Below are 55998 nucleotides of genomic sequence, written 5' to 3'. Positions count from 1 at the left end.
TGCAGGCCGTGCTTCGGACCTAAAACTCAAATGGGTAGCAAAACGATGTTGTCGCGCTGCTTGAGGTTCTCGACCATCCGGTACCATGCGTCCGGTTTTTGCGGGAGCACCGCATAATAACGCTCCAGAAAGCTCCAGACCAACGAGGCCGGAACCAAGACTTGCTCCTCGTCCGCGATCGGCATGAAGCAAAGATCGAGCCCGTGCACCGCTTCCCCGTCATTGTGCCAGGACGGGTGCACATAGTCCGTATCCAGCTTCCGGTAGCCGAGGTGTGCCAACACCTCGCGGCGGACGAACGAATTCATCGCATTCACGCCTCCGAATTCCAGCTTGCCCACCAATTGCGGGTTGTAGATTTCGGCGAACATGCCAAGGAATGTCCCGCCGCATGCCGCTACGACCGAGCGCAGATCGGCCATCCGGCGACGCGCCAGAAACGGTCCGATGCCAAGGCCGTCCCGTCCGATAATCGTAAAATCGGTCATCGCAACCTGTAAATCTTCATAATAACGGTATTCCGTCGCGCCGACGACTTCGCCGTCCAGGACAGCGACGAACACCCGGATGCCCGGATCTTGAAGCGGCTCCGCCCACAGTTCGTACTCCAATACTTCCTCCGGCGGAAACACGCGCTGCATCAGCTCGTGCATTTGGCGAAAATACGGGTCGCCGATATCGGTTATTCGATGGTATTGCACAGGCTTCACCCTCCCCTGATAGCTTGCTGTTGCTTGAAACAAGCGTCTAAGCTTTCATTATATAGGGATACAGAAGGTTCTACAACACAGCGTCACATTTGTTTTCGCCGCCCCAGCGGCTTCCAAACCGACAGAACAATCATCGCGACAAGAGACAGAACTTGCAGCACGATGCCCACCCACAACTGCCCGTTATGGACGACGAAGTCCGGCTGCTGTCATACGTCCATGCCGCTTGATCCTCCTTCCTGAAACGTATGCTTTGATTGTCTGTAATGAAGCCCCTCAAGTTGTCGTTTACAGTATAGCCCCCGTCTCTAAACGGCCTCTAAACCGTTTATTAAAATCATTAAAAAAACGGAGGCCGCGAGGGCACTCCGTTTCTATCGTGCATATCAGGTTGTGGCCGCTTCCGGCAATCCGCGTCGCAACAGCCGTTTGCCGGCGCTCGTCCGGTAAAACAGCCGCTCCAGCAGGCTGAAGACGCTGCCCGCCAGCCAGTACAGCCCCAGCGCCACCGGCGCCCGCCACGTAATGACGAGCGGGATCAGCAGGAGGACCGCCCCGAGCAGCAGCCGCTTGCTTCCGCTCATAGAGACGGCGGCTGCGTCGGCCAGCGGGATCATGCCTACCGCGAACGACAGCAGACCCGTGGCGATCGGGATCAAGTGGAACGGATCGGCCTCGGCCAAGTGCGCGACCCAAGGGATCAAAATCGACGTCATCGTACTGCCGTGCGTAAAGAACAGGCCATACATCGCCATAAGCACCGGCATTTGAATGATCGCCGACAGCGGCGAGCTTAAAGGATTGATCCCGTACTTGCCGTAAACTTTGGTTGTTTCTTGAACCAGCTTGGCCGGGTCGTTTCCGTACGTTTCCCGCAGCTTGCTAAGCTCGGGGGAGGCGGCGGCGGAACGGATCTGCTGCCGGGCGGCCAGCAGATTGAAGCGGTACAGCGCGCCCTTAACCAGCAGCGTGAGCACGATGACCGCGGCCCCCCAGTCGCGGGTCCAGTCGAACGTCCAGGACAGCGCATAAGCTAACAGATCAATAATAGGCTGAAACCATGTATACATGTGAGCGCTCCTTCCGTTGCGATTGAGCCGAGTCATTGAGGCTCGATCGTCAATACTTCTTGCGATTGAGTCGAGTCGTCGAGACGCAATCGTCAACACTTCTTGCGATTGAGCCGAGTCGTCGAGACTCGTTCGTCTCTCAATCGTCAACCGTGAAATTTTTCGGTCAACCGACCATCTCATTCCAACGGAAAGGAGCGCTTGCTTCTTCGGATAACGCCGAGGACCGCGGCGGGCATTTTCGGCGAACGAAGACGGTACGCGGACTTTTTCTGGCCCGGTCATGATGCTTGAGCGGGAGCTTGGCAAGCTCGACGGCCGGCTCGAAGGCGAAGGTCAACTGCTTTCCCGTCCATCCGAACCATGGCACGACGAACAGCGAAGCCAGCCAGAGCGCCAGCAGCAGCGCCAGATCCAAAGACCACTCCATATCCGTTCACCTCCTTTGTCGCGAATTCGCATACGTAACGTTTTACGGGATTGACCGCAATTCGTTTCACTGCGGCGATAAGGCACTTCCCCGCTGCGCCATAACCTTGCGGTATTTCACGAAGCTGACGATACGCCAAGGCACGATATAGGCGACCGCGATCAAGTAGAACAGCATCCCCAGCTCGGCCGGATCAAGCCCGGACAAGTAGCTGCGCAGCGCCAGCCGGATGATGATGAGCCCTACCAAGGCAAAAATAAACGCTTTGCTCTTTTTCGGATAAATCTGCCCGTCTTCGCGCAACTCGTAATTCGTCGTCATAATCATCGGAACGGATAAAATAAGACCAAACAACAGGGACAGCGTTACTTCTTTCACAGTCAAATGAAGCTGCGGATTGAGCAGACCGAGTATGCCGAAGCCCAAAAAAAGCAGCGGCAGCAGCAGCCGGTATCCGTTGCCTTTCACCGGCTTGGCCGCAGCGCGCATTCTTCGCCAGAGCACGAGCGCGATGATGACAACCATAAAAATCACGGGAGAAATAGATTCCATACGGTACCATCCTTATAGTTTTGATATAAACTATTTTACACATAAATTATATAGTCAATCAAACAAATACAGCTTGTCCACCAAGCAAGATTAAAGGAAATGACAAAAAACCCTTGCCTGACAAGAGGCAGGGGCTGAATCGGCTTAGGACCTCTTCTGCATCCGGGCGTAAGCCAAAATGCGTCTGTACATCGTTTTGTTTTTAAGGGCATTAAAAATCGATTTGTCCGGCTTCGTGTTGACTTCGAGAATCCAGGGCTTCAGTTTAGAATCGATCGCGACATCGACGCCGTAAGCAGGAAAATGCGGATACTTTGCGCTCATATACTCGCTGACCCCTCTGCCCAGAGTTTTCAGCTCTTGAATGAATCCGGCGCGCCGTTTCCCCTGAATATGAGGGGAAATCAGCTTGTCTACGGGCATCGGGGTTCCTCCGTTGTGATAGTTCGTGACGATTTTTTTCGGTCTGGCCAGCCGGCCGACCATCCCCGTCACGTCCCAGCCCCGCTGCCGGTTGCGTTGGACCATGATGCGCAGATCGAACGGGCGTTTCTTGTAATGCAGCAGCGGGATTGCTTTTTGCACGAGATAGCCTCGCCGGGCCGTATGTCTGGAAACCGCGGAGTACAGGCTGCCGAACGAACGAAACGTCCGGGTAGCATAGCCGCTCTTGAGCGTGTAGCGCCCATTGCCCGTGCGGGTTATTTTCATGATCCCGTAGCCGCCCGTGCCGTTGTTCGGCTTCAGGTAAACCGCCCCCCAGCGCTTCAGCATGGAGCTGACCGCAGCCCGGCTCGCCCATTGGGTCTGCGGAAGGTACGGCTTCCAACGTGCTCCGGTCTTCAGATAAGAGTATTTCCCCCACTTCGTGTTGGCATAAACCAATCGATCACCTCCCCGTCTAAATCATGGTATTGTATGTATGCTCCGCAGCTTTGGAAACAGGCATATGCAACACGTCAACGGATCGCGAGGGAATATTTTCAAAAAAAACGTTGCATTCCTTATAATTCCGAGTATAATACTAGGTAAATAAGTTGATTTTACCATGCTAGGGGATGACAAACATGATTTCTTCTGCCATGAAAGCAGCAGCCGCACTCTGGGTCAACGACTACCTGGATTTGTACAATTACGCCGGACGGATCGGAGATACGGTCTGGCAGCAGGAGATCATGGACATCCTGAAGCAAAAAGACGCGTATGTATCGGAGGCTGTGCGTACAAGAAAGCTTGAGGAGCTGTGGACGACCTTCGATTCGATCAATCGTAAAATGCTGGAGCTTTACCGGGAGCTGCGGGAAACGAACGATTCGTGGGTTACGGAACGGCTCAGAGAGCAAGTGATGGAATTGAAAACGGAACGCCTTACGGTCTCCAGAAAAATCAAGGCGGAACAAGCTTAGAGGGTGTTTCCTGCGCGGGAGTGCAAATGCGGCATACGGAGGACCGTTCTGCCAGTGGCTTGGTGCGAACACGGCTTGCAGACGACTGCTCAGCCGGCGGTGATCTTGATGCATGCAGCAGACAGACTGCTCTGCAGAGGGCTGAAACATTTTGAGCGAATGGATCAGGCCGGAACACGCGCGTCATTACATGGACGCTTGTTTCATCTCGCGCATCATGTTCATCATCATCGTCATCGTTTCGTCGCATTCTTGCATTTTGGACATCATCATGTCCATATCCATGGCATCCATCATCTTCATTTCCATCATCATGTTCATCATGGATTTCATGGAGTTCATTTTGCACATCATCTCATCCATACACATCGTCATCATCATGCTCATGCACATTTTTTCCACTTGGTTCACCTCCTCTATAAAATAGAGTAAATTTCACTCCACACCCAAAATACTATAAATTCCCAGATACTTCAAGTCTTTTTTGGTTGAGGTATTCTTAGATAAACGCCTTTCTTGACCCCGGCCCGCGCATCGGCTACTCTGAAAGAAAGTGATATGCGGGAGGAGAATGACCATGTCCGAACGGCCGCCCAAGCGGGATCAGACGTACGGTGTCGGGAAAGATCCGACAGACCGCCCTATCATTCCTTTACCGAAAGAAACGCTTGAAGACCGGGATGCCATGCTCGCAGCGGAGAAAGAACGGCAAAGCTGGATTGACGAGGCTTACGAGGATTTTGTCAAAAACGGCGGCCTGGAGCATTTGCCTGGTTTCGGTAAGCCGCTAGCGGTGCCGACCGGAGACGCCTGGTCGTCCTTGCTGAAGCAAGCCAAGGTCGAGCATCCATGGGTCATGCTGCGCAAGGAAATCGGCTCGTTGATGGAGAAAGCGATGAGTCGGATGGCCAAAAGCTCCTTCGACCCGGAAATCGACGCGCTTCTCGAGGATGCGAACAAGCAGATCGCGGAGCTGAACCGCCAAGCCCCCAGCCTGTCCCTGCACCGCAGCCGCATATCCCGCGATAACCTGCACGAACAGTATGACCGCTGGTATGCGGACAAGTGACTTCGCCGATGCTTAACCTTAACATGAAAAACCCCCGTAGCCTTCACTCCCTGTTGAAAGGAGCGCTGCCGGGGGTATTTTTGTCGGTATTGGCTTTTCCGAATTAGAACGACTCGTTAATGACCACGTCGCTGAGCGGCAGACGTTCTGTCGCCCGTGCCGGGCTTGCCGCTTTGCCGATCGGGAGAAGCATAACTGGGATATAGCGTTCCGGAATGTTGAACTCCTGGATCAAAGCAGCCGGATTGTACCCGCCCATCGGAACCGTGTCGTAGCCTTTCGCGCGCGCAGCCAACATAAGCTGCATAGCGGCCAGCGAGGCGTTGCGGATCGCTTCGTCGCGGCCTACCGTCGGATTGTTCGCATAGGCGCCGTTAATTTGGCCGAGCATCGTGTCGCGGACTTCCGGCGTCGCCTTCTCGAAGACGATCGGGGCGGTCAAGTTCGCTTGCAGGTCGCCGAGCACGACGACAACCGCAGATGCGTCGGATACTTGCTGTTGGCCAAACGCAATCGGCAGAAGACGGTCTTTGTTCGCCTGCTCGCGGATGACCAGGAAACGCCAGTGCTGCAAGTTCCAGGACGACGGTGCGCTTGCGGCCAGCTCCAAAATTTCATTCAGCTCCGCATCCGGGATCACAACGTCCCGTTGATATTGACGAACGGAATGACGGGACAGAATAACTTGCTCTGCGGTTTGTTGTTGTTCAACTTGGCTCATAATTTCCACTCCTTTTATTGTATAACTCTATTTAGTATAATAACGCAATTAACTTACTTTTGTAAAGTACCGTACAAAAAATTACGAGTCTAATTTTTTCGCCTTGATCATAGGGCAGCGCATATAGTTTTTACCTTGAATCCGGTAAATACAGCGTGAAGGTGCTTCCTTTTCCTTCCTCGCTTCGCAGCGTCAAGCGGCCGCCCAACAGCTTCGCCAGCTCCAGCGAAGGCGGTGGGCAGTGAATTTTTCAATATTTGATTCAGCCGCATTCCATCAGTGGTGATCAAGTCCCGCAGCCGGTCCGAAACGCCCAGCTCAAATTCGACGCAATCCATACGGCATGCCATCTCGTCCTCCGGTACGGCTGCCAAGCCGCTTTGCTTACTGGCTATCAGGAGTTTTATATAACGAGAGGAGCCGGCGGAGAGCGTTGTATAGATTTTGTTCAGATTTATTTGTTAGAATAGGACGGATAAACCATTCAAAAAAAAGGAGTTGTTGCAGCGTGTTCCATCTGTCGCACGTCCTTGGACGAATCAGAAACCGTTGGTTCGCGGCGGCTTCGTTCGTCACGGGGAGCGTGTGGTCCGCGCATTTGGCCGTGCTGGTATTCCACTGGGATGACAACGTGCGCTATGATACGACTTTAACCCTTATTTCTTTACTTGCTGGCATCATGACGACGTTCCTTATCTTTCATCTGGCTCTGTTCGGAAACAAAAGCCGCCTTCGACTGGCGGGCGGCGGCTTGCTCACGATGATCGGGATGGCAACGATGTATATAACAGGTAGCGAAGCCGCCATCGCTCCGGATGACGACAGAGCTCATTTCGTCCACTCCGTCCTACGCCCGGTAGATTTGTTTTTGCTGTTCGGCGTTCTGGCCGCGATGTGTCTTGTGTATATCGTCGCTTGGCGGGCGATGCGCCTCCAGCGGCAAGCGCTCGAAAAGCTGGCGTATACCGATCCTTTGACCGGTTTGCTCAACCGGAATGCTTGGGACCGCTACGCCGAGAAAAATACCGTAAACCGGAATGCGGCGTTCTTATTTTTGGACCTAGACGAATTTAAATCCGTCAACGATACGCTCGGACACGACATCGGAGATATGTTGATTTGGGAAGTGGGGCAGCGTTTAAAAGCGTTCCAGAACAAGCATCGGCAAATATTCCGCCTAGGCGGGGACGAATTTCTGCTGGTCGCGCTCCAGTGCAGCGAGGCGTCCGCCCAGAAAACGGCTTCCGACATGCTCGAAACAATCAAGACCCCTTACCGCTTGGCGGGAAAGATGGTCCATGTCTCCGGCAGCATCGGCATCTGCCTCGGCTCCGTTCCCGGGTCCAGCTGTACGACTATGCTGAAAAATGCGGACGCCGCCATGTACCGCGCCAAATTGTCGGGAAGAAACCGGTTCTTCACGTATCGCGAAGGAACGAGCACTTTTTTTTTGAGCCCGCTGCGCGGTACGGGCAACGGCTTGCCCAAGAGCATCGCTAAAGGCAGAGGAGCCTAAGCTCCGCAGCTTATTGCAGCAGCCAGATACAAAAAAAGGCTTCTCCTCCCTTAAGAAGCGTTTACATTTTCCATTAGTTTCCTGTATAGTGAGAGTATCATGAACACAGGGAGTGATGCTCATTGTTGATGCGAACGACCGAGTTTTATGAGACCCTGCCCTCCAAATGCTGCGATACGTGCGGCGAACCGCTGGAGGAAATGGCCGATTGTTACACGTCCACCTGTACGAAGTGCAAAGGTCATACGTTCTATCCGCTCAGCCCGATCCCCGGGCCGATAGCTCATCCGGAATAGCCTGACGCCCCTGCCGAGGGGGCGTTTTTTTGTTTGCGTTTAAAAAAGCCGCTCATCCCATTCCGGAATGAGCAGCTTTCGCCTACCACGCCTCGCGAATCGTAGTCGTCGCCTGCCACGCTTGCCGCACGGAAGACGCCGTCTGCTGAAGATGCATAATCGCATCCCAAGCCTGTTCGGTCGGGCGCTGGCGGCGGAACTGCCGTGCCCTACCCTTCATCGCGGCCAGCGCAAGCCGGTTGTCCGCGAGCTCCAGCAGCTGATCCTGGAGCGTCCGGGCGGCTGTCGCCCGGATGGCGACGCCAGCCTTCTCCAGCACCGCGGCATTGTCTTCTTCCTGGCCGGGAATCGGCTTATAGAGCAGCATCGGCAAGCCAACGGCGACCGCCTCCGCCGTCGTCAGCCCGCCCGGCTTCGTCACGAGCAAATCGGCGACTGCCATCCATTCGTGAATTTCCTCCACGAATCCTTTGACAATGACGCGGTTCGTCGGATGCTCCCGCAGCTCCGCTTCCAGCTCTTCCCGCACGGCCGCGTTGCTTCCGCAAATGACGACCAGCTGCAGCCGCTCCAGCAGAGACGTCGAACGGATCAGCGAACGGACGCTTCCGTCCAGCATGCCGCTGCCGCCGCCCATCACGAGTACGACCGGGCGCTGCGGATCGAGCCCGAACGACTGGCACAGCCGGACCCGGTCGAACGATTCGGAGAAGCGGCTGCGAACCGGAATGCCGGTCACCCGGACGCGGGAGGACGACACGCCGTGCAGACGCAGCGCGGCCGCTACCTGCTCGGACCCGACCAGATACAAGTCCGTATGCGGCTGCAGCCACAGGCTGTGGTCGGTATGGTCCGTAATGACGGTAACGAGTGGCGTAGAAACCGCACCCTTTTCTTTCAGCAGCGAGACGGCCGCCGCAGCCAGCGGGAACGTGCAGACGATAATATCCGGCTTTTTCTCCTCCAAGAGTGTCAGGAACCGGGACAGCCCCAAGCTTAAAAACGTTTTGAACGGAATCGGCATTGCCTCTTTCCGTCTTGTTTTTCGATATAAATAACCGTAGACCGACGGCACTTTCTCGACGCCCTTCATAAAGCAGTACTTCACCATCGGATGAAGATACGGATATACTTCCTGCATAAAATCGATCACCTCGGCCCGGACACGTTCTGCCAAGCCTTCTCCGCATGTTTCCGCCAGCGCCCGCGCCGCCTGCCGGTGACCGTCACCCAAGTCGCCGGAGAGCACCAAAACGCGCGCAGCCGCGGGGATCTCGCCGTTCGTCAACATAAGTAGCCCCCCATTAACTATTCTTTGTTTGCCCTTCTACTCTATATATTAAACGAAAATCCTGAAGAAATCCCATCCTCAGAGCTTAAAACTTTCTTAAGTACGCGTATGACCCGGACGTAACCCAAACCCGGGAGTGCACCCATAGCGCCCAACGGGAATACACTATCAGCAAAAGCCCATATTTACGCTGGATCGGAGGTTCCTTATGAAGCCTTACCCTGAATACCCCTATTATGCGATGGAAACGGAGTGCCGCGAAAAGCCGATTGCGTTCCCGCCCCAGCATCAGGAGCGACAGCCCGGACTCGAATATTTGATGAACCCGCGGCCGATCTTCGACAACCCCGCCTACGTCGGCAGCGGCAAGCTCCTTGGCAAAGCAGCCCTGATTACGGGCGGGGACAGCGGGATCGGACGCGCGATCGCCGTCGCCTTTGCCAAAGAAGGCGCCGATGTATCTATCGCATATTTATACGAACATCCGGACGCGGCCGAAACGAAGCAGCATATCGAGCAGCTTGGCCGCCGCTGCCTGACGATCCCGGCAGACCTGCGGGATAAAGCTTCTTGCACGGGCATCGTCGCCCAGACTGTTGCCACGTTCGGCAAGCTGGACGTGCTGGTCAATAATCTGGGCGTGCAATATCCGCAGTGGAGCATCCTGGATATTTCGGAGGAGCAGCTGATCGAGACGTTCCGAACGAATATATTCTCGTTCTTTTTCGTTACTCAGGCGGCTTTGCCTTATATGAAGGCGGGCGACTCCATCATTAATACGGCTTCGGTCACCGCCTACCGAGGCAACAGGCAATTGATCGACTATTCGTCCACCAAAGGGGCCATCGTCACCTTTACCCGGTCACTGGCGCTCTCGCTGGTCGAGCAAGGCATCCGGGTGAACAGCGTAGCCCCGGGACCCGTCTGGACCCCGCTGACGGTCTCCAGCTTCCCCGCTGAGCAGGTGAAGACGTTCGGCACGGATACGCCGATGGGCCGGGCCGCCCAGCCGTTCGAGCTGGCGCCGGCCTACGTATACCTCGCAAGCGACGATTCCAGATTCGTCACCGGCGAGACGCTGCATGTGAACGGAGGCCAGTTTATCACCTCCTGACGCGCAACGTCAAAAATGGACTGCGGAGATCGTTCCCCCGCAGTCCTTTTTGACGTTGCCCAGCACGGAGCCCCCTGCACTCCTGCATAGCCGCCAATGACTCGGCGTAAAAGCCCTGCTCCGCCGCCTCCTCGATCGTTTCCGTCCGGCCCATATCAGAGAGCTGTCCCCGCGAGCTGCGGCCGGTCACGTAGACCGTCGCTCCCGCTTCCCTTAGCCGTCCGGCGGCAGCACTCTGCCATTCCCGCAGTTCGTATCGATCCGCCGGATCTCTAAGCACGTCTCCTTTTTACGCTTTCATCCTATCAATCCTAATATGTCAACCCTTGTCATATTGCTGTGATAAAATAAATATATCCGATGACTCAAACGGATCTTAAAATTACGACGTACAAGGAGCAATTGTCATGCGTGCGGACCGACTGTTATCCATTTTATTGCTGCTGCAGAACCGTGGCCGAATGACCTCGCGGGAGCTGGCCGAGCAGCTGGAAGTATCAGAGCGGACCATCTTCCGCGACATGGAGGCGCTTAGCGCTTCCGGCATTCCGCTATATGCCGAACGGGGCTCCGGCGGCGGCTGGGTGCTGCCGGATGGTTACCGCTCCCAGCTCACGGGACTTAAAATCGATGAAATCCGCTCCCTCCTGCTCGCCCACAGTTCCGGCATGATGCGTGATTTGGGCTGGCGCGAGGCTTTTGAAGCGGCCTTGTTGAAACTGCTTGCCGCCTTGCCTCCCTCCCTGCGGCGGGATGCGGAGGCTGTACGCGAACGTATTCACGTGGACGGAGCCGGGTGGTACGGACCTGCGGAGGAGGTATCATGCCTGTCCATCGTGCAGGAGGCGGTGTGGGAGGAACAACTGCTGACCATTCGTTACGGACGAGGCGACGAGGTCGTCGAGCGCGAAGTCGGCCCGCTCGGGCTGGTCGTCAAAGGAAACACGTGGTACTTGATCGGGCTCGTAGACGGCCAGATGCGCACCTACCGGGTTTCCCGGATACGCAGCGCCGTCATCCGGCCGGAGAGCTTCGAGCGGCCGGCAGACTTCGATCTGGCCCGTTACTGGGAGCAATCGACGGCCGACTTCAAGTCCAGGCTGCCCAGCTATCTCGTGACGCTGCAAGCGGATGCTTCCACGCTTGCTCTCCTGCAGGAGGAGCACTTCGTCAAAATCCGCGGCACCCGCCCGGCTGCCGACGGCCTGACCGAGCTTACCGCCGATTTCCAAACGGCGGAGTACGCGCTGCGACTCATTCCGGGGTACGGCGGCGGACTGCAGGTACTGGAGCCGGAAGAGCTGCGCGCAGACCTCCTCCGGCTGGCGGAGACGATCCGCCAAATGTACGGTCATTGACGATACGTTCCGTCTTGCGCATCCAAAGCCGCAGCAGTACCGTACTCCGACTCCGGCGCCGCCCTGCCGGGGTTATTTTTCGTGTGCGATGACATTTTTTTGAACTAAAAACGAACGAATCCGGAGCTCGGGACCAATATAGAGTGAAAAAACAACGATAGGGGGGCCGGCCGCCTATGACAGATTCCGAATGGCAGGATTGGATCAAGCAAGCGAACCGCGGAGACGAACAAGCGTTTCAAACGATTTACGAGCAAAGTAAAGACCACGTATACCGCACGGTCACACTTCTCATCGGCAGCAAACAGGACGCGTGCGACGTGGTCAGCGAGGTGTATGCCGAATTATTCAAGTCGCTCGCAAAATACGACGGATGCAAGCCGTTCCGCTCCTGGCTTACTGGCCTCGTGATCCGCCAAACCTGCAACTGGAACCGAAAGCTGTGGCGGAAATTCAGGCTGCACGAGCGCAGCAGATTGCTGGAAACGGAAGAGCGGACCCCGGATACGGAGGAGCTGTTCCTGCAGCACGAGCATCAGTACGAACTGATCGCTCTTGTCCATAAGCTGCCGTACAAGCTCCGGAGCGTCGTCGTGCTGCGGTATTATCAGGAGCATACCTTTGACGAAATTGCGGAACTGCTGGACATTCCGTCCGGTACGGTCAAATCGAGGCACCACGCAGCCATGGCCAAGCTGCGCAAGCAAGCAGCCCATTTAATCGAAACGAATGAAGGAGGACTTGCCCCATGTCCATCGAAAATCAATTGAAAACCGAGCTTCAGCAATTTGCCGGAACCCTTCACGCCCCTGCACAGCTTGACGATCGAATCGCAGCGTTAATTCGGAAGCATACCCGCGTGACGGCTCCGTCCCTCAGACCCGCCAAACGTAAATACGCGACCCGGGCGGCTCTTATCGCCGCGTGCATCTTTCTGTTTTCCGGCATCGCCTATGCTTCCAGCCTGCTCTATACGATGCAGACAGATAAGGTTCGCGTGGAGCTGACCCAGCAAGCCGCGGCCACCTTGCCCGCAAGCCTGTCCGCCGAGCTGACGCAATCGGTGCGCGACATACACAGCCAGCTCGCTTCGGGCGAGTCCGCTTACGTATACAGCGCGGAGCTTGAAAAGCGGAAGCTGCCGGCGCTGCTGAAAATTACCGCCCCCGCCGCCTATACGGACATCGACGTATGGAAAACGGAGACGAAGAAGCGCTTCGCCCCGTTTAAAACACCGACGGCGCTGCCGGCCGGATTCGCCTTCGTCCGGGCGGAGCTGGAGGCTCCTGTAAGCGGCATCGACGCTACAACCTATGAGCAGTACCATAGCTTGCTTCGAAAAAAAGCCGAGGCGGCGAACCAAACCATCGTCTGGCAAAAGGCTCCTTCGGCAGGGGAAGCCGTCTCCCCGATGGATATGCCGGGGCTGGTCTATGTTAACGGTGACGGAGAACAAATCGAGGTGCGTTACCAAGTGTTCTCCGGAGACGATGCGGCGACTGACATCCGCACCCTAACCGGCGAATCGACAACCGCGGAGAAGGTTTCCGTATCGGGCAAGGACGGCTACTATACGTTGAACCGCAACCACATGCTCAGCGAAACGGGAGCGATGCAAAGCTTGGCTTGGCTGGAGACGCAGGACGGCAGCACGATCCTGTACCAAGTGACGACTCCTTCGCTGAAAGTATCTCAAGACGATCTGCTTCGCATCGCGAAGAGCTTACAGTAACCTCCCGCGTCCGGTCAGGGCTATCTTGCGAGACAGCAGGGCCGGGCGCTGCCGCTTATCCCATGCAGCAAAAAGGGATCTCCGTACGCGTTTTCGCGCGTCGAAAGATCCCTTAAGCCGTGCCTCAAGCGTAAATAGCGGTTCTCCCGCCGATTCGAACGACAATCCGGCCGTGTGCTTCCGGCGGCAGCCAAGCAAGCGCCGTCTGGGAAATCGGAACCCGGGAAGACGCCGCCTCGTACAAATAAACGTAATTCGGGTACGTTACCTGATCGATCATGTAAGCGGACTTTGTGCTGCCGGGCTTGCGGTGCTTATTGAGCTTCGCAATGATGCCTGCCGCATTCGTGATGCCAATCCCATGGCCGAAATAGCTGTCGTTTCCGAGCTTCACCACGTTCTCTCCCTGCCACTCCATCCATTCCGGATCGACGTCGGGATTTTTGAAATACAGGATATCACCCGAATACGTCGGCATCTTCTCGGCAATCGTGATCAGCCGCAGGTCGCTGTCTACCTCCCACGAATACAAATACAGGTCGGAGAACAGCCGGTTGAACTTCTGGCTTCCAATTGTCTCCAGCACCGCTTTGTACAGCACGATAATGATGGCAGTAGCGCATTCGAACGCATAGGCCCGGCCGTTCGAGAAAATATCGCGGATCGCTGCGGCGGGTTGTACGTCACGCCTCATCTTAAATCCGCCATCCTCCGTACGGGTCCAATAGGCTGCGTTACAGCGCGATTTCTTGAAGGAAGCGAACGACGCCGCGCTGTTCTGCATATCTCTGGCCGCTTGGACAATCGCCGTCCGCAGCCTGAGCTCGAAGCGCAGCGCTCCTTCCGAATCATATTGGTACGTCGTGGGGCTCCTGTGTTTTTCCTCGTAGATGTCCCTCTCGGGCGGTTCCCAGGCGGATATATCGACCGACGATTGGCCGTCCGCAATAACGATCATGGGGACCCGGTCACCTCCTCGTCAGAGATGCGATACTAACGCTCGCTCCCAGTATATGCCGGGAAGGGCCAGGATCAGACCCCAAAAGCGTTAATCCATCTCATAAATCGAGCCGGATTTGCTTGCAAACAGCTCGGCGTATACCTTCTCCGCGTAGGCATCCGTCATGCCGGAGAGATAGTCGGCCACGAAGCGCGGCCATGTCCAGCGGTTTTTATGCCGTTCGTAATTTTCGATCCAATCGGGCGGAATGATCAGGCGCCCTTCCTCAGGGACCTTGAAGCTGTCCCACAGCCTCCGGATCATAATTTCGCTGCGCTTCTGGAGCCGCTGTACGCGGAAGTCTTTGATCAGCGTCACCCAAGCCAGCTTTTTCAATATTTCCATCGTCCGCAGCAGCTCCAAATCCTGCTGTCCGTCGCGAACGAACGTGACCCGCTTCCAGCCTTTCTTCGGATCGTCGATAATGCCGACACGCCCGGCAAAAGCGCTCACCCAGCGGGCTTTCATCTCTCTGCGGGTCCGCGAGGCCTCGTTGTCGCACGCCGCGTAGATTTCCTCCCACTGCTCCAGATACGAAGCCAGCACGTGCTTGACCATCGACTTGATATCGACCTGATCCCAGCCGACCTCCAGATTCCCATGATCGCCCTCGATCTCTTCCACCAGATGCATCGCCAACCGGTCGTCCTCGAAAAAGGTCCGGTTCATCTGAATTTTGCCGGCGCGGATGCCGTCCTCGATATCGTGCGTCGAATAAGCGATATCATCGCTCAAATCCATCAGCTGCGCCTCCAGCGTCGAGCAGCCGGCCGGCATGTTCCATTTGTCGCGAAGATAGCCGATGCCTTCCCATTCCATCGGATACACGCCTTTAATCCGTCCGGGTGTATCCAGATTATACGGGTATTTATTAATCCCAAGCAGCACCGATGCCGTCAAATCGAGGCCGCTGCCGCTGCCGGCGCGCTTCTCCAGAAACATCAGCAGGCGGAAATTTTGCGCATTGCCTTCGTAAGCCAAGCCGTGCTCTTCGGCAAGCAGCCGGTTCAGCACTTCTTCCCCTTTGTGCCCGAACGGCGGATGTCCGAGATCGTGCGCGAGCGCAGCGCATTCCACAACCGCCGGGTCCATCATCAAGCCAGGGTGCTCCTTGCGCTGCAAAAACTCATAGTGCTCGCCAAGCCGCCGAGCCGTCTCGCGGGCAATTTGTGACACCTCGATCGAATGTGTCAGTCTTGTCCGATAGTAGTCGCCGGACCCGGCGCCGAATACCTGCGATTTGCCCTGCAGCCGCCGAAAAGCCGGGGATTGGATGAGCCGCGCATAATCCCGCTCGTATTCGTCCCGTTCTTCGCTGAACGTCCCGGCCACCGGTTCGTCCAGACGCAGTTTACGCAAATCCATAATAATCCCCCCGCTACTCTGCTTTCCTATGTCATGAAAAATAACATCATAGGTTGTTGAGCAAATTGTAGCATATTCCTTTTGCAAAGGAAAAGGGGCGCCTCATGGGCTTGTCCTACGTCCTGCTGCCGAAGCGGATGCGGGGGCCGCCATGGTGCGGATCGCTTCCCGGAGAAGCCGGAGCAGATTTGTTCTCCTGAACCGGTTTGCCGTTCTCCCCGGGTTTGTGATCCGCGGCAGCTTTGCCGTCAAAGGCGGGCTTGCCTTCCGTTGTGGGATTCCCGCCTGCCTTAGGTTTGCCCTCCGACTTAAGCTTTCCGTCGGCCACGGGCTGGCTTGTTCCGTTCCCGCTCCCGTCGGCTTCCTTGCCGTATGTATACGCTGCTCCGATGTTTAGTTTGCCGCTCAAGTCCCGAATCCCCAGCTGTCCGAGGTTGTTGTTCAGATCGACATGCTCAACGACCACCTTCTCAATAGATAACGATTGGATCACAATGGCGGGCTGAGTCTGCCGTTCCTCCAGCTTCGCTATCAGCTGGTTCAACCGTTCTTCCAGCTGACGGAGCCGCTGCGCTTCTTCCTGCTTACCGCCTTGCTGCGGGGGCGCGTTGGAATTGGACGTTGTCCCGAAGAGCGATTTCCTGTTCATCGTATCCCCACTTTTTTTTGTAATCATCCAAATTATTCAATCTCGATATGTTCGTCTTTGCGCCGCATTCTTTCGTAGTTAAGAATCAGCAGCCCCCGCTCGAAGCAGGCATGGACCGGAGACTGCTCTCCCAGCTGCGGCAGCGGGATCGTACGCTCGAACGGTCCGTAAAAACGTTCTTTATGAAGCGGTACGGCGTTATCCACCGGCGGCTTCGCAATGCCCCGCACGGTCAGTTCGTTGCCCGACAGCGTCAGCTCCACGTCCTCCTTGCACAGCCCGGGAAGCTCCAGCACGACCCAATTCTCCTCCTCCCGCTCGTACAGATCGTACGCCGGATACCGGCTTGGCTTACTGCCCTCCGCGCCTTCGGAAGCCGCATCATCCTTTGCCTCGAATACAGACTTCCAAAAATCCCCTTTCTCGAGCTTCTGTGCCAGCTCCATCCACTGCTTCAGTTTATCCATGTCCATAACCCGAAGCCTCCTAACGGCCGACCGCCTCATAAACTGCTATTCAGAAAAAGTGCCGTTTCGCAGCTTCCGATACAGCCCTCTTGTCCCTTCTGCCCGCATACCGCTGCATGTTAGATGGTATTCGTCACCGGCGCGGTTGGGCTGCCGAATGCAGCCTGAGTTTGATCTGCAAGATCGGGGTCCGCCGCGGCATTGATCATCAACGAGGAAACGGGAGATAAGTCCCCGTTAGCAAAATTGGCGCCGACAACTTTCAAGTTGACCGTGTGGCCGTTTTGCACCGTCGTGCCGAAATCAATGTTCGCGTTTTTGGACAATCCGTTCGTTTTAATATTAAAAACATTAATAATGTTGGGCATCTTTGGCGCCTCCTTCTGCTTGCAAGCCCACTGGTAAAACGTTAAGCTTATGCGTCACTTGGAAGAGAGCGTGAGCTCCCCTTGGTCGTTCAGATCGGGATCGATATAAATATTGCGCATCTCGGACCGTGGCGGGGATTCGTCTCCAAAGGACGCGTTGGTTCCTTGCGTTTTGGAACGAACCGTATGGCCGTGGTGGAACGTATCCCCGATGCTGAAGGAGCCGTTATTCGAGATGCTGTTGATTTTGATATAAAAAATATTAATCGCCGGCGTCGTCACAGAATCCACCCGCTTTCGGCATTGATTCTATATTGTATGCGCGGAAAGGCAGTGATTTGCCCACCAAAGCAAAAAAAGCGCAAAAAGACGGCTGGACCTTTGTCCAACCGTCTTTTTGTTGCTGCGAGTCATCCGTTATTCCGCGTCCTCCGGAGTTAATGTCCGTCGGCATTCGGCACGGCTCTCCCGCCTTGCGGATCTGCTGCCCCGGCGGCAGAAGGAGCTCCGGTATATTTGGCGAGATACTGCTTTCCGAACATTTCATCATATTGAAGCTCCCGGTACTTCTCCACATCGGCAGCGGCCGAAGCCGGAACCGACGCATGCATCTGTCCGTCCGAATCGATGACGAGATTGCGCAGCAGACCCGGAATCTTCTTGGACAGCTCGGCATTGTACGCCAGCGCGGCAGGCTTCTCCATCTGCAGCCGATCCAGCACGTAGGCGCTCAGGAACGAGTTGCTCAGCACCGGCACCTGCTCCTTCGCCATGTCGAAGTTGGACCACATCACAAAAGGCACGCTGTGCATCTTTTTCAGCTCCTCCAGCGACCATTGATCCGATTTGGCCGTAGGAATGAACCCGGACTGCACATACACATCGTAATCGTACCCAAGCATCGGCAGATGATCGCCATAGAACACGACAACCGTCGGCTCGCCGGACTTTTCGAAATGATCGATCAACAGCTGCAGGCTGCGGTCCGCATCCCGGGCGCCGTGCACGTACGTTTCCAGCGTATCGCGGGCCGTATCGTCAAGGCTGCCTTGAACTTTAACGGGATTGTCGCTGCCGTAGCGGTGATCGTCGTAAGGGCCGTGATTCTGCATGGTGACCGCATAGATGAACGTCGGGTTGTCGTTGGACTCCACTTCCTTGATAATGCTCTTGGACACCTCGTCATCCGCGATGAAATCGCCGCGGTATTCGGGATTCTGGAAGCCGTCCTTGCTCAGGAAGCTGTCGAAGCCCATATGCTTGTAGACGTTCTCGCGGTTCCAGAACCAGCCTTCGTACGAATGGATCGCGGCGCTCTTGTAGCCGAGGCCCTTGAAATAGCTGGCCATGCTCGGAATCGGCTTACTGATGTACTGCTGATACGGCACCGAGCCGGCCGGCAGAAAACTCATGGACTGCCCGGTCAGCACCTCAAATTCCACATTGCTTGTGCCGCCGCCGAACTGCGGCGATAACAGGTAGCCCGACGTACTCTCCTGTTGAAGCCGGTGCACCGTAGGCACCGGGTCTTCGCTGAAGGTAACATTCGGCAGCAAGGTCGGGTCCCAGAACGCTTCGTTCATAATAAAAATGACGTTCGGCTTCACTCCGCTTGCGGCGTTCGCCGTCGACGTACCGACCATGTCGTTCAGGCTTTCGGCCAAACTGGCCATCGTAGGCTCACTGTAGCCTGGCGGCTTCGGCACGATCGTATTTTTTACGTTCATGGTAAACGCCAAGGACAGCCCGTTCGTTCCGTAGTTTTCCTGCTGGTTCCAGACGATCTCGTTCACTCCCGCCCGGTCCAGCAGCGTTCCGACCCACGGAGCCCGCACGCCGAAGCTGTACAAGGCGAAGATACACAGCGCGCCGAGGACTACCCGGGTTACAGGGCGCAGCGACAGCCGCGGCACCCACAGGCGGAACAGGAAGATCACGGCCACGATGGCGAAGACCAGCCCGATCCGCACAAGAGCGGTACGAGTCGTGACCAGCGGCAGGATGTTCATGCTCTCCTTGTTCAGGAAAATGTCCCATGGAAAGAAGGGCTCGCCGATCAGCTTGACCTTGAAATAACTGATCAGCGATACGATCGAAAGCAGCAGGGCGCTAATGCCGACAGACAGCACCAGCGACCCGATGATACAGTAAATCAACACAAACACCAGAAACACAATCAAAGCATTTAATTCGAACAGCTTCCAATTGGCGGTTAGCCAAGTCCAGGTCTCGTGTACGGTTCCCCGTCCTATCAGCTCCATGCCAAATACCAGAAGCAGGGGAATTCCAATCATTGCGGCAACGATAAAGCTGTTCCAACCCATGCGGGCAAGCTTTGACCGTGATGACTTTGGCTGTCCTTGGACATCCAAGGGACGCATCGCTTCTCACACTCCTATCAGCCCGCATATCGTTCTTATTGCGGAATCAATTTTTAACTTATTGTAAAGGCTGAATATTAAAGAAAAATGAATTTAAGATGAAAGGGAGAAATTGGTCCTTCCGGCTCAGGACTTTATCCCCGTTATCGGCAAAAAAGAGCAGGGCTCGCTCCGGGGAGGTTGCCTGCTCTTTCTTATTACCCAAATTTACAAAAGGTTAACACTTATGGGGCCGATGGCTGCCATTTTTTTATTTTGTACAGCCGCCACTCGTTGTCAAAATCATGATACAGCTCGGCCCATTCGTTGCCCTTTTCGTACAAATCCTTGTATTGCGTATTAATGGCGCTTTTATCGGCGTTCGGCAGCGGCCGCGGGATCAAAATATAATCGACGCCGTTGCCGGGCGGATCGTTCTTGGCCTTCTTGAAGTCATAATCGCTCGTAATCAGAAATTTCTTCGTATTGCGGCTGTTCACCAGAATCGTAAACGCGGAGGCCGAGTCGGTCAGGATGGTCGCATCCCCCATATGCTCATCCAGCCACTTCGCCACGGAGCGGTCCAGAATCTGGCTCTGATAATATTTGTTCCCGCTCTTGATCGTCAGAAACGTGTTCTCATCAGGCGCAATTTGCGGATTGGTCACCGCATACGACAGCAGCACGGAAGTCGCCAGCAGTCCGGCAGCCGCAACCGTGAAGGCGGCCCGGCGCTTCCGGAGCAGGCCGAGCTCGTAAGGAATCCAGGCTACCGTAATCGGGTACACGTACATAAAATAGCGGAACCAGCCGAAGGACGACTCTTTCATCAGCAGCGCAAATTGCAGTCCTGGAATGGACAGGAACAAGCACACCAGCACCAAAGTCTCCCAACGCAGCAGCCGTCCCGCAAACGTACGGATCAGCAGTACGGCCGCCAGCGGCGCGGAAAACCAGGCGGTCTTTTTGGCAACGAAGCCCAAGGCCAGCAGCGGGCTGTTAAAGATCCGGCTGAAGTTCTCGTCGCCCTTCAGCGCGTCGGACTGGGCCTGATTGGAATACTCGGAGTGCAGGAAGTAAAGCGCGTCGCCCATAATAATATAGTTGAAAAAAATCCAGAGCAGCCCCGAAAACACGGCGGGCAGCAGCAAAATGAACGCGGTGGCCTCCACCTTGCGGGCCCGTTCCGCCCATGGCAGCGGCCTTTCCCCTTCGCCCGGCGGCATCAGCAGCAGGACGATCAGCAGAGCGGCTCCCAAGGACACGCCGAAGGGCACGGCTTCGTACCTCGTCCAGAACGCCAGGGCCAGCGCAAAGCCGGCGAGCACCAGGTGGCTGATTTGCCGCGTTTTGAGCCAGTCGCCGAACCGGATCACGGTGTACATGAGAAAGTAAATATAAGGTGCGTCGCTGAGCCCGTTCGCCCCAAACAGGAAAACGAACGGATTCAGGCAGTACAGCAGGCTGAGTCCGAGGCTCATGCCGAACGACAAGCCGTTGCGCCGCCCGGCATCATACAAGAGCAGCGCCGTAAGCCCGGCGAAGACGCTGGAGACCAGCACCCCGGCCAGCCCGTAGGAAGCCAGCTCCGGCAGGATCGGATACAGCACCAGAACGGCCAGCTCCATGAGGCTCGGCAATGGATTCCATACGAACCCGATGGCGCCCAGATGAGGGTCACGGCTGTAGAGTACATAGAAAGCGTTAGCCACCCGGCTGAGCGCATCCGAATGCATGTATCCGACGACATAACTAATATAGAAGCCGAGCGCGAGCTCGGTTAGAAAGAAAAACAAAAATAATCCCCAGCGAAATGCGTTTCTTCTCAGCATCGATCTAAAGCTTCTCCCGTCCGAAAAATAACTGCGGCCAGATTCGTCAAAGAATAGGCATTTAGAACCATTATAGAACGAGAGTGAACTGGTGAAAAGAGGTAATTCAGGAATACGGTCTCAATGCAGGATAGCCGTTCCGGTACGATGCGCAAAAAAGCCGTGCGCGACTCTTGCACTTTCCGAGTCACGCACGACTTGTGCCGAAGGCTTACCTGCCGCCAAGCACGGCTTCGATCCGCTCCAGCTCTTCGCTGCTGAATTCGAGCTTGCTTACCGCGCCTACGGCATCCTCGATTTGGCTTACTTTGCTCGCTCCGATGAGAGCGGAGGTTACCCTGCCTCCGCGGAGCACCCACGAAATCGCCATCTGCGACAGCTTCTGGCCGCGCTCCCGGGCGATATCGTTCAACTGACGCACTTTACCCATCACTTCATCCGTCAGCTCCTCCGGCTTCAGGAAGACGCTCGAACCGGCCGCGCGGGAATCTGCCGGAATTCCGTTCAAGTAACGGTCGGTCAGGATGCCTTTGTAAAGCGGCGAGTAAGCGATGCTGCCGACGCCTTCCCGCTCCAGCAGATCCAGCAGGCCGTCTTCGACCCAGCGGTCCAGCATGGAGTAGCGCGGCTGATGAATGACGCACGGCGTGCCGAGCGACTTCAGGATGGCGATCACCTGCTCCGCCCGGTCGGCACGGTAGTTCGAGATGCCGACATACAGCGCTTTCCCTTGGCGCACGAGGTGGTCGAGCGCGCCCATCGTTTCCTCCAGCGGAGTATTCGGGTCCGGACGGTGATGGTAATAAATGTCGACGTAGTCCAGCTTCATCCGCTTAAGGCTCTGGTCGAGACTCGCGATCATATTTTTGCGGGAGCCCCATTCGCCATAAGGTCCCGGCCACATGTAGTAGCCTGCTTTCGTCGAAATGATCAGCTCGTCCCGGTAGTTTTGGAGATCGGAATGGAGGATTTTGCCGAACGTTTCCTCTGCCGATCCCGGAGGCGGTCCGTAGTTGTTGGCCAAATCGAAATGCGTGATGCCTAAATCAAATGCGCGGCGGACCATAGCCCGGCCGTTCTCATAGATGTCGCCGCCGCCAAAATTGTGCCACAAGCCCAAGGAAACGGCCGGCAGCTTCAGCCCGCTGGCTCCGAGCCGGTTATATTTCATCGTGTCATACCGGTCGCCGCTCGGTAAATAAGACATATTCGCAACTCCTCCTTAGGAAGTGATTTAATAACCTGCACTGCTTGTTTCATTGTAGCGCGCACCGTTGGAAAATCGTATGTCAGCATGTTGGATAAAATATAGTATAATGTCACTTAATCCTCTTCATGGTGAAGGGGACTTACGGAGCGGAGGTGGCAAGCGTGTGTGCCTTTAAGTATGTTCACAGGCCCGGACCGCACGAGGCGGGTACGGACTTGAAGCTGTACTACTGCGGGATGGAAGACTGCGCGCCCGGACATTCCTGGGGGCCCGGTCTGAAGGATCATTATAAAATTCATTACGTCCATCGCGGACGCGGCGTGTACCGGACTCCCTGGCAGACGTACGAGCTGTCGGCAGGATACGGCTTTCTCGTGTCCCCGGACACGGTATCGTCCTATCAGGCCGACCTCGACGAGCCTTGGACGTATTCCTGGGCGGCCTTCAACGGGGTGCAGGCGAAGCATTATTTGCAGCGGGCCCGCCTTAGTCCGGAGCAGCCGGTCTTCGAGTGCCGCAGACCGGAGGTCATCGAAGGCTGTCTTCAGCGCATGTTCGAGGCCGGCAGGAGCTCCCCGAGCCGGGATATGAAGCTGCTGGGCGCGCTGTATGACTTTTTGTCCGTACTGACCGACGAAGCTTATGAGGAAGGGGATATGCCGCCGGAAGCTTTTGTCCCGATGCGGGATAGGTATGTAAAGCAAGCGTTGGAATTTATCGAAACGAACTATTCGAGGAATTTTACAATAGAGGAGCTGGCCCAGTCGATCGGTCTCGGCCGAAAATACTTGTCCCGGCTGTTCAAGGAGGCGCTCGGCGTATCGCCCCAGCACTTCCTCCTCCGGTATCGTATGGACAAGGCATCCGAGCTGATGAGCAACGGCGCGCTGTCGATCGGCCAGATTGCCTATTCGGTCGGGTATAAGGATCAGTTGTTGTTCTCGCGCATGTTCAAGAAGATGAAGGGTCTGGCTCCCAGCCATTACAGGAACCGGTAGGTTTGGCAGCGCTTTTTCCTTGGACGGTCCGCGAAACCTCCCTTTCGTTTGTCCGTACTATCTATTATTCACGAAACGGGAGGAATTCGCGATGCTTAAACATTTGCTGAAAAAAATCGTTCACTCCGTCACGCATTCCAAGCAGGGCCACTACCGGCACGGAAGCAGCTCGCACCGGTTCGTCCAGCCGCGGCGCTACTCGTCGTCAGACCACCGGCACCATTCCGGACACGGCCACGGCTACTATAAGAACAAATACCGGCGTCACTCCAGCTCCTGATTTGCGTCTGCCGCATTTTCCAGCCTCTGCAGCGTGTTGTCCATTTCCAATCGAAACGTTTCCGTATCCGCATAAGGCGGCTCCACTTGCAGGAGCCGCCTTATCATATGCTTGACGTCGCCCGAGACGGCAAGCTCCTCCTGCCAGTCGGCCGGCGGCTGTCCGGGGCGTTCTTGATACGAAGAATACAGCAAAAACAACAGCAGATGCCCCACCGCGTACAAATCGCTCTGCACCTCGGGCGTTCTCCGCTTCCTGAGCTCCTCGTCCGCATACGGCTCCGCTGCTTCTTCACCGATCCGTTTGGCCAACCCGAAATCGATCAAGTAGAGGCGCTCCTCCCGAAGGATCACGTTAGGAATCCGGACATCAAGATGAACAATGCCCCGGGCATGAACGTAGCTGACGATCTCCATCAGTTTGGCGATCCACCGCAGGCTTTCGAGCTCCGAGAATGGCCGTTCCTGCTCGAACAGCAAGTCCTCGATCGTATGCCCTTCGATCAGATCGATCGCGATGCAGAGCCGGTTCCTATGCCGGAACGAGCCCCGGAAGCCGGGAATGCCCGGGTGCTTCAGCCCGCTCAGCAGCTCCGCCTCCCGCTCCAGCAGCCGCTCGGCCAGCGGCCCCTTGCTCGGCTTGGACTGCTTGACCACCACGTGCTCACCGGTACGGATATCGCGGCACCGGTACGCCAGCCCGTAGCTGCCGCTGCCGAGCGAACGGACGATTTCGTAAGTGCCCGCCAGCAGCCGCCCCTCCGGCTCAGGGTAATCGATCCAGGCTTGCCGGATTCCTTTGAGATAGTTTAACATCACTGCTCCTCCAACCCGTTCGAATCTTCTCGCGCCTTCTCGCATTTGCAATTCGCTTGCTCCTACATACGAAACGGCGCCGATTCCGGTTCCCGGAAAAAACCGGGAACGCCCCGTACAGAAGGAAAAAGCGCCGACCCCTGACGGGTCCGCGCTTAACGGCATATGACGATGTGCCGGGAAAACGAGCCTTTGCGTACAACGCACCGCTCCAGAACGGCGAATCCGGCCTGCCCGGCGAGCGTCCCCACCGGCTCGGTGGACACGATAACGGCCCGCTCGGCCAGCCGCCGGAGGTTCCCGAGCAGGCGAAGCTGTTCTTCCGGCGAAATGACCGAGCACAGGTTGTACGGCAGGTCGAGGACGGAGGCATCGTACCGCCCGTTCACGTCGCCGATATCCGCCACGCGGACGACATCCGGCAGTCCGAAGTGGGCGAGATTCGCGCGGGCGCCGCGGACCGCAAGCGGATTGATGTCGGAGCCGACGATGTCGATCCCCATCGAGAGCGCCTCGACCAGCACCGTGCCGATGCCACAGCACGGATCGACCGCCCGGATGCCGGCAGGCTGCGGCACGGCAAGGTTGGCTACCGCCCGGGCGACCCGCGTGCTGAGGGCGGTGGAATAATTTTGCGGCTTCCGGCTGTGCTTCAGCCAGACCGCTTCGTTCTGCCGGCAAGGGCCGAGCACCCAGCGCCCTTCGCCGGTGCAGGCGAAGCCGAGCAGCCAATCCGGCCGGCGCATGTCGGCCCGGCCGCGGATGCGCGCGCCGAGCTCCCGCTCCATCGCGCGCTGGTCTTCGTACGCGGCGTGGCTGGCGGCCTTGACGAAGACGACCTTGAACGAGCCGCCGTCCAGCTCCAGCGTTCCGGCCAGTTCCCCCAGCTCCTGCAGGCTGGCAGCCTCGCACAGCACATCGACGCGCTGCTTGACGAACGGGCTGCGGCTCGGCTCGGCGTCCGCCGGACTCTCCAGCCAGCCGCCCCGCGCTTCCGTGCCAAGCAGCGTGCGCAGCTCAAGCGCGCACAGCTCCGCCTCATCCTCGTGACAGGCGTAGGTATACAAGTATGACACCGGTCTCGTACCGGACAATTTCATGGGCAAGTCTCCCCTTACATTTGCGCAAGCCTTCAAGTCTGGTTGTAATCTTATCAAAGGGGGCGGCCGTATTCAAATCAGCGCCGTTTTTCTCAAGGACGAGCCTTTGTCAGATTTTAATGTCGCCCGAGGTCAGACCTTGAACAAACAGCCTCATACCGAAGATGAACAGCAGCAGCAGAGGAACACTTATCGACAGAAGGAAGTCGGTAATGCTCAGCCACCTCCTCATGATTGCACACATTGACATGTGGCTTGTTCATTTTGAGGAAGTAGGGGTATCCGGACTGCTTAGCCGTATAGATAAAGCAAATATCCATATGCGGGTTCATGGTTCGGGCATGCCGTACGATCCCTTCCATCGCCCGCACCGAGGGCAGCCGCCTTCCGTTATCGTTCGCCGCAAACTCGACAAACAAGAGATCCGGCACACAAGTGCGGAAAACGTGGCTCTGCAGCCGGTAAGCACCATAGACCGAGTCCGTTCCTCCGACCGCGGCTTGAATGAAGCGAAAAGCCGTTTGCTTGAAGCTGTCCGTCAAATACTGGCTGATCCTCGCCCGGTAGCTCGTTTGCTCGGGATCGGACGCCCCGTTTCCCGCCGTCACCGAGCCTCCCATGAAAGCGATCGTGACGCTGCCGCCGCTCTTCAGCTTCCGGGCCGTTCTCCCGATTCCTTCGCGAAGCGAATAGTGAGTTCTGCATTCCATACTTGACAACAACCTAAGCCCCCCTATGATTGGCTCCTGCTACCAAATGCATTGTTGTTCCATTTCACCCGCCATTCCACTGTACCGAAAGGAGCGCATCCGCAGCAAGGTAACAAAACTTCGATTTAGTGGAGGATTCTATGGTTAAGGGAACAAAGCGCAATTCGCTATAACCAAATTTTCCATTCCTTTCCGTAAGCTCTTCATTGCATAATAGGTTACATAGACGATAGGTCGAACATAAAAAAGAGGTGACGGAATGTCCATTGAACTGCGGCCCTTGCGGCTGCCGGATGATTACGAAGCGTTGGCGGCATTGTTGAATACCTGCTGGTCGGAGCCTTGCACGGCCCAAAGGCTGGAGGAGGACGATGCCAAGCTGTATGAGGTCGGCCATACGTATCTCGATGACAACGGTCTGCTGGCCGGCTATGACCGTACCCGGCGCGTTGCCGTGACGGAGCAGGATGTCATTGTCGGATACGTCTGGTCTTGGCGGGCGCCATGGACGGAGCCGGGGCATCTCAATAACACGCTTATTGTAGCCGGAGAATACCGCCGGCAAGGAGCCGGGCAGTTGCTGCTCGAGCATGTCATCGATTGGGGAACCGCTCTCGGGGCGACGATCCTCGTCACGGAGGTATGGGACGATCACCCGGATGCGCTGCAATTTGCCGAGCGCCGGGGGTTTGCGGTCGAACGGCATGTTTTTCAATCGGTGCTGGATCTGGATCGGGTAGACCCGGACCGCCTGCACGAGGCCGAAACGCTCAAGCTGCTGGAGAGCGGAGGTCTGCGCTTCCTGACGCTGGCGGACGAGCCCGGCGAGGAGAGCGAGCGGAAGCTGTACGAGCTGTACAAGGAGACGCTGACAGACATACCGGGGTACACGGGGGAGGTTCCCGACTTTCAGGAATGGCGCAAATGGTATCTTATGGCCGAAGGCTACGCACCGGAGCGAGTGATCATTACAGCGGACGGCGACAACTATGTCGGAGTAACCAACGTGCTTCACAACCGGCAAACCAACGGGATGTATCACGAGTATACGGGCGTAAAGCGGACCTACCGCGGACGCAAAATTGCGTTGGGCTTGAAAATCAAAGCCATGCTCTTGGCCAAGGAACAAAATGCCGCCTATATCCGCACGGACAACGATTCCATGAACGCGCCCATTCTCCGGATCAATCGCAGCTTGGGCTATGAGCCGCTGCGGGGGACTTACCGGCTAACCGCCAAGCTGCGGGATGTGGCGCAACTCGCGCCCAAACGCGTTTGAGAATGATTGGACAAAAAAATCGGCCCTGCGGCATAAGGCATAAGCAAGGCCGATTTTCCATATATCAATCCATAGTCGCAAAGAGGGCTCTTCCCTTGCTTACGGAAACTTCATAATTCCCATCACGTGATCGAGAGGAATATAGCCGATGTTTCGGCTGTCGCTGCTGTTATTCCGATTATCCCCCATCACAAAAATGTGCTTATCGGGAACCGTCCACTTCCGGTTTGAACTAAAAATCATCGCCTCTTTCATATAAGGCTCCTGCAGCGCTTCCCCGTTCCGGTAAACTTGATTTTCCTTGAACTCCAGAACGTCACCCGGCTTGCCGATGACTCTTTTGACATAAAAAACATGCTCGTCCGTGTTCCCTCTGAAGTATTGCACCATGGGATTCTCCAGGATGCTATCCGTCAACGTCCGTTCCCGGTTAACACGACTGTCGATCACGACGATATCGCCGTACTCCGGCAAGTAAGAAAACGTATGGGATAATTTCGAAACGTAGATCCGCTGGTCGTTCTGCAAAGTAGGCTCCATGGAATGCCCTTCGACCTTGAACGGCTGGAAAACAAAAATGCCGATGACCAAGGACAGTACAAAAGCCATGGAGAATGCGCCAATCCAGCTTCCGAGTTCTTTTATTGCTTTCATCAGGCGGCCGTTACCTCCTATAGTATCATTTATTTTCCATTATGCTGGAAATGTTTAAAAAATACAAATTTTGGCGCAGCGAATAAGCGCTTTCTCTTTAACGCGGAGAAAGACAAGACCCTTTGCGTCCTGTCTTTCTCCATTCGGGCAGCCCCGGTTTGGGTGCCGATTTACTGAATCCGCGCATAGGGCGAATCCAGGTGTCCGATTTCGTCGCTGATCGCTTTCATTTTCGCATCCAGCTCGACGGTTAGATGCGCGGCGGACAGCAGCTCCTGCTTTAGGCGGTCCGGAATGTCCTTGTTGTATTTGTAAAAAATTTTATGCTCCAGGCTGGCCCAAAAATCCATCCCCAGTGTGCGCAGCTGGATTTCGGCTTTGACCAGCTGCGTGCCCTTGGAGAGCAGCACCGGAACTTCGACGATCAGATGCAGGCTCTGATACCCGTTCGGCTTCGGATTGCGGATGTAGTCCTTGCATTCGATGATTTTCATATCGTGCCGGTTGTTCAGAATTTCGTACAGATCGTAAATGTCGCTCAGAAACGAGCAAATAATCCGCACGCCGATAATATCGTTCAAGTGGTCCCGCGCCGCGACAAGGCTGATCGGCAGGCCCTTGCGCTGCAGCTTGTTAATGATGCTCTCGGGCGATTTGATCCGGGTCTTGATATGCTCGATCGGGTTGTAGTTGTAGACGTGCATGGCCTCTTCGTTAATATGCCGGATCGTTGTGCTCAACTGCTCCATCGCAAACTTGTAAGGCAGGAACATCTCTTTCCATTCGCCGGCCGCTTTCAATTTATCGATCATAATCTGGTCCCTCGTCAATTAAGTATTGGATTAGACCACCCAATGGAGTCCTCTTTTATCATAAAAAATTATGGCGCCCGAAGCAATTTTGTGAAAATAATGTGGACAAAATTCCGTCCGGTCCTGCTAATAAGCAATGCGTTGCATGAAAAAACCGGACCCTTACGCAGGAATCCGGTTCTCGTATTAGCAAGCAAAGTTCAACTAACCTAACGTTCTCCGTTCAAGGATGAGGCAACAATTCAATTAGTCCTCATATTTTTTTAGCGGCATACCTACAAATTCTTTAAACGACATGATTTGATTGTGCTTGAATTCAAAAACGATAGCAAGTTCATTGCGATATGGCTGGTTGCTCAAAGTCCCTTCAGCTTGAAATACCACAATCCCAAAATGGGTATCTTGAAGTTCTATCAAGGGGGTAAGCTTAACTTGCAACATTTCCCGTTCAAAGCGAACCAGTTCGTTAAACCGATGTACTCCTATTTGTTTTTCTTTCCACCCGTCGATTGGCAACGGGATGGAAAAGTGAAATTCCTCATTCACAAGCGCTAGAAAATCTGCAGTATTTCCTTCCTCGAATGCTGCGCGGAAAGCCCGAAATGCTCGACTACATAGCGTTTCGACTACATTGGTTTTGTCCCTATTATCCCTCATCGTTCGACCGTCTCCTCTCACACATATTAAATCGCTGAGTCAAAACTGGTATTCGATTACGATCGACTCTTTTTTCGATCTCCTGAAGTCCTACGAACTTATCTACCTCAGTTGCCATTCCGCTTCCTCCTGTAGCGTTTATTCTTTCCTCGCGAGTGAAAGACACCTTAAGAATATCCAATAAACATGACAGGTGATTACATGTTTTTGTTGTATTATTAAAAAAAGGGGTGAGGTCTAATGCATAAATCGCAACGATTATTAAGATTGATCATGATCGTTAATGCAAAAAAATCCTTTACCATATCCGAGCTTGCACACGATGTGGGTGTTTCGCCAAGAACTATTTTTCGGGATTTATTAGATCTCAGCGAACTTGGAGTGCCGCTCTATTCCATTCAAGGACGCGGGGGAGGATATAAACTTCTTAACGAAAGCGTGCTCCCGCCAATAACCTTTACTCAGAGCGAAGCAATTGCCATTTATTTCGCTGCTCAGTCCCTAAAATATTTCGGGTCGCTTCCGTTTGGCGATAAAGCCGAATCTGCGCAGGATAAGTTTTACCACTTCTTGCCGCCAGATGTTCAAGATCAAATTGACCGATTAAAAAATAAAGTTGTAATTTGGAGCCCCAATCGTGAAATGTCAGTTTCCTGCCTAACTACGTTGCTGCAAGCCCTCATGATAAAATCTGTCGTTACTATTGAGTACAAATCGAGCGTTAGTGGAAAAAATACTAGAGATATTCAACCCGTCGGACTCTATTCAGACCGCGGATATTGGTATTGTCCGGCATATTGCTTTGCACGACGCGGCTACAGGCTTTTTCGGGCGGATCGGATTATAACGGCAATTTTGAATGAGCTCATTACTTGGCGCGAGGATGTAGATAGAAAATCTGTGTTCGACTGGCAGGAAGATGAGGAAAATAGCCAAGAAAAGATAATCTTTTGCGTAAGCTTAACGTCAAATGGCTTAAAAAAACTGGAACCAAACGGAAGATTTCGAGATTTCATCGAGCTCCAAGAAGACGGTACCGGATGCATTCGCATGCACATCCCCATCAATAAGTTGGAATTTTATACAGACATGATATGGGAATTGGGACAAGACGCTAAGATCGTGGAACCATTGGAAGCAATTGCGTACATGAAACGCACCATTGAAGGAATGAATGAACTGTATTCGTGAAAATCCCAAAAGCCCCATAATACCGATGGTCAACTTTGCAATCGCGCTTTTCTTTGTTGGATAAGCAACGGTATAGATAGTAGCAGTAACGCAATCCCGACAGCCAAATACCGCCCTTTCCCCTCGTACGAAATCATAAGGACAAGCTCCCACCAAGTGGAGGGACCGGAATTGACACAATTATGGCAGTAAGGATAAGCAAATATAAAGGGCAGTACTCCGATAAACGTAACAATTGTTCCGAAAAGCAGCAACACAACAGACAGCTTTTTCATCATCAGGCCCCCTGTCTTCATTCCATTTTATCACAACAATTGAAACTGTTTCATTCCTCAGACAAAACAGGCCAGGTGCCAAAACCCTGGATCGCAATGGTCGAAGTAGCCCACATGGTCATCAGCACGAGCGTTCTCCCCCGCAGCTAGCGAATTCCCGGATACCGGCTCGGGCGCCGGCAGCCTGCCTGTTTCTCGCTCGACTTCACGTTCGCCTTCAATTGAGGACGAAGCACGGGGAACCGATCTTGCGAAAATCGTGGATGATTTACCGGAAGGAGTCCTTGCATCTTTCGTTGATTAAAGCGTTTGTCGACTTTATCAAAGAACTGAAGCTGATGTGATGGAATTTATCGTTTAAACCAAAAAAACGGACCCGGACCAACTCATGGTCCAAGCCCGTGTATGGTTTTACCCGTTCGCCGGCTGCTTCCCGCGGAGGCGGGGCGCCGGTTCGCGGTCCGTTTCCGCCGCTTCCTGCGGCTTCGGCCCCGGGCCGCCGCTTCCGGTCCGCAGCGGAATCTCCTTCAAGAAGAACGTCAGCACAAGCGCGACCGCCAGCAGCGCAGCCCCCGCCAAAAACACATTGGCCAGCGAGTAACTGAGCGCCTCGCGGAGCGAATCGATCATCCGGCCGAACACCGTCTGCAGCTCCGGCGGCAGGGCTGCCTGAATCTGCGCCAGCTTCGGCTGATCGAGCAGCATCTGCGGATTGTGGAACGCGGCGAGCTTCTCCGCTACCTTCGGATCGAGCTTGCTCAAGTCGACGCCCCGCCCGCTGGCCAGGATTTCCTGCAGCTTGTTCGTCATGCCCGTCGACATAATCGTCCCCATGACGGCAATGCCGATCGTGCCGCCCAAGTTACGGAACAGCTGCGAGGAAGCCGTGGCGACGCCAAGATCTTTCGGCGATACGGCGTTCTGAACGGTCAAGGAAAAGACCGGCATCCCCAGCCCGAGGCCGAAGCCGAACACGATCATGCTGAGCACCGTCACCGAGATCGTATTCATGTAATGCATGATCATCATCCCGATGACCATAATGATAATCCCGATAATCGCGATCCGCTTGTATTTGCCCGTTTTCGTGATCAACTGCCCGCTGATCGCGCTGGTCACGACCATCCCGATGGACATCGGCATCGTCACATAACCGGAGTAGGTCGGCGAGATGCCCATTACGCCCTGGACGAAGAACGGCGTATACATGAGCGCTCCCATCATCCCGGCGTTCATAATAAACCCGATGACATTCGAGATCGTCACAATTCCGTTCTTGAACAACGAGAGCGGCAGCACCGGACTTTTCACCCGACTCTCCACCCAAATGAAAATAACCAGCGCCACCAATGTACAGGCGAACAAACCGACAATTTGCGATGATCCCCAGGCATATTTCGTGCCGGCCCACGAGAACGCGAGCAGCATCGGCACGATCGTCAACGTAAGGAACAGCGAGCCGAAATAATCGATCGATTCCGACGGCTTGCGCTCCACCTTCGGGAACATCGTCAGAATCATAATGAAAGCGACAATGCCAAGAGGCAGGAAAATCCAAAATACCCAGTGCCACTCCATATGGTCGACGATATATCCTCCAAGCGCAGGACCGACGACACTCGCGAACCCGAACACCGACATCATGATCCCGGACCATTTCCCGCGCTCGCGGGGAGCGAACAAGTCGCCGACGGCCGTAAAGGCCGTGGCCATAATAACTCCGGCGCCCAACCCCTGAATACCCCGGTACGTAATCAGCTGAAAAATATCCCCGGACGTCCCCGCCATGAACGCGCCGATCATAAATAAGACAATCCCCGTTAGAATAAACGGCTTCCGGCCGTAAATATCGGACAGCTTGCCGACCAGTACCGTTGCGATCGTCGAGGTAAGCAAATAAATCGTGATGACCCATGTATAGTAGTCCATTCCGCCGAGCTTGGCGATAATCCGCGGCAGAGCCGTTCCGACGATCGTCTGGTTAATGGCTGAAAAGAACATCGCCGCGATAATGGCGATCATAATCGTGATTTTACGTTTATACGATAAATGTTCCACGTTACCTTCTTACTCCTCTCCCAATTGTTCCATGTTGTTGAGCATCCGGTTAAAGAATCGGAGATGCTGCCGAATCTCCTCCTCCGACAAACCGGCGAACAACGATTCAACCAGCTCCGTCTGCTGCTCTCCAAGCTGCCTTAGCTCGCTCAAGCCCCGTTCCGTCATTTCCAGATAAACGACCCGCCGGTCGTCTTCTCCCCGATACCGCTTAGCATACCCCTTTTCTACCAATTTATCGGCCTTGGCGGTAATCGCCCCGGATGTCAGCTCCAGAGCCTCAGCCAAGTCGGATACCTTCTGCGGTCCTCCGCGCAGCTGCCGGAGCACCATAAACTGGGCCATCGAAAGCGACTTGTCGATATGCCGGCTCCACAGGTACGACATTTCTTTGACGACCTTCCGGAACGTGCGGGCCAGTTCGGTTTTTAATTGATGCTCCTCGTTCATGAAAATCACTCCTTTCGTGTCAAAAGGCGCCCTCCAAGGAAGGTGTTTTCAAAATAAAACCATTAAAACACAAAATAATTTAATAATAAACAATTAAAATATTTATTCATTATACACCAAAGGCATTCGTTTGTGAAATATTTTTGAAGCCGCTGGAAAAATTCGATGTCCACCTCGACAACTGCTCCGACGCCCTCATCAAACCTGACGAGTCTCAAATTTATGAGTTTGTCCGTTACGCGGTACGGGCAGCCGAATACACTAGGGGTAGACTCCAATTCCATACCATCACGAATGGGAGGAACCTCGTGTGGCTTACCGAACCCTCAAAACGAGATATCGTCTCCTAGCCCGCCGTTACGGACTGCAAATCAAGCGAATCATCCCATGCCATTCGCTTTACAAACGCAATGCCGCTTACCGTACAATCACCGATCGGGGCGACTTCCTGCTAAAGCCGTTTTGCCGAAGCCGCCTCCTTGGCCGGCGCACCCCCAAGCAGCAAATTGAGCGCATTTCTTCACACATCCGTACGCTGAAGGAGAGCGGTTACCCCCATCTGCCGAAGTGGTTGACAACGTCATCCGGCCGATACTGGACCAGCTATCGAGGCAAACCCTATTATTTAACGGAATGGATTAAAGGCCGGGGGCTTCAAAACGACGTACAAGACTATGATAACCTCGGAAAAGCATTGGCCGGGCTTCATAATGTCACACCAAACTCCCGTTTGCCGATGTCTTGCTTTACGTTACAGGAAGCCGCTGTCCTGAAGCGGCAGGATGCCTTGTTTCGACGGCAGCTCGTGCGGTTTAAACGTCGAGGCCGCTGGTTTCGAATGCACGGGGCCGAGTGCATCGCCTTGGCGGACGAAGCCTGGAGGATCATGGAGACACCGGAGGTACAGCGGCTGCTCTTGATGGAACATGAGCATCCCGCTCTCATTCACGGCGATGTTACTTTTCCGAACGTCATTATCCGGCCCGACAGGCTGTTCCTGATTGACTGGGACCGGGTCAGGATGGGCTCGATTTATCAGGAAGTCGCAAGAACGCTGCTGAATACCACGCTTTTCGAACCGCTGCTTATGGAAGCGCTGCTGCGCGGATACGAACAATTCAAACCGCTGCGGCCGGAAGAACGTCTGCTCATCAGCGCCTTGTTCCGGCTGCCGCGCGAGGCTTGGTCATCCGCAAAGGGCATAGCGCTTGGCCGCAGTCGAAACGTGAGCCGCTTGGTGACAAGAACGTGGGGCCGGCGTTTGAACGCCGTCGTCTGGATGGAGGGTTGGGCCGGGGCAGCATCCCCTGAAGGGACGGGGATAAACGAAGAAGGCGAACCGCCTGCGATGTGAGTCGCTGCGGTTCGCCTTTGGTTTGAATCGGATTAATAGCCGACGGTAAACCGTTTGCCGGAGAAGCGCGGACGCTCCGCCTCGTCTAGCATAGCAACGGCGTAGTCTTCAGCCGAGATGCGGCTGTTCCCCTCGGCATCCGTGACGAGCCGGTCTTCTTCCGTACGGTATTGGCCCGTTCTCTCGCCCGGTTGAATCAATGCGGCCGGGCTCAGGTTCGTCCAGTCGAGTCCGGAGCTGCGGTAGACCTCCAGCGCATCCCGGTGCGCCAATGCAATTCCCTTCCATTCCGCAGGGAATTCAGGCGTATCGACCAGTTGCACGCCAGGAGCCACTTCCAGACTTCCCGCGCCTCCGACGGTCAGCAGACGGCTGACGCCGGCCTTTTTCGCCGCATCAACCAACGCTTGGGCAGCTTGGGCCAGCTTCTCCTCTTGACCGTGCGCCGGACCGTAAGCGCTAATCACGAGGTCGTGACCGGCTGCCGCTGCGGCGAGACTATCCGCGTTCGAAACGTCTCCCGTTACAACCTTCAGGTTCTCGTTCTGCTTCGTCACACGAGACGGATCGCGCACGATGGCCGTCACTTGATGCCCCCGGCTCAAGGCTTCCTCCAATATCCGCTGTCCGATCGTTCCCGTTGCTCCAACCAATGCAATTTTCATCGTCAATCCATCCTTTCGTCCTATAAAATGTTAGGGTGATCAAAAGTTATTGCGGTTAATCGCATTCTCCATCCACGGTGCAGGACAGCCCTTCGGCGGCCTTGCCGGCTTGACCGGCCAGTTCCTCGGCGATCACCTGCTCCAGCGTCTCGCGGTTCGCTACGCCTCTCAGCACCTTGTTGCCGATAAAAAACGTAGGGACGGCCGTGATACCCGCTTCCCGGTAAGCATGATTCAGCGCTTGCTGATGAGCTTCCTTGTATTTCCGAGTTTCCAGCGCCTCCCGGTACTCGGCGGCATCCAGTCCGATTTCACCGGCCAGCTTCGCCAGCACGTCCGGGTCCCCGATATTTTGCTCCTCCTGGAAGAAGGCCCGGAACAACCGGTGGTTGTACTCGTTCCCTTTGCCGTGCTCCTTGGCGTATTGATACCCTTCGAACGCAAGGTGGGTGTAAGGATGCGGGGAAACCCGCGGCAGCTTCATATCGATGCCCATCCGCTGTGCGTAAGGAGCGATGGACTGCTCGAACATCCTCAATTTCGGCGGGTCGTTCCATGGGTCCAGCGGCTCAGTCGGGCTTGGGCGCAGCTCGAAGGGCATCCATTCCACCTCGACGTCCTTGCCCTGCACGGCCTGCTCCAGCGGTCCTTCTGCCAGAAAACAGAAGGGACAAACGTAGTCCGAATACACTTGAATTTTGACGGTCATTTTTCAATTCACCTCCTTAATAAAGTCGTCCGAGTCTCTTCTTTCCATTCCCGTGTAACCACCACAGTTACAGGTTACGGCAAAAAAAAGGGTTACCGGTCACCCCGTACCAAATCGAATACAATCTGGTCCAGCGTAACTTTCGCCAACTCGTTCTCCATGGCCGACTCCGCCCGTTTGAAGACGGTGTCCAGCGTGCCTTGAATATTTTGCCCGACCGGGCATTTCGGATTCGGCTTATCGTGCGCCGCGAACAGCTCCCCCGGCGGGTCGTTCTGCACGGCGCGATAAACTTCCAGAAGGCTGATGTCATGGGGCTGTCGGGCCAGCGATGCGCCACCGACGCCGGGACTCGTATGCACCAGCCCGGCTTTGCCCAGCAGACCGATCAGACGGCGAATTACCACCGGGTTCGTGTTGACGCTGCCCGCGATAAATTCCGACGTATTGCGGCCTTCTTTATTCATATCGAGGAGAGCCAAGATGTGAATCGCTACGGCAAAACGACTGCTGATCGACATTCATATCCTCTCCTCTCCGTTAATTCCACTACCTGTAACCATTGTAGTTACAATTGTTCGTTTTGTCAACCTGTAAAAGAAACTGAAGAGTAGGTCCTCTCCCAACAAGAGCGAAAACAAATAAAGCACCGACCGTTTGTCCTTGGTCCGTGCTTATGTTATTAGGCCTAGCCGTCCGTTCACGGCTTCTTCCCGTCGCGTCCGATCCGGTACTCGTAGTTGTCCTTGCACAATTGCAGCAAATCGTATTTCAAGCCGCGCTTGGGCGTCGTAATCTTGATCGCCCGGCCTCCCGTTCTCCGCAATACGGCACGAACCGAACCGGGATCGCTCACTTTGTTCACGATGAGCTCGTCCGGCCCCTGGGCTTCCCCATAGCGGCTGACCAGAAAACGGTCGCAGGCGACCTCGCCGTATGCGCGCTCCAGTTCATGCATCTGAAAATCCCGCAGCATGCCCTCCTGCACCTTGGCGATCAGCACCCGATCCTCGCCGAAATACAGCACATCCTGATGGATCGAGCCTTCCCGGTCGACGATCTGCTTCTCCGGCATTTCCTCCAAAATGCGCAGGTGACGAAGCATGCTGCCCGCTTTCTCGAATTCCAGACGTTCGGCGTACTCGCTCATCTTGGCGCGCATCGCGGCGATCAGGTTCTCCCCTTGGTTCAAAAGCAGACCGGCCGCCTGTTGCGCCGTTTCCCGGTATGCCTCCTCCGTGATTTTCCCTTCGCATACGCCGCTGCACTTGCCGAGGTGATAGAGCAGACAGACGCGCTTCGGCAGCTTTTCGCACGTCCTCAGCTTATAATGCTCCGTGACAAATTCGAGCACGGCATCGCGGAAACGGGCGCTCCGGTAAGGACCGAAGCGGTGCTCCTTTCCCAAAGCAGCAGCCCGGCCTTCACCACTTGCGGTCCGCAGCCTGCGGTCGCGGTAATATTCGGTCAGCCGCGGAAACCGCTCGTCCGTCATCTGCAAGTAAGCATACCCGCTGTTATCCCGCTTGAGCGCCCGGTTGTACGGGGGCTTATGGATTTTGATCAGATTGTTCTCCAGCAGCAGACTTTCCGACTCGTTATTGACCAGCACCACTTCAATGGACGCGATGTCCTGCACCATTTGACGAATGCCCCTGCGCTGATCCCGATTTTGGAAATACGAGCGCAGACGGCTGCGCAAATTTTTGGCTTTGCCGACGTAAAGGATGCGGCCCTCGGCATTTTTCATGATGTAGCAGCCCGGGCGTTCCGGATAATCGCCCGCTTCGAACTGAAATGGCATCGCAAACTTCCCCTTTTTCGCGCGGTTCCGCGCACGGCTTTCCCCGCACGGTTCCTTTAGAGGCTTTTGTCCATTTTAACCTGCTCCACAGCGACCGTAAACCCTCCCGCCGTCAAAACCTCCGCGCAGACAGACGTCTTCGACAAGTTAAACGCACGCTTCCGCAGCGCATCGGCTCCGGCAAACACTTCCGAGCACAAGAGCCGGACGATTCCGCCCGCATCCGTGACGTCCGGGCTCGTTACGCATTGGTACAAAATCGTCGAGACATGCTCGCCGGATGCATCGTACGCCCGCTTGACGAGCGCATAGCCGACGGGGCGGCCTTCCGAATCGGATGCGATAACCGTATGCCCGTCCTTCAAGCTCTGCCAGCCCGTCTGCCAAGCCGAGTTTGCGTTGTAGAAAGGAAGCCGCGCCGCTTCATGCGAGCCGGACCAGCGGACCGTATAGTCCCCTCGCGGGAGCTCTCCCGCCTGCCAGGCTTCCGCTGATTCCAGCAGCACCAATTGATCGGTTACCTCGTAGTCCATTTTCCGGTATAAGGCAATAGCCTTTTCGTTCTGTTTGAACGCTTCGAGCGTCGCCCTTGATACGCCTTCCTCCCGGTACAACCGGATGGACGCTTCCAGCAGCTGCCTGGCGACGCCATGCCTGCGGTGCGACACAGCGACGGCTGTTCCTCCGTTCCAGGCCGTTTTGACGCCGTTCATCGTACGGATGCCGTTCAGAATGATCCCCACCGGCTCGTCCCCGTCAAACGCGACAAAGGAATAGTCCGCCGACAAGCTTTCGGCCACCATTCGCGCCAAGAACGCATCGACCGTCATGACGATCTGAACATAGTAATCCTCGAACCCTTTGTTCCAAACCTCTATTGCTTGATTCAACGTACATTCGGACAGCCGCTTCACCGTAAGCTCCATTGCCGATTCCCCCATTACGTATGACTTAGGCGGAACATGACGTCCCCCTCCCTATTCCTAGATTCTCATACAGATTCCGGAATTGCAAGATGCTGGAATCCCCCTTCCCCTCAAGGGAACAGCAAAGCCATTCCCCGCGTCTATTCCATGTGCGCACAACACATCAACGCATAGGAGACTAAACATGAAAAGAGTTATTTTAAGTATCGCTATCCTCTTGGGTGTCCTTTCCCTTCTGCTTTTGCTGATCGTAATCAAGGTATCCGACATCAAAATGGCCGGGCAGTCGCGACAACCGGAAGCCGAAATCCATTATGAAAATAAAGTGATCGTTCTGCTGTATCATGACGTCCAAGAACCGGATGCGGCTGGCATGCCCCGCCTCTTGACGGTCACGCCGCACCAGTTCGAAGCTCATCTGAAGGCTCTGAAAGACCACAGCTACCAGATCATCAGCATGGAAGATTACGTCCGCTTCGCCCGGCAAGGGAAACCGGTTCCCCCGAATGCCGTCGTCCTCACATTCGATGACGGATACGAATCGTTTTATACCCGCGCGTATCCGATTCTGCAAAAGCACGGCGTTCCCGCATCCAATTTCGTGATCGGAGCGCCGACGGATACGAGAGATCCCAAAAAGGGACAGTATTTGACCTGGAACCAGATGCGCGAGCTGATCCTGGCCGGGCATGGCATTTACAGCCATACCTACGATTCGCACTGCATGGTCGATACAGCTCCGGAAGGCCCGGAGCAGCCGGCCTTGACACATCCCGCCTATTTGGCACAATCGAAACAGCCAGAATCGGCCGAAGAGTTCCGCAAGCGGATTCTCAGCGATTTGACCTTGATGAACGAGCGGCTCCGCACCGAGCTTGGCGACCGTTCGAAGCTGCTCGCTTTTCCGTACGGGGCGTACAATAAAGAAACGCTGCAAGCGGCAGAGGAAGCAGGCATCGAGCTGCTGTTCACCACCCGCGAAGGCATTAATACCGCCGCAGACCGGCTGGTGCACCGGATCGACGCAGGCGAGCCGTATATAACCGCGGACGCCTTGATCGCAACGATAAGAAAGTACCACCAAACGAATGAAAGCAATCTTTAAAAATAAGGAGGATGTCCGGAAGCCGGCAGTAAAAGTCTTCACCTTGCCGGCGGCCGGCGCATTCGCTTTTATTGAAGCTTCCCCGTATTTTGAACGGCGGTCATGACACGTTCCCCCTCTCTGCCCCTCGATTCTCATTTGAATCATTTGAACCGCCCGCCGCTTCCGTTCGCCTATATCATGTGCGCACACCACATCAAGCTTAGGAGGCACGCATGAGAAGGCTTATCCCGGGCGCCGCCTTTCTGCTGCTCTTGCTGACCGGGGTCACGCTGACCGGGCACACGCTGCAGTCGGAGGTCGAAGCCCATTATCAAAATAAAGTTATCGTTCTGCTGTACCACGATGTCCAGGAACCGGAAGCGGCCGGATTCCCGCAGCCCTCAACGGTTTCGACCGTCCAATTCGACGCTCATCTGAAAGCGCTGAAAGATCACGGCTACCAGATCATCGGCATGGAAGACTACGTCCGCTTCGCCCTGCAAGGAAAACCCGTTCCCGCCAACGCCATCGTCCTCACCTTCGATGACGGGTACGAGTCGTTCTATACCCGCGCGTATCCGATTCTGAAAAAGCACGGCGTTCCCGCATCCAACTTTATAATCGGAGCGCTGTCGGATACGTATCATCCCGATGCGGAGCCGCATCTGACGTGGGACAAAATGCGGGAGCTGGTACGGGCAGGATACGGCATTTACAGCCATACCTACGATTCACACCGCATGCTCCATACCGCCCCCGGCAGCCAGCCGCAGCCGGCCTTGACCCATCCCGCCTATCTGACCCAGCGCAATCGGACCGAGTCGGCCGAAGAGTACCGCAGGCGGATTCGCAGCGACTTGACGTTTTTGAACGAGCGGCTCCGCGCCGAGCTTGGCAATCATTCGAGGTTGCTTGCTTTTCCGTACGGGGCGTACAATGAAGAGACGCTTCAAGCGGCGGAGGAAGCAGGCATCGGGCTGCTGTTTACGATTAAGGAAGGCATCAATACCGCCGCGGACCGGCTGGTTTACCGGATCAATGCGGGCGAGCCGTATATAACCGCGGACGCCTTGATCGCGACGATAAGCAAGTATCATTAAAGAAGGAGCAAAATTTTTTTGCGGAATCAATGAACCGGGGTCCCGTTTCGTTCGCCTATAAGGTAGAGGAAGTCAGGAAGGTGACGTAAATGGATCAGGAAAAGCTATATATGAAGCAGTGCAGGAACGGAGATAAAGAAGCTTTTTTCAAGCTGGTCGAGCCGTTGTTAGGCCGCGTCTACAGCACGTCGGCCGCGATACTGCGTTCTTCGCATCTGGCGGAAGATGCGGTGCAGAATGCGTTGCTCGAAGCATATCAAGCTATTATGAACGGCAAAAATATTCGCAATTTCAAGAGCTGGTTCAATCATTTGACCGCCTGCCGCGCGCTCGATCTGGCCAGGCAGCGTTCGAAATTGGCCAGCCGGACCGGCGATCTGGAGGAGATGGAAGTCCCGGACGAGCAAGCCTCTCCGATCGACGCGCTCATCCGCAAGGAAGCGGGCCACGAGCTGCTGGAATCGGTGATGTCGCTGGACATCAACCACCGGACGGTCGTCATTTTGTACTATTATCAGGAGCTGTCGCTTGACGAAATCGCCGATGTGCTCGACGTGAAGAAGGGCACGATCAAATCGCGGTTGCATGCCGCCCGCTTGAAATTGAACGAAAAAATGATGCAACCTAATCCAAAGCAGGTGATGGAATGTTGAAATCGGTACGCGATAAACAAGTCAAAGAAGAGCTCACCCAATCGCTTCAAGAGCTTCCGGTCCCGGCATCGCTGCTTCAATTCGCCAAGAACGTTCCGGACATGGCAGAATCACTGCCTGCCATCCCGGCCCGCAGGCCGACCCGGCAGCGCAGCAGGAAGGCACGCTTCACCATTGCCGCCGCCTGTGCCTTGGCCATAGTCGCTTCGGTCGGCGCCGCGCAGGTTTCCCCGACGTTCGCCAATATGGTAAAAGGCCTTCCGGGCTTCTCTGGCGTGTTAAGCTGGCTGGATGAAGTACGGGGCTATGACGGTGTCCGCAATGCGCGCTCCTATGGCTATGAACCGGCCGAGCCCGTCGTGAAGCAGTTCGGCGACGTCACCATCGGCATCAGCGATGTTTATTTGACCGGCGATAAACTTTCCTACAAGACGTTCGTCAAGTCCGACGAGATCAAGAAAAATGCGTTCAAACGAGATAACGGCGGTTGGGACGCGGACTGGAGAAACACAACGGATTATTTGTTCCATATCGTTGACTTTAAAGAATTTAGCGGCGGAGGCAGCGGGGGCATCATTATGTCCGACGATTCAACCAAGGAGCCTATTTATGCCAAAATTTACAGCTTCACCCTGACGCCGCAGCAAGTCCAAGATTTTATGAACAAGAACCCGAAGGAGTTGCGGTTCAGCGTATCCAAGGTTCAACCGGGACAACAAAACGCGGAGTTCTTGTTCGAGATGAGCGTGCCGTTCGATAAGTCGCAATGGCGCGAAGACCTTATTGTTCCGCTTCATCAACAGGTTGAGGTGGCCGGGGACCCGGATCTTCCGTCTTTTACTTTGGACCAGGTCAAGATTACGCCCACAAATACGTACCTTGATGTGAAAATCGAGCAGGGTGCAAACCACTATTTGGAATTCAGGCAGTTTTACGATTATGAGCGTAAATTCGACCCTTATCTTACCGACGATAAGGGGAACAAATACCCGTTACAGGTGGATAGTCCGCAGAAAATGTACGATAACGCCGCCAGCCCCGATGAGCAGGACGGCAACAAAATGGAGTTCATGTCTTCGCCTTATTTCGACCCGTCCGTGAAGCGGCTAACCTTGCACCTGAACGGCTTCCAGCTTACCGAAAAAACGCCGAGCGCCTCATTTACGCTCTCGCCCGGCGAAAAGCTGCCGAAAACGGTACGCTTTAAGGATAAACAATTTACGATCGTCGGGACCTCTTATAAAAAGGGTTACCTGTGGCTCAAAATCAAGAAGGATCGTCCGGAAGACGTCCGCTTGGGCATCCAGTTCGGCATTCCTCAGGACCTCAACAAAGCTTATCAGGAGAAAATCCAGAACACCCCGGAATTGTATGAATTGTACGAACCGCATCCCGGCGTTGCGGTAATCGACGGGGTGCCGCGGTCCGAGCGGCCGGAGGACGACTATTTTGAAGCAGGCATCATGACGCCTGAGCAGGACTCATACGAAACTACCATGATGCGTAACGCCAACCCGATCCCGCTGCAAAAAGAGATCACGTTTGAAATTAGAAAGTAGCAGTTTTAACCTTGCCGATACTCGGCACCATCGCTTTTATTGAAGCTTCCCGTGTTTTGAACGCGTTCATGACGGAATCACGCCGGCATGATGCGTTCAAGGCACGGGTGTTTTTTTGAGGGGAATAGCAGCATTACGGTTCCATAATAATGGCTACCCATGGATGTTGCTCCAGTACCAGTTCTACCTTTTGAATATGGTAAGAGATGCCTTTATACTATTGATTGTATTTCCCATAAAGTTCCACCCAAGTGTTTAAGGAGAACCTTATGCCTACAATTGCCGAACGATTAAAAGAACTACGTGAGCAAAATCAGGTCAAACGAGAGGAACTCGCCCAAATCCTCGGGGTTTCCGTTCGTTCAATCAGCCATTATGAGTCAGGCAACAGACGGCCCGATTATGATGGTCTTCTTGTTCTTGCAGATTATTTCAACGTTAGTCTGGATTATCTCGTTGGCCGCTCCAATGATCCGGAAAGACACTAGCGGATGTGAAAAAACCTTGATTCGGGCACGACCAACGTGACCCAAACCAAGGTTTAATTTATTTTATCCTGCTAGTTATTCGTAATAATAACCGTTTGGGACGAAGGCTCCCACTTCACTACCGCCCCCAGCGCTTCGCCGATGAAGCGGACCGGGACCATCGTATGGCCGTTCAAGATCTGCGCCGGCACTTCCAGCGATTTGGCCGAACCGCCGACCGTGGCGTTTGTATCGCCGATCTTCAAATACACCGTCGTTGTCCCTTTCTTGGCGGTCACGGACTGCTCCTTTTCGTTCCAGTCGATCGTGGCGCCCAGCTTTTCAAAAATCGCCCTTAGCGGCACAAGCGTGCTTCCTTCGACGATAACCGGCGGCTGCTCGAAGCTTTGCGCGGCACCGTCAATGGTTACCTTAATGGGGTCGGTGCCGCCTGTAGACGCTTCGAAACTGAACGTATCGCTGCCGAATACCGGCGTGAAATCAACCGACGTTACGATACTCTCGCTGCCGCCGCCACGCGGATCGGTTGTGGTTTCTTTCAGCAATATGCCGGTTTCTTTATCGAACCATTGCTCACTCGCCGGGATGACCCCGTTTTCCACTCTCTCGATCCCTTGGGCATCCGTAAATTTTCGATTCAATGGCTTGCTTGCACCCGACAGGTGATAGGCGGCCCGGCCAAGGAGCGTTTCTTCTCCTTTAAAAACCGGAGCTTCGTTATATTCTAACAGTGACTTAAGTTTTTGCTTGGACATTCTGGAGAAGCCGTCCCATTCCATCCCCTTCAACTTTACTCCGCTTGTTTTCCCTTCCGTGATGAAAACTCCGTCATCTCCGTTGATGATCGAAGTGCTCATCGTTTTGCCGCTTCCGTCATAGTTGACCTCCGATCGGTATCGGGCATTCGGCACATCCTCCCATTGCTTGTATGACACAACCTTGCTCGTTCCATTTTCGAACGTGGACGTCTGCTTCCATTCCAAGTAAAACGGGCTCGGCTTCTTCCCTTCGATTTCCTTGGCGATCTGCTCGAGGGTTAATGCACCGGCTCCGTTTCCTCCCGGGGCAGCTGACGCTCCATAAAGAGGCAGCGCCATGGTAAGCAATGCGAGACCTAGTCCTGCGGACACCCATTTTCGTTTGTTCAACATCATCATATCCTCCATCTTTCCATATAAGGGATTGCGGCGGTGCTGATTTTTCGCCCCGAATCATCGCCGCTTGGGCCGGACGAAAACACCTCCTTATCTTAAGGCGAAACAAAATCGAATTCGGTTCACCCATGAACCGAGCCGCCGGTTCGTTCGCCTATAAGGTGTACGACCCAAAAAGAGGAGGAGCAAACCACAATGAAAAAAACAACCATTGCCGTATTAAGCGCAGCCGTATTATTAGGAGGACTCGCACCGCTGGCCGTTCGGGCTGATGCAACCGCCGTTTCCGCAAACCAAACCGCCGCAGTGCCGGTTGCCACTCAAGACGCAGAAACCTTCAAGCTGAACCCGGACATCCAAAAGCAGTACGGCGGGGTCACGTTCACGTTGAAGTCGCTGTCGGCCTCTCCGGAGACGACCGAATTTGTCTTGGCCCGCCACGTCCCGAATGGGATTGCGAAAGAAGTCGATGAACAGCTCATGAAAATGAGTTATTTGGTCACGGACGACAACGGATGGATTTACGAATACCAAAAGGCTAAAGAGCAATTCCAAGAGCAGCCGGACGGCTCTTTCGTGCCTCACTATACCGAAAATGTGGAGCCTTTGCAGGGCAAGCCTAAGGAACTGACCATCAGGCCGTATGTAGGAGGCTGGTACGACGATACAAGCACGATGTTCTCGGATAAAGCGAATGTGACCGCGCCATTGACCGGTCAATATCCGCTGACGCTCGATCAAGGCAAAATCGGCAGCATGTCGGTAACCGGCGTGGACTTCAGCAAGGATAAAACTATTCTGAAACTGGCGATCGCCGGAGAAACGGCATCCGTTCATAAGACGGGCACTTGGCTGGTACAAAACGGGAAGCGGCTTGACTATACCCGCACGGAATTGGTTGGCGTAGAGGATGGCGTCTACCAATACGAGCTGGAATTTCCGGCCGTAGACCCGACAGCCCAGCTTGAGGTGCTGACCAAGCGCATGACGCCTGTGACGTTCCTGAAAGAGCTGGAGATGAAGGTTCAGCTTCCGCAATAACGACAACAACCCGCGAGGAGTTACGCTCCACGCGGGTTGTTTTTATGCTACAGTCCTTTACCTACAGGCTGAATCGTTCTCAATACTTGTGCGGCGACCTTCGGGCTGATCGCGGACGCGATGACCCATTCCGCCAACTGTTGGGCGGCCAGACAGCCGGCAGCGGTCGCGATTCTTCCGTCGCTGACGAAATCTTGGGCGACCACCTTCACGTTCATCTTCTCCAGCATCTTCCTGCGGGTTGGATACGTCGTCGCCTCCTTGCCGTCCAGTAGCCCGAGCGTCGCCAAAATGAGCGCCCCCGAGCACATCGAACCGATCCACTGCCTGTCCGGAGCCAGCTTGAGGCGGGCCATATACTCTGTGTCTTGAATCAGCTCCGGGACCAGTACCCCGCTTGTAAAGAGGACCGCGTCCATCTCTTGCAGTTCGTCGATCGTCCCCATCGTCTGGATCGGCAGCCCGGCATCGGACACGTGCGTCTCCTTGGTCCCTACGATCTTTACCTGCCAATCCTCCACGCCTGCGACGGAACGGACACGATTCAACAAATCCCATGGCAGAAATAAATCCAGATCGGTAAACCGATCAAAAATAACCAAGGCAATTTTCATCTGAAGCTTTCCTTCCCCTCATAAAGTAGAATAGATCTCATCGTTTCGACTGACGCCAAAGCAGATACAAAAAATAAGGGCCGCCGACGGCCGAAACGACCAGTCCGGCGGGAATTTCCACCGGCGGCAAAAGTCCCCGGCCGAGCGTATCCGCGACGAGAACGAGCAGCCCGCCAAGGAGCGCCGCCGTGGGGATCAAGATGCGATGACGCCCCCCGACAAGCTGCCTGGCGGCATGCGGCACGATCAGCCCGACGAACCCGATCGTGCCCACCACGGCTACGGCCGAACCGGTCAGCGCGACGGCCATCGCCAGCAGAGACGCCCGCAGAAGCTCGACTTTGACGCCGAGTCCAAGGGCGACCGGGTCGCCGAGACGGATCACGTCCAAATGAACGGCCAGCAGCCAGGCAAGCGGAATAAGGAGCAGCATCCAAGGCAGCACTTGCAGCACCTGGTCCCATGACCTGCCCCACAAGCTTCCGCTGAGCCAGATGAGCGCCGTGTTCACGTTGGGAGTGGCCCGCGACACCAGCAGGTGAATGCCCGAGGAGCAAAATGCGCTGACGGCCACTCCCACGAGCGCCAGCCGGACGGGAGCGACGCCTCTGCGATAAGCAAGCAAATACACGGCAAATGCGGCAGCGATACCCCCGCCGAAGGCCGCTGCCATGAGCGCCGAGGGCGCAGACAGCGGAAGCAGCAGCGTCACGACGACCGCAGCCAGCCCCGCGCCTCCCGTAATGCCGAGCGTATCGGGAGCGGCGAGCGGATTGCGCATGACGCCTTGGGCGATGACGCCCGCGACGGACAGACCGGCACCGGCCAGCAGCGCCAGCGCGATGCGGGGCAGCCGGTAGTCTAAAATAATCGCAGCCGTGTTCGGGTCGCCTTGGCCGACGAGCGACGCCAGGATCGGCCCGATCCCGAGCTTCGCATCCCCGATGCCGATATTGGCTATGGCAAGAAGCAGAGTCGCGAGCGCCAGCAGACCGAGAACGCCGGCATTACGCCGTTTGCCTGCCGCAACCGGAACATGCTGTCGGTTCATTCGCCGTTCCCCTCCTTGCGCCTGCGGCGGGCCAAATAAATAAAGTACGGCGTGCCGATCAGCGCCGTGACGACGCCCACCGGCGTCTCATACGGAAACAGCACGAAGCGGGAGGCGAGGTCTGCGAGCAGCAGCAGCACCGCCCCGAGCAAGGCGGACAGCGGGATCACCGCCCGATAGTCCGCGCCGGTCAAGTAACGCACGATATGTGGCACCATCAGCCCGACAAAGCCGATCGGACCGGCGACGGCTACGGACACCCCCGCCAGCAAGATCACAACGAGCGTAATCAGGCTCCGGGTCTTCCATACGCGCTGGCCCAGTCCCCGGGCCATATCTTCACCTAAGCTGAGGATGGAGGCCGAGCGCCCGAGCGCGAAGGCGACGGCAAGCGCGGGAATGCCCCACCAGAGGAGTGTTTGGACGTGCTCCCATTTTCTCCCTGATACCGATCCCGCGAGCCAGAACAGCACGCTATCGGTTTTCGTTTCATTTAAAATAAGCAGCGCCTGCGTCGCCGCCGACAGGATCGCTTGGATGGCCACTCCCGTCAGCGCCAGGTTGACCTCCATATGAGCTCCTTTAAAGGCGGAAGCCATCGTGAAGACGACGACCGCCGCTGCGGCTCCCCCTGCAAAAGCGGCAGCCACCGTATATCCGCCCGTCACAAACGGATACGTGACGGTCACAAAAACGACCGCCACCGACGCCCCGGCGTTGATCCCGAAGACGCCCGGGGAAGCAAGCGGATTGCGTGTCACGGCCTGCATCAATGCGCCCGCGACAGCCAGATTCGCCCCGACAAGCGCCGTGACAACCGTACGCGGAATCCGGATATTCCGGATAATGCCGTGCGTCCGCGACCCGTCCTCGTGAAGCAGCGCGGCCAAAACGGACGATATCGACATCGACGTCGAGCCTACGGCGACGGACAGCAAGAGCGCGGCCGTCAGCAGCACGAAACCGGCCGCTGCCACCAGAGCGATCCGAGCGGCTCGTCTGCGGACCGCTCTTGTTTCCGTGAGCGGCTGTATGGAATAATCCACTAGTACCCGACCCCTTCGCTATCGAATCTAACGAACTCGTTCCCGAGCGTTGAGGCCGAGATCATTTGGCTGCGAATAGCAGCTTATCCGCCTGGTCGATCATCACATTCGCCCCCTGCACACTGCGGCGGAGCGACCAGGCGTACCGGTCCACCTCGTATACCTGCTTGTTCTTCACCGCCTTGAGGTCTTTCCACAGCGGGTCTTTCTCGATAGGCCGGCCGCCCTCTTTGTCACGCTTGTCGCTCTCGGCGGACATCAGCACGATCGTATCGGGATCGATCTCAAGAAGCTGCTCCAATGTCAGATTGGCGTTCGTCGAGGTAGACGCGTATTTCGAAGCATCCTTCAAAGCATACGTATACCCGAATTGCGTCAGCAGCTGCGAGGTGAAAAATTCCGGACTGCGTACGGCGATTTCGTTGTTCGTATTGCCGATGAGCAGCACGCTCGGCTTCCCTTGCGGCGCTTTGGCCTGCAGCGCTTTGAGCTTGGTCTTGTGGGCTTCGATCACCTTCTCCATCTCGCTGCGTTTCCCGACCGCCTCGGCGACCGTAAGCGCCGTCTTCAGCGTATCGTCATAATCCGCGTTCAAGTTTTTCAAGGCGATCGTCGGCGCGATTTTGGACAATTCCGCATATACGTTTTTATGCCGGTCCGTGTCTGCGACAATCAGATCGGGCTGAAGCATTTTGATCTTCTCCAGGCTGGGCTGCGTGCGGGTGCCTACCGGGGTGTAGCCCTCGATTTTTTTCAGCACCTCGGCCGCAATCAGGTTCGGTTTATTGTCGTCGGCGACGCCGGCCGGCTTCACACCGACATCCAGCAGCGCGTCGATGAAGCCCAGCTCCAGCACGACAATCTTCTGTGGGGAGCCGGGAACCGGCGTTTCGCCAAGTTCATGCTTGATAGTTAGAGCGGCAGCGGAGCCTGCGCTTTTCGTCTCGGCCGATGCGGTTTTTGTATCCGTTGAAGCGGGTTTTGCTTCGGCTGGCTTATCCGGCGTTCCTTCTTTGGCGCAGCCAAACAGCAAGGCGCTGATCAAAACAATAACAGCCAGCAGAAAAAGTGACTTAAGAAGTTTCACGTTATGTATCCCCTTTACGTAGGTATAATCTTCCGGTCGGCACTCATTATAGCAAATCACTCTTTCAGTGACAATGATTATCATTATCATAAATTTTCCGCAACTTCTTCCTCCCTGCTCTTCGCGCCCGCCATGGTCTGGAAATTTTTTCGAAAAAGGGTTTCCCCCGCCAATGCCGAATAGTTGTAAGAGAGGAAGTCCACACCCCTAACATACATTTAGTAAGGAGGTATTTCCCTTGAATTCAACCGCCCGCCTGGGCAAATCTCTGATGCTCCTATCCTTGGCGCTGATGCTCTGGTGTATCGGTCTTACAATTCCCGTACCCCAAGCCCAAGCGTCCTCCTATTCCTACGAGGCGGCTCCCAAAGGAACCGTCGGCGTCACCAAGCCGAATCTTACGTTTTATTTCGATACCGATTTGGCCTTTGCGCCCTCGTCTTACACCATGACGCTGAACGGTCGGAGCGTGCCTGTCAGTTACGACCATGACAAAGGGACGTTCACCTATACGCCCGACAAAGATCTCGCGCCCGGAAATTACACCGTGCAAATGTCGATCACCTATCCGGGCTATAAGCCTATCGAGCAATCGTGGTCGTTTACCGTTGCGAAAGACGCGGTCAGCCGCTTCGAGGCTCCGTCCCCGGAGGATCTGGCCGGACTCGCCGCCATTAACGACTACCGGGTGCTGTACGGGCTTCCCCAGCTTCAAATGAACGACCGGCTTCTCGCTATGGCGAAGGCGCATGCGAACTATTTGGATGCGAACAAAATCGCCCAAAGCGAAAAAAGTACGGAGAGTTTGCACGACGAGAACCCGAACAAACCCGGATTTTTCGGCCAGTCGCCGCTGGAGCGCGCCGCTTACTACGGGTATTCGGCCAAGCTCGGGGAAGACGCCGCGTATCACGTAGGATCGATCGGCGAGACGGTCGACGTGCTGTTCGACGCGCCGTACCACCGTTCTCCGTTCTTGAATCCGGATGCCAAAGAAGTCGGTATTGCTAAAGTAGGCGATTACACGATCATCGAATTCGGCTTCGGATCGAGCGAAAACTCGCCGATCGTCGTCTCGCCGGCGGACGGGGAACGGTATGTGCCCACGTCCTTTGACGGGAACGAAGCCCCGGACCCGCTGCGTATGCATACGAGCGGCAATTACCCTGTCGGCTACCCGATCATGGCCCAATATTTCGGCGAAAATGTAGACAAAATCAAGCTGCTGAGCGCCGAGCTGACCGATAATGCCAAGCAGAAGATCGACTTGTTCGCGAATTCGCCCGAAAACGACGATAAATTGGCCAATGCCGTCATTCTGCTGCCGCGCAAGCCGCTGCAAGCGGATCAGACTTATCTCGTCAAGCTGAGCCTGCAGGTGACCAAAAAAGACGGCACCACAACCACCGAGTCGAAAGAATGGAATTTTACGACGGAACCGCTGCCGCAGCTCGGAAAAACGAAGCTGCACCGGAACGCGTCCGATTACCTCAAGCAAGCGGTCACCGTGCTGCCGATTCAGCGTAAAGCCAGCTTCGGGCTGGATGACAGCAGCTATTCCGTTGACGGCGTCTCCTTCCCGATGCAGCGGACGCCGGTCATCGTCGACGGCTCCTCGTACTTGTATATCCGCGACTTGGCCGCGGCGCTCGGAGCGAACGTGGAATGGGACGAGCAGCAGCGCGCGGCCGTGTATACGAAAGGAACGCTTAAGGTCACGCTTTACACGACGAAAAACGCCTACGAAGTGAACGGCGACCTGCGGCAAACCGATACGCCCGCCCGGCTGGTCGGCGACAACACGATGGTCCCGGTCCGCCTGCTGGCTGAAGTGCTGGGGGCCAAGGTAGATTACGCCGAAGCCACGCGGACGGTCATGATTACTTACTGATGGGGGCAGCCCTGTCAGAACAAAGACCCATCTATGCAAAAGGCACCGCATCCTGCCAAAACAGGAGCGGTGCCTTTTTTATGCGATGTCTATTCGTCTTCGTTTCCTTCTCCGCTATCCCCTCCGCCGTCATCGTCATCGGAGCCGCCGGAACTGCGGAAAGACCCGGAAGAGCCGGAGGAGCCGAAGAAGCCCGAGCTTGAGCTTGAAGCGCTTGCCCGGCGTGCCGCCGCTGCTCTTTGTTCTTCTTCAATTTCCCGCCGATACAGCCGTTTCATCTCGTTTATAATTTTATCCATATCATGACATTCATGGACAGCCTCGATGTAGCGGCCTCCGGCAATGAGACCTTCTACGCGCTGAATAACGGATGTATGAGGAGCGTCGAACCTTCGAACCTCGATCCTGGATCTTACCTTGGCGCGTGTGGAACGGTAGCTCGATTGCGCTTGACCAAGCGCTCTTTCCGCCTGCCGTTTCTGCTCCAGCCTCTGCTTGACGGTTCCGGCAAACTCATTGGCGAGATCGGTTAAGCGGACAACGTGCTGCTCAATCGCTCCAAGACGATAAGGCGGGACGAACAGCCGCTGATTCAGCTCGTTATTTAACGACTCCGCTCTTGCAAGCACCATGTCGACCTGGTCCGCCACAAGGAAGCGCAGATTGTTTTGCTTCACCTGCTTCACTGCCGCTTCAAGCGCTGACCACGCCTGCCCCTGCTTGCTTTTCAGGCTGCCGTAGCCCCGGTCCAACTGCTCGACGGCGCTGCGGCAATTCCGCTGCATCTCCTCGGCCTCGCGAAGCCGTGCAAGCATGTCGTCCAAGAAGCCTCTGGCGGTATCGTAATCCTGGTGCTCGTCGTCGGATTGCCGTTTCACCTCGGGCAACTGCTGTTCCATCTGCTTCACATGCCGATCGATTGTTCCGTAACGACTCCACATGTCCTGCCAATGCTCTTGAGCATAGCATTGACGCGTTCTCGCAAGCGCCGGAGCGAGTGCCGCGTCCGTTGTTCGGTAGTCCCACAGCTTCTTCTGCACTTGCTGAATGTCTTTCGGGTTCTGCCGTCGGAACGTCGCATGCCGCTGCGTCATCTCAACCGCAGCCTTTAAAAGGCCGCTGACTTGCGCAGCAGTAGTTCTGACTTGTTCAAGGTTGCCGGCCTTGAGCTCTTCCAGCATGTCCTCCGACAGCCTGCGGGCCTCGGCAAGGCTCCCGTAAGGATCGATATGAAACAGATTCAGACGATGCTCTTCCACAAGCTTCTTCACTTTGGCCTCAGCTTGGTCCAACCGGCCCGGAAAAGCCCGGTATTCGCTCAAATAGATGCCAATGTCCTTCACGTCCCGGCTGATGCTTTGCAGCCGGGCTTCGGCTTGCGACGCGATCCGCTGCGCTCCGACCGGGTCGGGCCGCGCCGCATCGGTCGCTTGCTGCAGCTCCTGCCGGAGCCGCTCCAGCTCTTCGTACGTTTGGTTCAGCGGAAACGCAAGCTCCGCCGTCCGGCTCTTCGCCTCGGCCTCTACGGAGGCGCGCTGATCGACAAGCCGCTGAAGCCGCGGCGACAGGGCCTGAGCCGCTTCCAGAACGCGGCGGACCTCGGCATGAACCTCCTTGAAGGACGTCCTCAACCGCTTAAGTTCGCCCTTCGAATCACGGATAAACCGCGAGAGCTTGACAAAGCGGAGAAAGAAAATTTTCGTCTCCGTTACCACAGTCAACCGCCGGCTGACAGCCACCGTCAGGTTCGCCAGCCGCTCGTCCGCCTGCTTCACGATGGACTCGGTGCTTCCTTCTGCATTCCCTTCGTAAGGTCTTAACTCCTCGGCTGCGCTCATCACGTTCACCAGCAGCCGCTGCGCCCTGCGGCGAAGCCAGCTGACCCTCAGCTTGTAGACGATTCCGCAGCCAAGCACGACAAGCAAAACCGATACCGTACCGAGCACCAGGAAGAACGTACCGGCGGAGATGGTAATCTTCCCCGACTGCGGGGCATCTGCCGGAGCAGGAACCGAAGACGGCGGCTCCTGCGGCTTCTCTGCAGGCGGCTGTACCGCCTGAGCAGGGTCGACCGGAGCGCTCTCCGAAGGCACGCCGCCTGCAGGAGCCGGGTCGGCCAACGCGTTCTGGTGGATCAGCAAACCTAGCGTCAGCAGGACGCCGAGCAGTAATTTTTTCATCCTTCCACCTCGTCCGCATCGGTGTTATAGGAAGATTATACTAGAAACGGAGGCTGGCCAACATCCTTTTTTGTCGGATTATGGTATTAAATCAAAAAATGACTGAGCTTTATTGACTATACCAGCGGTATTCTGCGACAATGGGAATTATTGCACTTGCGGTGGGGGATTGGAAGATTTGGCAGTAAAAATTCAATTACGTGATACCGAAATCGTTTTTGACGATATTGTAGAGCTGACGGATGAACAACTGCAGCTTATCATTTCGACAGCAAAATCTAAAACGGAAAAACAATGGTTGAACCCTGACACAAGGGGCATAAAAATTCGCTTGTCCCCCGAGCAGAAAGCATCTGTGCTTGGTTATAAAAATCAACTGGTTAATGGCCATACGCCCCAAACATTGATTGACCACCAACTGCTGCGCTTTACTGATCATGGTTTAAAGCGAATTGCGGCACGAATTGATCGCGACGCCTTTCCTAGTGAACGTGCCTTATTGGGTATAGCCGATATCGTTATTCAGTCACAAAAAATTGAGAACGATGCCGAATGGCGAGGATACGGGTGTTTAAGTTATAACTTAAACGGGGAATATAATGGCAAGACCTGCACGGTCTCCATTGTTTTTGACGGGCCCATACTCGTAATTACTGTCATTACGGATGAACCGAACCCGACAACGTATACCATGAGTGCGTTACTTCCGGCTGATACAATGGAAAAGCTGGAAATTATGCGGGAAGCTAGTAAGCAAAAGCCACATAAAGACCGCCGTTAAAATTCAAATTAGAAACCACCCTGTTCTATACTGAGTGGCGGATGTTCTATGTTTGCTGTATAATAATTAGAGAATGCTTTATAAACTAAGGGGGAAGGAACGATGAGCGCTACGATTGAGAGGAAGGCGAAAGCCATAGAGACCGAGATCATTAAGGACGTGAAAATTGGTCAATACCGGGTACAAGGTGTCCCTCATATCGCTTTATCGCGACCCACTCCGACTGGTGAAAAACTTATTCGGGACGCTATGGTAGACTTGAAGCTAGCGAGAATTTACGACTATATGAAAAATAACAATGTCACAACGATTGACTATTCAAGTTTTTGATCCACATGTATAACAAAGGCTACCTCACTTTCACGTGTAGGTAGCCTTTTCGACGTTTTAAAGCCCCGCAAAGACCTGTTTTCTTCCAAACATTCAACTTCCCGCTCATCCCTTGCCAGAGCGTTCATCCACGTTCACATCAAGGATGTCCAGCAGGAAGACGAACACCGGAATCCCGATAATGAGTCCCCATACCCCGAAATAGTGCTCGGAGAAGATGAGGATGATGAACGTATAGAACATCGGCAGATTCGTTTTGGACGACATCAGCTTCGGGTTCAGGAAGTACCCTTCCAGGAAATGCAGGACGGTAATCATCACGATCACATAGACGACCATCAGCAAGCCGCCGAGCGTATAGCCGATAATGCAGAGCGGAATAAGCGAAATAATAACCCCCGCCACCGGGATCAAGCTAAGCAGGAACACCATGATCGACAGCGCGAACAAATACGGATACCCCAGTATCCATAACCCAATCGCAGTAAAAATCGTATTGAACACGGCGATCAGCAGCTGCGCTTCGATCACCTTGCCGAAGGAAAGCACGAACTTCCGGCCGAAATACTCCAGCTCGTTATAGAGCCAAGCGATTTTGCTCGTTTTAAATTTAGAGGTGAACCGGACGATGCGGTTCTTTTCCAAGATGAAGAAGAGGCTGAGCAGCAGCGCGAAAATAAACG

At 55.2% G+C, this 55998-nt stretch carries 60 protein-coding genes (1 of these 60 running past the window's edge); 22 read left to right on the top strand and 38 right to left on the bottom strand.

Annotated elements, in window-relative coordinates; translation table 11 throughout:
* Window positions 1–26: 26 nt before the first annotated feature.
* The 5 genes from KQX66_RS19385 to KQX66_RS19365 form a co-directional block, all read right to left on the bottom strand.
* The gene (locus KQX66_RS19385) at window positions 27–701 is read right to left on the bottom strand and encodes a GNAT family N-acetyltransferase (RefSeq protein ID WP_216794450.1); all 675 of its coding nucleotides are present in this window, start codon (window positions 699–701) and stop codon (window positions 27–29) included.
* Window positions 702–1096: 395 nt separating this feature from the next.
* Window positions 1097–1780 (bottom strand): YidC/Oxa1 family membrane protein insertase, encoded by a 684-nt coding sequence (locus KQX66_RS19380; protein WP_216794449.1) that lies wholly within the window; start codon window positions 1778–1780, stop codon window positions 1097–1099.
* Window positions 1781–1946: 166 nt separating this feature from the next.
* On the bottom strand, window positions 1947–2210 hold the full coding sequence (locus KQX66_RS19375; RefSeq protein ID WP_216794448.1) for a hypothetical protein: 264 nt from the start codon (window positions 2208–2210) through the stop codon (window positions 1947–1949).
* Window positions 2211–2276: 66 nt separating this feature from the next.
* A complete protein-coding gene (locus KQX66_RS19370; protein ID WP_216794447.1) occupies window positions 2277–2762 on the bottom strand; it encodes a cytochrome c biogenesis protein CcdC in 486 nt (161 codons plus the stop codon).
* Between the two features lie 144 nt (window positions 2763–2906).
* Window positions 2907–3647 carry a YheC/YheD family protein gene (locus tag KQX66_RS19365; protein WP_216794446.1) on the bottom strand — a complete coding sequence of 247 codons (741 nt, stop codon included), beginning with the start codon at window positions 3645–3647 and terminating at the stop codon, window positions 2907–2909.
* 182 nt (window positions 3648–3829) lie between these two features.
* On the opposite strand from KQX66_RS19365, the gene KQX66_RS19360 reads away from it, so the two are divergent.
* The gene (locus KQX66_RS19360; RefSeq protein ID WP_216794445.1) at window positions 3830–4168 is read left to right on the top strand and encodes a hypothetical protein; all 339 of its coding nucleotides are present in this window, start codon (window positions 3830–3832) and stop codon (window positions 4166–4168) included.
* A gap of 186 nt (window positions 4169–4354) precedes the next feature.
* Here the strand turns inward: KQX66_RS19360 and KQX66_RS19355 are convergent, their stop codons facing one another.
* Entirely contained in the window at window positions 4355–4561 is a 207-nt protein-coding gene (locus KQX66_RS19355; RefSeq protein ID WP_253957286.1) for a hypothetical protein, read from the bottom strand.
* A gap of 184 nt (window positions 4562–4745) precedes the next feature.
* On the opposite strand from KQX66_RS19355, the gene KQX66_RS19350 reads away from it, so the two are divergent.
* A complete protein-coding gene (locus KQX66_RS19350; protein ID WP_216794443.1) occupies window positions 4746–5237 on the top strand; it encodes a DnaJ family domain-containing protein in 492 nt (163 codons plus the stop codon).
* A 103-nt stretch (window positions 5238–5340) separates the two neighbouring features.
* Here the strand turns inward: KQX66_RS19350 and KQX66_RS19345 are convergent, their stop codons facing one another.
* A complete protein-coding gene (locus tag KQX66_RS19345) occupies window positions 5341–5958 on the bottom strand; it encodes a nitroreductase family protein (RefSeq protein ID WP_216794442.1) in 618 nt (205 codons plus the stop codon).
* A 508-nt stretch (window positions 5959–6466) separates the two neighbouring features.
* On the opposite strand from KQX66_RS19345, the gene KQX66_RS19340 reads away from it, so the two are divergent.
* A complete protein-coding gene (locus tag KQX66_RS19340) occupies window positions 6467–7474 on the top strand; it encodes a GGDEF domain-containing protein (protein WP_216794441.1) in 1008 nt (335 codons plus the stop codon).
* A 128-nt stretch (window positions 7475–7602) separates the two neighbouring features.
* A complete protein-coding gene (gene yhfH, locus KQX66_RS19335; protein WP_253957284.1) occupies window positions 7603–7770 on the top strand; it encodes a protein YhfH in 168 nt (55 codons plus the stop codon).
* An 82-nt stretch (window positions 7771–7852) separates the two neighbouring features.
* On the opposite strand, the gene KQX66_RS19330 is transcribed toward yhfH, so the two are convergent.
* Window positions 7853–9061: an MGDG synthase family glycosyltransferase gene (locus tag KQX66_RS19330; protein ID WP_216794439.1), complete on the bottom strand. Its 1209-nt coding sequence runs from the start codon at window positions 9059–9061 to the stop codon at window positions 7853–7855.
* Window positions 9062–9269: 208 nt separating this feature from the next.
* Between KQX66_RS19330 and KQX66_RS19325 the strand changes: the two genes are divergently transcribed.
* Window positions 9270–10175, top strand: a complete 906-nt coding sequence (locus tag KQX66_RS19325; RefSeq protein ID WP_216794438.1) for an SDR family oxidoreductase — start codon at window positions 9270–9272, stop codon at window positions 10173–10175.
* Here the strand turns inward: KQX66_RS19325 and KQX66_RS19320 are convergent.
* On the bottom strand, window positions 10165–10455 hold the full coding sequence (locus tag KQX66_RS19320; RefSeq protein ID WP_216794472.1) for a hypothetical protein: 291 nt from the start codon (window positions 10453–10455) through the stop codon (window positions 10165–10167). The genes KQX66_RS19325 and KQX66_RS19320 overlap by 11 nt on opposite strands.
* A 127-nt stretch (window positions 10456–10582) precedes the next feature.
* Between KQX66_RS19320 and KQX66_RS19315 the strand changes: the two genes are divergently transcribed.
* From KQX66_RS19315 to KQX66_RS19305, 3 genes are all read left to right on the top strand, one after another.
* The gene (locus KQX66_RS19315; protein WP_216794437.1) at window positions 10583–11533 is read left to right on the top strand and encodes a helix-turn-helix transcriptional regulator; all 951 of its coding nucleotides are present in this window, start codon (window positions 10583–10585) and stop codon (window positions 11531–11533) included.
* A gap of 176 nt (window positions 11534–11709) precedes the next feature.
* Complete coding sequence (locus tag KQX66_RS19310) at window positions 11710–12303, top strand: sigma-70 family RNA polymerase sigma factor (protein WP_216794436.1); 594 nt, start codon at window positions 11710–11712, stop codon at window positions 12301–12303.
* Window positions 12282–13265 (top strand): DUF4367 domain-containing protein, encoded by a 984-nt coding sequence (locus KQX66_RS19305; RefSeq protein WP_216794435.1) that lies wholly within the window; start codon window positions 12282–12284, stop codon window positions 13263–13265. Before KQX66_RS19310 ends, KQX66_RS19305 begins: the two co-directional genes overlap by 22 nt.
* A 124-nt stretch (window positions 13266–13389) precedes the next feature.
* Here KQX66_RS19305 and tgl read toward each other — a convergent pair whose 3' ends face one another.
* The 9 genes from tgl to KQX66_RS19260 form a co-directional block, all read right to left on the bottom strand.
* Complete coding sequence (gene tgl, locus KQX66_RS19300; RefSeq protein ID WP_216794434.1) at window positions 13390–14223, bottom strand: spore coat transglutaminase TGL; 834 nt, start codon at window positions 14221–14223, stop codon at window positions 13390–13392.
* A gap of 90 nt (window positions 14224–14313) precedes the next feature.
* Entirely contained in the window at window positions 14314–15630 is a 1317-nt protein-coding gene (locus KQX66_RS19295) for a deoxyguanosinetriphosphate triphosphohydrolase family protein (protein WP_216794433.1), read from the bottom strand.
* A gap of 115 nt (window positions 15631–15745) precedes the next feature.
* Window positions 15746–16279: a hypothetical protein gene (locus tag KQX66_RS19290; RefSeq protein WP_216794432.1), complete on the bottom strand. Its 534-nt coding sequence runs from the start codon at window positions 16277–16279 to the stop codon at window positions 15746–15748.
* 32 nt (window positions 16280–16311) lie between these two features.
* Window positions 16312–16752, bottom strand: coding sequence for an Hsp20/alpha crystallin family protein (locus tag KQX66_RS19285; RefSeq protein ID WP_216794431.1), 441 nt, complete (start codon window positions 16750–16752; stop codon window positions 16312–16314).
* A gap of 113 nt (window positions 16753–16865) precedes the next feature.
* Entirely contained in the window at window positions 16866–17114 is a 249-nt protein-coding gene (locus KQX66_RS19280) for a spore germination protein (protein WP_216794430.1), read from the bottom strand.
* A 54-nt stretch (window positions 17115–17168) separates the two neighbouring features.
* Window positions 17169–17396 (bottom strand): spore germination protein, encoded by a 228-nt coding sequence (locus KQX66_RS19275; protein ID WP_054976862.1) that lies wholly within the window; start codon window positions 17394–17396, stop codon window positions 17169–17171.
* A gap of 155 nt (window positions 17397–17551) precedes the next feature.
* Window positions 17552–19495 (bottom strand): LTA synthase family protein, encoded by a 1944-nt coding sequence (locus tag KQX66_RS19270; RefSeq protein ID WP_216794429.1) that lies wholly within the window; start codon window positions 19493–19495, stop codon window positions 17552–17554.
* A 224-nt stretch (window positions 19496–19719) separates the two neighbouring features.
* Complete coding sequence (locus tag KQX66_RS19265; protein ID WP_216794428.1) at window positions 19720–21306, bottom strand: ArnT family glycosyltransferase; 1587 nt, start codon at window positions 21304–21306, stop codon at window positions 19720–19722.
* Window positions 21307–21517: 211 nt separating this feature from the next.
* Complete coding sequence (locus tag KQX66_RS19260; RefSeq protein WP_216794427.1) at window positions 21518–22513, bottom strand: aldo/keto reductase; 996 nt, start codon at window positions 22511–22513, stop codon at window positions 21518–21520.
* A gap of 164 nt (window positions 22514–22677) precedes the next feature.
* Between KQX66_RS19260 and KQX66_RS19255 the strand changes: the two genes are divergently transcribed.
* A complete protein-coding gene (locus KQX66_RS19255) occupies window positions 22678–23514 on the top strand; it encodes an AraC family transcriptional regulator (RefSeq protein WP_216794426.1) in 837 nt (278 codons plus the stop codon).
* Between the two features lie 91 nt (window positions 23515–23605).
* A complete protein-coding gene (locus tag KQX66_RS19250) occupies window positions 23606–23794 on the top strand; it encodes a hypothetical protein (RefSeq protein WP_216794425.1) in 189 nt (62 codons plus the stop codon).
* Here the strand turns inward: KQX66_RS19250 and KQX66_RS19245 are convergent.
* The 3 genes from KQX66_RS19245 to KQX66_RS19235 form a co-directional block, all read right to left on the bottom strand.
* A complete protein-coding gene (locus tag KQX66_RS19245; protein WP_216794424.1) occupies window positions 23779–24609 on the bottom strand; it encodes a serine/threonine protein kinase in 831 nt (276 codons plus the stop codon). The two genes, KQX66_RS19250 and KQX66_RS19245, sit on opposite strands and share 16 nt — an antisense overlap.
* Before the next feature lie 155 nt (window positions 24610–24764).
* A complete protein-coding gene (locus KQX66_RS19240) occupies window positions 24765–25709 on the bottom strand; it encodes a TRM11 family SAM-dependent methyltransferase (RefSeq protein ID WP_216794423.1) in 945 nt (314 codons plus the stop codon).
* Between the two features lie 116 nt (window positions 25710–25825).
* A complete protein-coding gene (locus KQX66_RS19235; RefSeq protein WP_216794422.1) occupies window positions 25826–26419 on the bottom strand; it encodes an SGNH/GDSL hydrolase family protein in 594 nt (197 codons plus the stop codon).
* 259 nt (window positions 26420–26678) lie between these two features.
* On the opposite strand from KQX66_RS19235, the gene KQX66_RS19230 reads away from it, so the two are divergent.
* Window positions 26679–27698, top strand: coding sequence for a GNAT family N-acetyltransferase (locus tag KQX66_RS19230; protein ID WP_216794421.1), 1020 nt, complete (start codon window positions 26679–26681; stop codon window positions 27696–27698).
* Window positions 27699–27797: 99 nt separating this feature from the next.
* Here KQX66_RS19230 and lepB read toward each other — a convergent pair whose 3' ends face one another.
* From lepB to KQX66_RS19215, 3 genes are all read right to left on the bottom strand, one after another.
* Window positions 27798–28352 (bottom strand): signal peptidase I, encoded by a 555-nt coding sequence (gene lepB, locus KQX66_RS19225; protein WP_216794420.1) that lies wholly within the window; start codon window positions 28350–28352, stop codon window positions 27798–27800.
* Window positions 28353–28522: 170 nt separating this feature from the next.
* A complete protein-coding gene (locus KQX66_RS19220; RefSeq protein WP_063179239.1) occupies window positions 28523–29164 on the bottom strand; it encodes a GTP pyrophosphokinase in 642 nt (213 codons plus the stop codon).
* A gap of 246 nt (window positions 29165–29410) precedes the next feature.
* Complete coding sequence (locus tag KQX66_RS19215; RefSeq protein ID WP_216794419.1) at window positions 29411–29821, bottom strand: nuclear transport factor 2-like protein; 411 nt, start codon at window positions 29819–29821, stop codon at window positions 29411–29413.
* A gap of 240 nt (window positions 29822–30061) precedes the next feature.
* Between KQX66_RS19215 and KQX66_RS19210 the strand changes: the two genes are divergently transcribed.
* Window positions 30062–31012, top strand: a complete 951-nt coding sequence (locus tag KQX66_RS19210; protein WP_216794418.1) for a helix-turn-helix transcriptional regulator — start codon at window positions 30062–30064, stop codon at window positions 31010–31012.
* Window positions 31013–31698: 686 nt separating this feature from the next.
* Here KQX66_RS19210 and KQX66_RS19200 read toward each other — a convergent pair.
* Window positions 31699–33345 (bottom strand): MDR family MFS transporter, encoded by a 1647-nt coding sequence (locus KQX66_RS19200; protein ID WP_216794417.1) that lies wholly within the window; start codon window positions 33343–33345, stop codon window positions 31699–31701.
* 9 nt (window positions 33346–33354) lie between these two features.
* Window positions 33355–33795, bottom strand: coding sequence for a MarR family winged helix-turn-helix transcriptional regulator (locus tag KQX66_RS19195; RefSeq protein WP_216794416.1), 441 nt, complete (start codon window positions 33793–33795; stop codon window positions 33355–33357).
* 310 nt (window positions 33796–34105) lie between these two features.
* Here KQX66_RS19195 and KQX66_RS19190 point away from each other — a divergent pair, with 310 nt between their 5' ends.
* Window positions 34106–35149 (top strand): phosphotransferase, encoded by a 1044-nt coding sequence (locus tag KQX66_RS19190; protein WP_216794415.1) that lies wholly within the window; start codon window positions 34106–34108, stop codon window positions 35147–35149.
* 32 nt (window positions 35150–35181) lie between these two features.
* Here the strand turns inward: KQX66_RS19190 and KQX66_RS19185 are convergent, their stop codons facing one another.
* From KQX66_RS19185 to KQX66_RS19165, 5 genes are all read right to left on the bottom strand, one after another.
* Entirely contained in the window at window positions 35182–35814 is a 633-nt protein-coding gene (locus KQX66_RS19185) for an NAD(P)-dependent oxidoreductase (protein WP_216794414.1), read from the bottom strand.
* Window positions 35815–35869: 55 nt separating this feature from the next.
* Entirely contained in the window at window positions 35870–36523 is a 654-nt protein-coding gene (locus tag KQX66_RS19180) for a DsbA family oxidoreductase (RefSeq protein ID WP_216794413.1), read from the bottom strand.
* 92 nt (window positions 36524–36615) lie between these two features.
* A complete protein-coding gene (locus KQX66_RS19175; RefSeq protein WP_216794412.1) occupies window positions 36616–37044 on the bottom strand; it encodes an Rrf2 family transcriptional regulator in 429 nt (142 codons plus the stop codon).
* 179 nt (window positions 37045–37223) lie between these two features.
* Window positions 37224–38327 (bottom strand): GIY-YIG nuclease family protein, encoded by a 1104-nt coding sequence (locus KQX66_RS19170; RefSeq protein WP_216794411.1) that lies wholly within the window; start codon window positions 38325–38327, stop codon window positions 37224–37226.
* A gap of 56 nt (window positions 38328–38383) precedes the next feature.
* Window positions 38384–39253, bottom strand: coding sequence for a GNAT family N-acetyltransferase (locus tag KQX66_RS19165; protein ID WP_216794410.1), 870 nt, complete (start codon window positions 39251–39253; stop codon window positions 38384–38386).
* Window positions 39254–39437: 184 nt separating this feature from the next.
* Between KQX66_RS19165 and KQX66_RS19160 the strand changes: the two genes are divergently transcribed.
* The 5 genes from KQX66_RS19160 (at window position 39438) to KQX66_RS19140 (ending at window position 44140) form a co-directional block, all read left to right on the top strand.
* Entirely contained in the window at window positions 39438–40358 is a 921-nt protein-coding gene (locus KQX66_RS19160) for a polysaccharide deacetylase family protein (RefSeq protein WP_216794409.1), read from the top strand.
* Between the two features lie 215 nt (window positions 40359–40573).
* Window positions 40574–41440, top strand: coding sequence for a polysaccharide deacetylase family protein (locus tag KQX66_RS19155; protein WP_216794408.1), 867 nt, complete (start codon window positions 40574–40576; stop codon window positions 41438–41440).
* An 89-nt stretch (window positions 41441–41529) separates the two neighbouring features.
* Window positions 41530–42093 (top strand): RNA polymerase sigma factor, encoded by a 564-nt coding sequence (locus KQX66_RS19150; RefSeq protein WP_216794407.1) that lies wholly within the window; start codon window positions 41530–41532, stop codon window positions 42091–42093.
* A complete protein-coding gene (locus tag KQX66_RS19145) occupies window positions 42087–43652 on the top strand; it encodes a hypothetical protein (RefSeq protein WP_216794406.1) in 1566 nt (521 codons plus the stop codon). The genes KQX66_RS19150 and KQX66_RS19145 overlap by 7 nt, the downstream gene beginning before the upstream one ends.
* Window positions 43653–43921: 269 nt before the next feature.
* The gene (locus tag KQX66_RS19140; protein WP_216794405.1) at window positions 43922–44140 is read left to right on the top strand and encodes a helix-turn-helix domain-containing protein; all 219 of its coding nucleotides are present in this window, start codon (window positions 43922–43924) and stop codon (window positions 44138–44140) included.
* 71 nt (window positions 44141–44211) lie between these two features.
* On the opposite strand, the gene KQX66_RS19135 is transcribed toward KQX66_RS19140, so the two are convergent.
* Window positions 44212–45291 carry a copper amine oxidase N-terminal domain-containing protein gene (locus KQX66_RS19135; protein WP_253957272.1) on the bottom strand — a complete coding sequence of 360 codons (1080 nt, stop codon included), beginning with the start codon at window positions 45289–45291 and terminating at the stop codon, window positions 44212–44214.
* 198 nt (window positions 45292–45489) lie between these two features.
* On the opposite strand from KQX66_RS19135, the gene KQX66_RS19130 reads away from it, so the two are divergent.
* Window positions 45490–46335 carry a DUF5643 domain-containing protein gene (locus KQX66_RS19130; RefSeq protein WP_216794404.1) on the top strand — a complete coding sequence of 282 codons (846 nt, stop codon included), beginning with the start codon at window positions 45490–45492 and terminating at the stop codon, window positions 46333–46335.
* A 47-nt stretch (window positions 46336–46382) separates the two neighbouring features.
* Here KQX66_RS19130 and KQX66_RS19125 read toward each other — a convergent pair whose 3' ends face one another.
* The 4 genes from KQX66_RS19125 to KQX66_RS19110 form a co-directional block, all read right to left on the bottom strand.
* On the bottom strand, window positions 46383–46949 hold the full coding sequence (locus KQX66_RS19125) for a DJ-1/PfpI family protein (protein ID WP_216794403.1): 567 nt from the start codon (window positions 46947–46949) through the stop codon (window positions 46383–46385).
* 37 nt (window positions 46950–46986) lie between these two features.
* Window positions 46987–48000, bottom strand: a complete 1014-nt coding sequence (locus tag KQX66_RS19120) for a FecCD family ABC transporter permease (RefSeq protein ID WP_216794402.1) — start codon at window positions 47998–48000, stop codon at window positions 46987–46989.
* Window positions 47997–49046, bottom strand: a complete 1050-nt coding sequence (locus KQX66_RS19115; RefSeq protein WP_438804200.1) for a FecCD family ABC transporter permease — start codon at window positions 49044–49046, stop codon at window positions 47997–47999. The genes KQX66_RS19120 and KQX66_RS19115 overlap by 4 nt, the downstream gene beginning before the upstream one ends.
* Window positions 49047–49107: 61 nt before the next feature.
* Complete coding sequence (locus KQX66_RS19110; RefSeq protein ID WP_216794401.1) at window positions 49108–50133, bottom strand: ABC transporter substrate-binding protein; 1026 nt, start codon at window positions 50131–50133, stop codon at window positions 49108–49110.
* 238 nt (window positions 50134–50371) lie between these two features.
* On the opposite strand from KQX66_RS19110, the gene KQX66_RS19105 reads away from it, so the two are divergent.
* Window positions 50372–52024 carry a stalk domain-containing protein gene (locus KQX66_RS19105; protein ID WP_253957271.1) on the top strand — a complete coding sequence of 551 codons (1653 nt, stop codon included), beginning with the start codon at window positions 50372–50374 and terminating at the stop codon, window positions 52022–52024.
* An 89-nt stretch (window positions 52025–52113) separates the two neighbouring features.
* Here the strand turns inward: KQX66_RS19105 and KQX66_RS19100 are convergent, their stop codons facing one another.
* Window positions 52114–54204, bottom strand: coding sequence for a septation ring formation regulator EzrA (locus KQX66_RS19100; protein ID WP_216794400.1), 2091 nt, complete (start codon window positions 54202–54204; stop codon window positions 52114–52116).
* 178 nt (window positions 54205–54382) lie between these two features.
* Between KQX66_RS19100 and KQX66_RS19095 the strand changes: the two genes are divergently transcribed.
* Window positions 54383–54985, top strand: a complete 603-nt coding sequence (locus KQX66_RS19095) for a hypothetical protein (protein WP_216794399.1) — start codon at window positions 54383–54385, stop codon at window positions 54983–54985.
* A gap of 102 nt (window positions 54986–55087) precedes the next feature.
* Complete coding sequence (locus KQX66_RS19090) at window positions 55088–55315, top strand: thioredoxin domain-containing protein (RefSeq protein WP_216794398.1); 228 nt, start codon at window positions 55088–55090, stop codon at window positions 55313–55315.
* Between the two features lie 105 nt (window positions 55316–55420).
* Here the strand turns inward: KQX66_RS19090 and KQX66_RS19085 are convergent, their stop codons facing one another.
* Window positions 55421–55998, bottom strand: partial view of an AI-2E family transporter gene (locus tag KQX66_RS19085; protein ID WP_216794397.1) — the 3' portion only. 442 nt of this gene lie beyond the right edge of the window; the window shows 578 of its 1020 coding nt (coding positions 443–1020); the start codon falls outside the window, past its right edge; the stop codon is at window positions 55421–55423.

This window comes from Paenibacillus oleatilyticus (assembly GCF_018998565.1).
Classification (GTDB): domain Bacteria; phylum Bacillota; class Bacilli; order Paenibacillales; family NBRC-103111; genus Paenibacillus_G; species Paenibacillus_G oleatilyticus.
The sequence above is the reverse complement of the archived record's forward strand: the minus strand, read 5'-3'. Positions and strand labels throughout refer to the sequence as shown.

Excerpts from the sequence above, each read along its gene's own strand:
- KQX66_RS19380 (WP_216794449.1), bottom strand. The coding sequence starts at position 1,780 with ATGTATACATGGTTTCAGCCTATTATTGATCTGTTAGCTTATGCGCTG.
- KQX66_RS19375 (WP_216794448.1), bottom strand. The coding sequence starts at position 2,210 with ATGGAGTGGTCTTTGGATCTGGCGCTGCTGCTGGCGCTCTGGCTGGCT.
- KQX66_RS19370 (WP_216794447.1), bottom strand. The coding sequence starts at position 2,762 with ATGGAATCTATTTCTCCCGTGATTTTTATGGTTGTCATCATCGCGCTC.
- KQX66_RS19360 (WP_216794445.1), top strand. The coding sequence starts at position 3,830 with ATGATTTCTTCTGCCATGAAAGCAGCAGCCGCACTCTGGGTCAACGAC.
- KQX66_RS19355 (WP_253957286.1), bottom strand. The coding sequence starts at position 4,561 with ATGTGCATGAGCATGATGATGACGATGTGTATGGATGAGATGATGTGC.
- KQX66_RS19350 (WP_216794443.1), top strand. The coding sequence starts at position 4,746 with ATGTCCGAACGGCCGCCCAAGCGGGATCAGACGTACGGTGTCGGGAAA.
- KQX66_RS19345 (WP_216794442.1), bottom strand. The coding sequence starts at position 5,958 with ATGAGCCAAGTTGAACAACAACAAACCGCAGAGCAAGTTATTCTGTCC.
- yhfH (WP_253957284.1), top strand. The coding sequence starts at position 7,603 with ATGCGAACGACCGAGTTTTATGAGACCCTGCCCTCCAAATGCTGCGAT.
- KQX66_RS19330 (WP_216794439.1), bottom strand. The coding sequence starts at position 9,061 with ATGTTGACGAACGGCGAGATCCCCGCGGCTGCGCGCGTTTTGGTGCTC.
- KQX66_RS19325 (WP_216794438.1), top strand. The coding sequence starts at position 9,270 with ATGAAGCCTTACCCTGAATACCCCTATTATGCGATGGAAACGGAGTGC.
- KQX66_RS19315 (WP_216794437.1), top strand. The coding sequence starts at position 10,583 with ATGCGTGCGGACCGACTGTTATCCATTTTATTGCTGCTGCAGAACCGT.
- KQX66_RS19310 (WP_216794436.1), top strand. The coding sequence starts at position 11,710 with ATGACAGATTCCGAATGGCAGGATTGGATCAAGCAAGCGAACCGCGGA.
- KQX66_RS19305 (WP_216794435.1), top strand. The coding sequence starts at position 12,282 with ATGTCCATCGAAAATCAATTGAAAACCGAGCTTCAGCAATTTGCCGGA.
- tgl (WP_216794434.1), bottom strand. The coding sequence starts at position 14,223 with ATGATCGTTATTGCGGACGGCCAATCGTCGGTCGATATATCCGCCTGG.
- KQX66_RS19295 (WP_216794433.1), bottom strand. The coding sequence starts at position 15,630 with ATGGATTTGCGTAAACTGCGTCTGGACGAACCGGTGGCCGGGACGTTC.
- KQX66_RS19290 (WP_216794432.1), bottom strand. The coding sequence starts at position 16,279 with ATGAACAGGAAATCGCTCTTCGGGACAACGTCCAATTCCAACGCGCCC.
- KQX66_RS19285 (WP_216794431.1), bottom strand. The coding sequence starts at position 16,752 with ATGGACATGGATAAACTGAAGCAGTGGATGGAGCTGGCACAGAAGCTC.
- KQX66_RS19280 (WP_216794430.1), bottom strand. The coding sequence starts at position 17,114 with ATGCCCAACATTATTAATGTTTTTAATATTAAAACGAACGGATTGTCC.
- KQX66_RS19270 (WP_216794429.1), bottom strand. The coding sequence starts at position 19,495 with ATGCGTCCCTTGGATGTCCAAGGACAGCCAAAGTCATCACGGTCAAAG.
- KQX66_RS19265 (WP_216794428.1), bottom strand. The coding sequence starts at position 21,306 with ATGCTGAGAAGAAACGCATTTCGCTGGGGATTATTTTTGTTTTTCTTT.
- KQX66_RS19260 (WP_216794427.1), bottom strand. The coding sequence starts at position 22,513 with ATGTCTTATTTACCGAGCGGCGACCGGTATGACACGATGAAATATAAC.
- KQX66_RS19250 (WP_216794425.1), top strand. The coding sequence starts at position 23,606 with ATGCTTAAACATTTGCTGAAAAAAATCGTTCACTCCGTCACGCATTCC.
- KQX66_RS19245 (WP_216794424.1), bottom strand. The coding sequence starts at position 24,609 with ATGTTAAACTATCTCAAAGGAATCCGGCAAGCCTGGATCGATTACCCT.
- KQX66_RS19240 (WP_216794423.1), bottom strand. The coding sequence starts at position 25,709 with ATGAAATTGTCCGGTACGAGACCGGTGTCATACTTGTATACCTACGCC.
- KQX66_RS19235 (WP_216794422.1), bottom strand. The coding sequence starts at position 26,419 with ATGGAATGCAGAACTCACTATTCGCTTCGCGAAGGAATCGGGAGAACG.
- KQX66_RS19230 (WP_216794421.1), top strand. The coding sequence starts at position 26,679 with ATGTCCATTGAACTGCGGCCCTTGCGGCTGCCGGATGATTACGAAGCG.
- lepB (WP_216794420.1), bottom strand. The coding sequence starts at position 28,352 with ATGAAAGCAATAAAAGAACTCGGAAGCTGGATTGGCGCATTCTCCATG.
- KQX66_RS19220 (WP_063179239.1), bottom strand. The coding sequence starts at position 29,164 with ATGATCGATAAATTGAAAGCGGCCGGCGAATGGAAAGAGATGTTCCTG.
- KQX66_RS19215 (WP_216794419.1), bottom strand. The coding sequence starts at position 29,821 with ATGAGGGATAATAGGGACAAAACCAATGTAGTCGAAACGCTATGTAGT.
- KQX66_RS19210 (WP_216794418.1), top strand. The coding sequence starts at position 30,062 with ATGCATAAATCGCAACGATTATTAAGATTGATCATGATCGTTAATGCA.
- KQX66_RS19195 (WP_216794416.1), bottom strand. The coding sequence starts at position 33,795 with ATGAACGAGGAGCATCAATTAAAAACCGAACTGGCCCGCACGTTCCGG.
- KQX66_RS19185 (WP_216794414.1), bottom strand. The coding sequence starts at position 35,814 with ATGAAAATTGCATTGGTTGGAGCAACGGGAACGATCGGACAGCGGATA.
- KQX66_RS19180 (WP_216794413.1), bottom strand. The coding sequence starts at position 36,523 with ATGACCGTCAAAATTCAAGTGTATTCGGACTACGTTTGTCCCTTCTGT.
- KQX66_RS19175 (WP_216794412.1), bottom strand. The coding sequence starts at position 37,044 with ATGTCGATCAGCAGTCGTTTTGCCGTAGCGATTCACATCTTGGCTCTC.
- KQX66_RS19170 (WP_216794411.1), bottom strand. The coding sequence starts at position 38,327 with ATGCCATTTCAGTTCGAAGCGGGCGATTATCCGGAACGCCCGGGCTGC.
- KQX66_RS19165 (WP_216794410.1), bottom strand. The coding sequence starts at position 39,253 with ATGGAGCTTACGGTGAAGCGGCTGTCCGAATGTACGTTGAATCAAGCA.
- KQX66_RS19160 (WP_216794409.1), top strand. The coding sequence starts at position 39,438 with ATGAAAAGAGTTATTTTAAGTATCGCTATCCTCTTGGGTGTCCTTTCC.
- KQX66_RS19155 (WP_216794408.1), top strand. The coding sequence starts at position 40,574 with ATGAGAAGGCTTATCCCGGGCGCCGCCTTTCTGCTGCTCTTGCTGACC.
- KQX66_RS19150 (WP_216794407.1), top strand. The coding sequence starts at position 41,530 with ATGGATCAGGAAAAGCTATATATGAAGCAGTGCAGGAACGGAGATAAA.
- KQX66_RS19145 (WP_216794406.1), top strand. The coding sequence starts at position 42,087 with ATGTTGAAATCGGTACGCGATAAACAAGTCAAAGAAGAGCTCACCCAA.
- KQX66_RS19140 (WP_216794405.1), top strand. The coding sequence starts at position 43,922 with ATGCCTACAATTGCCGAACGATTAAAAGAACTACGTGAGCAAAATCAG.
- KQX66_RS19135 (WP_253957272.1), bottom strand. The coding sequence starts at position 45,291 with ATGTTGAACAAACGAAAATGGGTGTCCGCAGGACTAGGTCTCGCATTG.
- KQX66_RS19130 (WP_216794404.1), top strand. The coding sequence starts at position 45,490 with ATGAAAAAAACAACCATTGCCGTATTAAGCGCAGCCGTATTATTAGGA.
- KQX66_RS19125 (WP_216794403.1), bottom strand. The coding sequence starts at position 46,949 with ATGAAAATTGCCTTGGTTATTTTTGATCGGTTTACCGATCTGGATTTA.
- KQX66_RS19120 (WP_216794402.1), bottom strand. The coding sequence starts at position 48,000 with ATGAACCGACAGCATGTTCCGGTTGCGGCAGGCAAACGGCGTAATGCC.
- KQX66_RS19100 (WP_216794400.1), bottom strand. The coding sequence starts at position 54,204 with ATGAAAAAATTACTGCTCGGCGTCCTGCTGACGCTAGGTTTGCTGATC.
- KQX66_RS19090 (WP_216794398.1), top strand. The coding sequence starts at position 55,088 with ATGAGCGCTACGATTGAGAGGAAGGCGAAAGCCATAGAGACCGAGATC.